40 protein-coding genes and 1 pseudogene (1 of these 41 only partly in view) are annotated in these 57,671 nt (G+C 47.5%); 8 read left to right on the top strand and 33 right to left on the bottom strand.

Annotated elements, in window-relative coordinates:
* Positions 1 to 1,480, bottom strand: partial view of an elongation factor G gene (locus DXC57_RS14530; protein ID WP_118570638.1) — the 5' portion only. Its footprint begins 611 nt before the window's first position; only the first 1,480 of its 2,091 coding nucleotides appear in the window; the start codon lies at positions 1,478 to 1,480; the stop codon falls past the left edge of the window.
* Positions 1,481 to 1,814: 334 nt separating this feature from the next.
* On the opposite strand from DXC57_RS14530, the gene DXC57_RS14525 reads away from it, so the two are divergent.
* The gene (locus DXC57_RS14525) at positions 1,815 to 2,921 is read left to right on the top strand and encodes a prephenate dehydrogenase (protein WP_118653284.1); all 1,107 of its coding nucleotides are present in this window, start codon (positions 1,815 to 1,817) and stop codon (positions 2,919 to 2,921) included.
* 66 nt (positions 2,922 to 2,987) lie between these two features.
* Positions 2,988 to 4,265, top strand: coding sequence for a 3-phosphoshikimate 1-carboxyvinyltransferase (gene aroA, locus DXC57_RS14520; protein WP_107001679.1), 1,278 nt, complete (start codon positions 2,988 to 2,990; stop codon positions 4,263 to 4,265).
* Positions 4,266 to 4,339: 74 nt separating this feature from the next.
* On the opposite strand, the gene DXC57_RS14515 is transcribed toward aroA, so the two are convergent.
* From DXC57_RS14515 to DXC57_RS14415, 21 genes are all read right to left on the bottom strand, one after another.
* Positions 4,340 to 5,800: a penicillin-binding transpeptidase domain-containing protein gene (locus DXC57_RS14515; protein WP_118492044.1), complete on the bottom strand. Its 1,461-nt coding sequence runs from the start codon at positions 5,798 to 5,800 to the stop codon at positions 4,340 to 4,342.
* Entirely contained in the window at positions 5,784 to 7,124 is a 1,341-nt protein-coding gene (locus DXC57_RS14510) for an FtsW/RodA/SpoVE family cell cycle protein (RefSeq protein ID WP_118467334.1), read from the bottom strand. Before DXC57_RS14510 ends, DXC57_RS14515 begins: the two co-directional genes overlap by 17 nt.
* A 47-nt stretch (positions 7,125 to 7,171) precedes the next feature.
* On the bottom strand, positions 7,172 to 9,556 hold the full coding sequence (locus DXC57_RS14505) for a DUF3656 domain-containing protein (protein WP_118653282.1): 2,385 nt from the start codon (positions 9,554 to 9,556) through the stop codon (positions 7,172 to 7,174).
* A 13-nt stretch (positions 9,557 to 9,569) separates the two neighbouring features.
* Positions 9,570 to 10,790 (bottom strand): cell division protein ZapA, encoded by a 1,221-nt coding sequence (locus DXC57_RS15565; RefSeq protein WP_182457336.1) that lies wholly within the window; start codon positions 10,788 to 10,790, stop codon positions 9,570 to 9,572.
* An 89-nt stretch (positions 10,791 to 10,879) separates the two neighbouring features.
* Positions 10,880 to 11,902 carry a Holliday junction branch migration DNA helicase RuvB gene (gene ruvB, locus DXC57_RS14495; protein ID WP_022360177.1) on the bottom strand — a complete coding sequence of 341 codons (1,023 nt, stop codon included), beginning with the start codon at positions 11,900 to 11,902 and terminating at the stop codon, positions 10,880 to 10,882.
* Between the two features lie 158 nt (positions 11,903 to 12,060).
* Positions 12,061 to 12,684 (bottom strand): Holliday junction branch migration protein RuvA, encoded by a 624-nt coding sequence (gene ruvA, locus DXC57_RS14490; RefSeq protein WP_022360178.1) that lies wholly within the window; start codon positions 12,682 to 12,684, stop codon positions 12,061 to 12,063.
* Positions 12,685 to 12,940: 256 nt separating this feature from the next.
* Positions 12,941 to 14,467, bottom strand: a complete 1,527-nt coding sequence (locus DXC57_RS14485; protein ID WP_118653280.1) for an FGGY-family carbohydrate kinase — start codon at positions 14,465 to 14,467, stop codon at positions 12,941 to 12,943.
* A gap of 3 nt (positions 14,468 to 14,470) precedes the next feature.
* Entirely contained in the window at positions 14,471 to 15,292 is an 822-nt protein-coding gene (locus tag DXC57_RS14480; protein ID WP_107001653.1) for a BtpA/SgcQ family protein, read from the bottom strand.
* A gap of 14 nt (positions 15,293 to 15,306) precedes the next feature.
* Positions 15,307 to 16,143, bottom strand: coding sequence for a sugar phosphate isomerase/epimerase family protein (locus DXC57_RS14475; RefSeq protein WP_118653278.1), 837 nt, complete (start codon positions 16,141 to 16,143; stop codon positions 15,307 to 15,309).
* Positions 16,144 to 16,172: 29 nt separating this feature from the next.
* Positions 16,173 to 17,009: a sugar phosphate isomerase/epimerase family protein gene (locus tag DXC57_RS14470; RefSeq protein WP_022360182.1), complete on the bottom strand. Its 837-nt coding sequence runs from the start codon at positions 17,007 to 17,009 to the stop codon at positions 16,173 to 16,175.
* Between the two features lie 108 nt (positions 17,010 to 17,117).
* Complete coding sequence (locus DXC57_RS14465; protein ID WP_117794985.1) at positions 17,118 to 18,485, bottom strand: sodium:glutamate symporter; 1,368 nt, start codon at positions 18,483 to 18,485, stop codon at positions 17,118 to 17,120.
* 31 nt (positions 18,486 to 18,516) lie between these two features.
* Positions 18,517 to 18,927 (bottom strand): cupin, encoded by a 411-nt coding sequence (locus DXC57_RS14460; RefSeq protein ID WP_117794983.1) that lies wholly within the window; start codon positions 18,925 to 18,927, stop codon positions 18,517 to 18,519.
* Between the two features lie 389 nt (positions 18,928 to 19,316).
* Positions 19,317 to 20,294, bottom strand: a complete 978-nt coding sequence (locus DXC57_RS14455) for an SIS domain-containing protein (RefSeq protein ID WP_107001657.1) — start codon at positions 20,292 to 20,294, stop codon at positions 19,317 to 19,319.
* Positions 20,295 to 20,333: 39 nt separating this feature from the next.
* A complete protein-coding gene (locus DXC57_RS14450; RefSeq protein WP_022360186.1) occupies positions 20,334 to 21,191 on the bottom strand; it encodes a fructoselysine 6-kinase in 858 nt (285 codons plus the stop codon).
* A 259-nt stretch (positions 21,192 to 21,450) separates the two neighbouring features.
* Complete coding sequence (locus DXC57_RS14445; protein ID WP_118653276.1) at positions 21,451 to 22,185, bottom strand: GntR family transcriptional regulator; 735 nt, start codon at positions 22,183 to 22,185, stop codon at positions 21,451 to 21,453.
* A gap of 406 nt (positions 22,186 to 22,591) precedes the next feature.
* Positions 22,592 to 23,899: an AMP-binding protein gene (locus tag DXC57_RS14440; protein WP_118653274.1), complete on the bottom strand. Its 1,308-nt coding sequence runs from the start codon at positions 23,897 to 23,899 to the stop codon at positions 22,592 to 22,594.
* A gap of 104 nt (positions 23,900 to 24,003) precedes the next feature.
* Positions 24,004 to 25,149: an acetyl-CoA C-acyltransferase gene (locus tag DXC57_RS14435; RefSeq protein ID WP_118653272.1), complete on the bottom strand. Its 1,146-nt coding sequence runs from the start codon at positions 25,147 to 25,149 to the stop codon at positions 24,004 to 24,006.
* 135 nt (positions 25,150 to 25,284) lie between these two features.
* On the bottom strand, positions 25,285 to 25,854 hold the full coding sequence (locus tag DXC57_RS14430; protein ID WP_022360190.1) for a biotin transporter BioY: 570 nt from the start codon (positions 25,852 to 25,854) through the stop codon (positions 25,285 to 25,287).
* A gap of 182 nt (positions 25,855 to 26,036) precedes the next feature.
* The gene (locus DXC57_RS14425) at positions 26,037 to 26,723 is read right to left on the bottom strand and encodes a hypothetical protein (protein ID WP_118653270.1); all 687 of its coding nucleotides are present in this window, start codon (positions 26,721 to 26,723) and stop codon (positions 26,037 to 26,039) included.
* 39 nt (positions 26,724 to 26,762) lie between these two features.
* On the bottom strand, positions 26,763 to 27,899 hold the full coding sequence (locus DXC57_RS14420; RefSeq protein ID WP_243101492.1) for an FAD:protein FMN transferase: 1,137 nt from the start codon (positions 27,897 to 27,899) through the stop codon (positions 26,763 to 26,765).
* Between the two features lie 21 nt (positions 27,900 to 27,920).
* The gene (locus DXC57_RS14415) at positions 27,921 to 32,369 is read right to left on the bottom strand and encodes a hemoblobin-interacting domain-containing protein (protein WP_147354110.1); all 4,449 of its coding nucleotides are present in this window, start codon (positions 32,367 to 32,369) and stop codon (positions 27,921 to 27,923) included.
* A 453-nt stretch (positions 32,370 to 32,822) separates the two neighbouring features.
* Between DXC57_RS14415 and DXC57_RS14410 the strand changes: the two genes are divergently transcribed.
* Positions 32,823 to 34,238 (top strand): spore germination protein, encoded by a 1,416-nt coding sequence (locus DXC57_RS14410; protein WP_022360194.1) that lies wholly within the window; start codon positions 32,823 to 32,825, stop codon positions 34,236 to 34,238.
* Positions 34,239 to 34,335: 97 nt separating this feature from the next.
* Here DXC57_RS14410 and DXC57_RS14405 read toward each other — a convergent pair whose 3' ends face one another.
* Positions 34,336 to 35,838, bottom strand: coding sequence for a PLP-dependent aminotransferase family protein (locus tag DXC57_RS14405; protein ID WP_118653266.1), 1,503 nt, complete (start codon positions 35,836 to 35,838; stop codon positions 34,336 to 34,338).
* 409 nt (positions 35,839 to 36,247) lie between these two features.
* Here DXC57_RS14405 and DXC57_RS14400 point away from each other — a divergent pair, with 409 nt between their 5' ends.
* Positions 36,248 to 37,444, top strand: a complete 1,197-nt coding sequence (locus DXC57_RS14400) for an ATP-binding protein (protein ID WP_118653264.1) — start codon at positions 36,248 to 36,250, stop codon at positions 37,442 to 37,444.
* Between the two features lie 805 nt (positions 37,445 to 38,249).
* On the opposite strand, the gene DXC57_RS15795 is transcribed toward DXC57_RS14400, so the two are convergent.
* The 4 genes from DXC57_RS15795 to DXC57_RS14370 all read right to left on the bottom strand — a co-directional run bounded on the left by DXC57_RS15795 (position 38,250) and on the right by DXC57_RS14370 (position 46,068).
* Positions 38,250 to 38,351 carry a winged helix-turn-helix domain-containing protein gene (locus DXC57_RS15795; protein ID WP_243101496.1) on the bottom strand — a complete coding sequence of 34 codons (102 nt, stop codon included), beginning with the start codon at positions 38,349 to 38,351 and terminating at the stop codon, positions 38,250 to 38,252.
* A gap of 249 nt (positions 38,352 to 38,600) precedes the next feature.
* Positions 38,601 to 45,329 (bottom strand): S-layer homology domain-containing protein, encoded by a 6,729-nt coding sequence (locus DXC57_RS14380; RefSeq protein WP_243101491.1) that lies wholly within the window; start codon positions 45,327 to 45,329, stop codon positions 38,601 to 38,603.
* A complete protein-coding gene (locus DXC57_RS14375; protein WP_118467306.1) occupies positions 45,330 to 45,704 on the bottom strand; it encodes a hypothetical protein in 375 nt (124 codons plus the stop codon).
* Positions 45,679 to 46,068, bottom strand: coding sequence for a response regulator transcription factor (locus DXC57_RS14370; RefSeq protein WP_118653262.1), 390 nt, complete (start codon positions 46,066 to 46,068; stop codon positions 45,679 to 45,681). The genes DXC57_RS14375 and DXC57_RS14370 overlap by 26 nt, the downstream gene beginning before the upstream one ends.
* Before the next feature lie 342 nt (positions 46,069 to 46,410).
* Between DXC57_RS14370 and DXC57_RS14365 the strand changes: the two genes are divergently transcribed.
* Genes DXC57_RS14365 through DXC57_RS14355 form a run of 3 tightly spaced genes read left to right on the top strand, consistent with a single transcriptional unit; the run spans position 46,411 to position 51,033 of the window.
* Positions 46,411 to 47,139: a LytTR family DNA-binding domain-containing protein gene (locus DXC57_RS14365; protein WP_182457332.1), complete on the top strand. Its 729-nt coding sequence runs from the start codon at positions 46,411 to 46,413 to the stop codon at positions 47,137 to 47,139.
* Positions 47,136 to 49,130 carry a hypothetical protein gene (locus DXC57_RS14360; RefSeq protein ID WP_147354109.1) on the top strand — a complete coding sequence of 665 codons (1,995 nt, stop codon included), beginning with the start codon at positions 47,136 to 47,138 and terminating at the stop codon, positions 49,128 to 49,130. The genes DXC57_RS14365 and DXC57_RS14360 overlap by 4 nt, the downstream gene beginning before the upstream one ends.
* Before the next feature lies 1 nt (position 49,131).
* On the top strand, positions 49,132 to 51,033 hold the full coding sequence (locus DXC57_RS14355; protein WP_118653256.1) for a GHKL domain-containing protein: 1,902 nt from the start codon (positions 49,132 to 49,134) through the stop codon (positions 51,031 to 51,033).
* Positions 51,034 to 51,324: 291 nt separating this feature from the next.
* Here DXC57_RS14355 and DXC57_RS14350 read toward each other — a convergent pair whose 3' ends face one another.
* The 6 genes and pseudogenes from DXC57_RS14350 to DXC57_RS15790 form a co-directional block, all read right to left on the bottom strand.
* The gene (locus DXC57_RS14350) at positions 51,325 to 52,287 is read right to left on the bottom strand and encodes a carbohydrate kinase (RefSeq protein ID WP_118653254.1); all 963 of its coding nucleotides are present in this window, start codon (positions 52,285 to 52,287) and stop codon (positions 51,325 to 51,327) included.
* Positions 52,271 to 53,635, bottom strand: a complete 1,365-nt coding sequence (locus tag DXC57_RS14345) for an MFS transporter (RefSeq protein ID WP_118653252.1) — start codon at positions 53,633 to 53,635, stop codon at positions 52,271 to 52,273. Before DXC57_RS14345 ends, DXC57_RS14350 begins: the two co-directional genes overlap by 17 nt.
* A gap of 18 nt (positions 53,636 to 53,653) precedes the next feature.
* Positions 53,654 to 54,045 (bottom strand): annotated as a pseudogene (locus DXC57_RS14340) (VOC family protein).
* Positions 54,046 to 54,054: 9 nt separating this feature from the next.
* Positions 54,055 to 55,083 carry an alcohol dehydrogenase catalytic domain-containing protein gene (locus DXC57_RS14335; RefSeq protein WP_118653250.1) on the bottom strand — a complete coding sequence of 343 codons (1,029 nt, stop codon included), beginning with the start codon at positions 55,081 to 55,083 and terminating at the stop codon, positions 54,055 to 54,057.
* A 357-nt stretch (positions 55,084 to 55,440) separates the two neighbouring features.
* Complete coding sequence (locus tag DXC57_RS14330; protein WP_347502166.1) at positions 55,441 to 56,655, bottom strand: ROK family transcriptional regulator; 1,215 nt, start codon at positions 56,653 to 56,655, stop codon at positions 55,441 to 55,443.
* A gap of 44 nt (positions 56,656 to 56,699) precedes the next feature.
* Entirely contained in the window at positions 56,700 to 56,951 is a 252-nt protein-coding gene (locus DXC57_RS15790) for a hypothetical protein (RefSeq protein ID WP_242995680.1), read from the bottom strand.
* Positions 56,952 to 57,504: 553 nt separating this feature from the next.
* Here DXC57_RS15790 and DXC57_RS15785 point away from each other — a divergent pair.
* Positions 57,505 to 57,671: transposase (locus DXC57_RS15785; RefSeq protein ID WP_243101495.1), on the top strand; the 167-nt coding region annotated here is incomplete at its 3' end.

The raw sequence follows: 57,671 nt of genomic DNA, 5'->3' as shown, positions 1-57,671 counted from the left end.
TGCCCTGTGCTTCTACTTTCTTGCGAAGTGTCTCGCGGAATGCAAATTTCGGTTTGCTGAGCACAATGTCTACTTTATATCTTGCCTGCAGCTTGCTGACAACAACTTCGAGCTGCTGCTCGCCGATGCCGTAAAGTAAGGTCTGACGGTTCTCGGTATCGCTGACGCTTCTGAGTGTCAGATCTTCGTCCATCATCTTCGCCAGTGCACTGGAGATCTTGTCCTCATCGCCTTTGGTCTTAGCCGCGTATGCCATGTAGGTATACGGGGTAGAAATCTTCGGTTTGTGGTATACAATCGGAGCCGTGCGGACTGCGATGGTATCGCCGGTCTGAGTAACGTTTAATTTGGCAACCGCGCCGATATCGCCCGCCTTTAATTCCGGAACCTCGATGACATCCTTGCCGCGGAGAACATATACTTTCTGAACTTTCTCTTCAGCATCTTTGTTTACATTGTAGATAACGGTATCTGGTTTTAAGGTACCGGTACAAATCTTCATCAGGGAGTATTTGCCGATGAACGGGTCAACCACAGTCTTGAAAACACGTGCCGACAGGGATACATCGTCATTATATTTAGCGGTAAAGCGCTCTGCGGTCGATACATCGACACCGACACACTCGAACTTGTCCGGTGACGGGAAGTATTTATCGATCGCCTGCAGCAAATATGCGAAGCCCTGTGCATTGATGCCGGAACCCATCATAACCGGAACGATGTTGCCCTCACTTACGTGCTCGCGCAGCGCCTGTGCGATCTCTTCCTGTGTAAATTCTTCACCGGAGAAATAGCGCTCCATATATTCTTCACTCGTCTCTGCCACTGCCTCGATCAGCGCATCACGGATGATGCCGAGGTTCTTCTTGGTGTACTCCGGAATCTCGCATTTCTCATATTCGCTTAAATGAGTGAAACGGCGGCCTTCCATCTTTACCGCATTGACAAAGCCGACAAATTTTTCATTTTCACGGATCGGCACCTGGAACGGCGCGATCTTACGGCCAAACTGTTTCTCCAGTTTTAAGATCAGCTCACGGAAGCTTGCCTGATCGTCATCCATGTTGGTAACGAAGAACAGGCGCGGCAGGTTGTACTCTTCACAGAGTTCCCATGCTTTCTCGGTTCCGACTTCGATGCCAGCCTTGCAGTTTACAACGATGATTGCTGCATCTGCTACACTGATAGCTTCCTCTACTTCTCCCACAAAATCAAAATAGCCAGGGGTATCTAACAGGTTAATCTTGATCGGTCCATCTTCTCCCTGATACTCCAACGGAATCAGCGTGGTGGAGATAGAGAACTGTCTCTTGATTTCTTCTTTATCATAATCGCTGATGGTGGTTCCTTCCGGAACTTTTCCCATTCTCTTGGTAGTACCTGTTACCAGTGCCAGCGCCTCTGCTACCGTTGTCTTGCCGGCACCGCCGTGCCCCAGTAACACTACATTGCGGATTTGTTTTGTCCCATACACGTTCATAGTTAAGTCCTCCCGTCTATTTATTTTGATGTTTTTTTCTTGTATTTTAACCTCTGTTCATATTGTACAAGAAAATAGAGAAAATTTCAAGCAAAACAACACCTTTATACAAAATTTATTCGTTTTATTTTGAAAAGCATTGAAAATGCGACAATTTCCCTGTTCAAAGGCGGTGAAATCAATCGCATTTTCGCAAATTTAGTAATAAACAGATGCAAAAAAATTCTTTTTCACTTCAACGCGTAAAATCGTTGACAAGTGACTTGTTCTATTCTACAATAATTTCTAGTTTCATTTTTTTACTATACTACTTATGAAAGAGAGCGTAATTGCTATGAATACACCGATTAATCATCTTACCGCCGGTTTCATCGGACTCGGTCTGATCGGCGGCTCTATCGCCAGAGGTTTGAAACGCAGCGCCCCGGATATTCAGATCATGGCTTATATGCGGACCCGCGAAAAATTGGAACAGGCACATGCAGACGGCATTGTTGACCTGATTCTGGACGGCGTGGACGAGCATTTAAGCGAGTGCGACATCATTTTCCTGTGCACACCGGTTGAATTTAATGAATCCTATCTGCGCCAGATCCGGCCGTTCTTAAAGGAAGGCGCGGTTGTGACTGACGTCGGAAGCACCAAGACCAGCATTCATGAGACCGTTGCCGCGCTTGGCATGGAAAGCTGCTTCGTCGGCGGACACCCGATGGCTGGCTCGGAAAAGACCGGCTACGAGAGTTCAACCGACCATTTGCTGGAAAATGCATACTATATCATTACCCCGACACCGCACACCCCAGCTTCCCACACTGACCGTATGGTGGATGTGGCAAAGGCGATCGGTGCGCTGCCCCTGGTGCTGGATTACCATCGTCATGATTTCATTGTCGCGGCGATCAGCCATCTGCCGCACCTCATCGCCTCCAGCCTGGTCAACCTGGTACACGACTGCGACAGTGAGGATCAGATGATGAAACGGCTGGCTGCCGGAGGTTTCAAGGATATCACCCGTATTGCCTCCTCTTCTCCGGTCATGTGGGAACAGATCTGCATGACGAACACAGGCAATATCACTGAGGTGCTGGATCGCTACATTGATTCCCTGACGACATTGCGGGAAGAACTGTCCGACCACCAGTCTAGAGCCATCTACCAGCTGTTTGAGTCCTCCCGCGACTACCGGAATTCGTTTGCAGAAACTCCAAAAGGATCGATACAGCCGGAATACGCCTTCTCCGCCGACGTGGTGGACGAGCCAGGTGCTATCTCCATCATTTCCTCGATCCTCTCCGGTAAAGGAATCAGTATCAAAAATATCGGCATCAGCCACAACCGTGAGCATGGCGAAGGCGCGCTGCGGATCAGCTTCTACGACAAGGCTTCGATGGAAGCGGCGTGGGCGCGTTTGAAGAGATACAATTACACGCTGTTCGCGTAGACTGCAATGTATGTTTCAAACTTAACTTTCAACATTAATGTTTAGGCAGGTACAACTATGAACTCAATGAAATTTACCCATACATCTTCTCTCCGGGGCGAACTGACCGTTCCGGGAGACAAGTCCATCTCCCACCGCAGCGTCATGTTCGGCGCTCTTGCGGACGGACTGACCGAAATCCACGGCTTCCTGCAGGGCGCAGACTGTCTCTCCACGATCTCCTGTTTTTCCAAAATGGGAATCTCGATCGAAAATCAGGGCGAGACCGTTCTCGTCCACGGACGTGGACTGCACGGGCTGACTGCCCCAGACTCCGTTTTAGACTGCGGCAACAGCGGCACCACAACACGCCTGATCTCCGGCATTCTCTCGGCCCAGAAATTTGACACAACACTGACCGGCGACGCTTCCATCCAGAAACGCCCGATGAAGCGCATCATCGATCCTCTCTCCCAGATGGGCGCAAAGATCGAGAGTGTCAATGGAAATGGCTGCGCGCCGCTCCATATCACCGGCTCACCGCTGCACGGCATCCATTATAATTCTCCGGTTGCCTCCGCCCAGGTCAAATCCTCGATTCTGCTGGCAGGTCTGTATGCCGACGGAGAAACCCGCGTGACCGAACCGTACATCTCCCGCGATCACAGTGAACGGATGCTGTCCGCATTCGGCGCAGACATCCACACAGAAGGAACCACCGCGATTTTACAGCCGGCAAAACAGCTCTATGGACAGAAAATTCAGGTTCCGGGCGATATCTCCTCCGCTGCCTTTTTTATCGCAGCCGGACTCATCGTACCGGATTCAGAAATCTTAATTAAAAATGTCGGTATCAACCCGACCCGCGACGGCATCCTGCGCGTCTGCAAGGCGATGAACGCGGACGTCGAACTTCTCAATGTAAACACCGCCTCCGGCGAACCGACCGCCGACCTGCTCGTCCGCTCCGGTAAGCTGACCGGAACCGCGATCGAGGGTGCGATCATCCCGACTCTCATCGACGAGCTTCCGGTGATCGCTGCGATGGCGTGCTATGCCGAGGGAACCACCGTCATACGCGATGCCGCGGAACTGAAGGTAAAAGAGTCAAACCGCATTGCTGTCATGGTAGAGAATTTAACCGCTATGGGCGCGGATGTGACCGAGACCGAAGATGGCATGATCATCCACGGAGGCAAGCCGCTGCACGGTGCTGTGATCGACAGCAAGAAGGATCACCGCATCGCCATGACTTTCGCCGTTGCCGCACTCGGCGCTTCCGGCGAGACCGAAATTCTGGATGCAGACTGCGTGAACATCTCCTATCCGGGATTCTATGGGGATCTGGAACGGTTGTGTAAATAAAATGTGACTATGCATATTTGAGACAAAAAGGGCAGGAAAAGCTTCAAATCGCTTTCCTGCCCTTTTCTTTTGTCCTACTGCCCATATTTCGCAAAATACCGATCCAGCACCTGTCTTGCGATCGGCGCAGCGACCGCACCGCCGGAACCGGACTCTTCTGCCAGCACACAGATCGCCACCTTCGGCTTGTCTGCCGGAGCGAAACCGACAAACCAGGAATGTGTCTCCTTACCTGTCTCAAACTCGGCGGAACCGGTTTTTCCGGCCACCGTATAGGATGCCCCCCGCATCGCGGAACCCGTACCAATCTCGACCACCTGGCTCATGAGATGTGTTAGAAATTGTGCGTCATTCGCAGACATCAGGGTTCCATAGGCGGACGGAAGGAACTTCTTGACCGTCTGACCACCCACATTTTCAACATGATCGATCATATATGGCTTCATCAGCGTGCCGCCGTTGGCGATCGCCGATACGATCATCAGGTTATGCAGCGGCGTAATCTGGGTTTTTCCCTGTCCGATCGCGGTCTGAAGCTTTTCCCAGTCATCCGAACTGCCGTCGAGCGAAAATGTGCTCTGGTTGTACGGAAGTGTGTACGGAAGCTCCGAATTAAAGAGCATCTGATTTGCCAGCGCCCGGAATTTTTCTGAATTAATCTGCATTCCAATCTCCGCAAACGCACCGTTGCAGGAATTGGCAAATGCCTGAATCAGGTTCTGCGCCCCGTGTGCCGTCCCGTGGTAACATTTAATCGTATAATCGCCATTCTGGTAAGAGCCATTACAATTATACACATAGTCCTGCCAGGTATTCGGGTTCTCTTTCATATATTCCAGCACCGTCAGCATCTTGAACGTCGATCCCGGCGGATATAAGCCCTGCGTCGCGCGGTTGACTAACTGCGCCTTCGTATTGTCCGGCGATATCAACTCTGCCCAGCGCTCATCGACGAGATTCGCATTGAAATTCGGCTGGGAAACCATCGTTAAAATCTTTCCCGTATCCGGTTCCATAACGATCACCGCGCCCCGGTGTTTTCCGATCGCGTCGGATGCCGTCTGCTGCAGATCCACATCGAGCGTCGTAATCACATTGTCGCCCAGATTTTTCTTCCCCTGAAATTCATTGATCGTTTTCTCAATCAGATTCACATGGGAGGAAAGCAGGTAGAAATTCGCCAGCGACTCCAGACCTGTTTTTCCATTTTTGCCGGAATATCCGACCGAATGGACAAACAGATAATCATACGGATAATAGCGTTTCTCGCTTCCGTCACTTGCAACGTTCGTCTGCGCCAGCACCGTTTTATCATTGCTCATAATCGAACCGCGGGTCACCCGGTCTGAGAGGAGATCGAGCCTCGCATTATAAGAGCTGCCGATCACATTTTCACTCTTAAACTGGATAAACCAGCCAAAATAAACGGCCATCGCGATAAAGAGCGCCGCAATCCCATAGGTCAGCCACAGAATATGACGGTTTGAACGCGCTCTCGCATTTTCAGTTCTTTCCATTTCATCCTTCTGCCTCATCAAGCTGCTGCTCCTCCTCTTCTTCCTCATTCCGTTTCAGGACATATAGTCCCTGTATCACGCCAAACAGGATAAATGTGCTGAGAATCGAACTGCCTCCATAACTGACAAGCGGCAGCGTCACGCCGGTGGACGGAATAAACTTGGTCACGCCGCCGATCGTCAGGAACACCTGCACCACATACTCAATTCCCAGACCAAACGCGATCAGCTTGTAAAATAATGCCTGCATCCGGGTCGCAATCAGCATGAACTGCATGAAGCATCCCAGACAGATCAGGAGAATACAGAGCGCATAGATGCCGCCCAGCTCCTCCGAGATCGCCGCGAAAATGAAGTCCTTCTCGACAACCGGTATCTTCTTCGGCATCCCCTGGTAAAGTCCCATGCCAAACCAGCCGCCTGTGCCGATCGCAAAGAGCGCCTGCGTAACCTGATATCCTTTTCCTGCGATGTCACTCCACGGATCCTGCCATGCTTCCACGCGAACACGCACATGCGAAAACAGCTTATACGCCAGCATCGCAGCCGCACAGCCGCTTCCAAGACCGCCTGCCAGATACAGCCAGTTGGAGGTTGCAATAAACAGCATCAGGACATAGGCGAGGAAAAAAATCAGCGCGCTTCCCAGATCCTTGGATAACACCAGAATCAACACGTGCGCCGCCGCCACGCCGGTCGTGATCGCCACATTTTTAAACTCCGTTGAGCGGTAAAACATCGTCGCCACGAAGAATACAAAGCTGATCTTAACAAACTCGGACGGCTGGAACGAAAATCCGCCGATACTGATCGAAAGCTGCGCGCCGAAGCTGGTATTGCCGATCACACAGACAACCAGCAGCAGCGCCAGACCTATCAGGCCGTACACCCACGGTATCTTAGCGAGCTGCCAGGTTCTATCTATCACATATGGTATAATCATTGTGATAACCGCCGCAACTGCCATGATGATAAACTGGCGGACCGCCTTGTCCATCGAGATGCGCGTCAGCATGATAAAACTGGTGCACAGAAGCATACACGTGTTGTTCAGCAACAGTCTCGACGCATTCCGGTAAAACAGCCGGTATAAGAGCTGGTACAGGACAAAAAAGACAAGCTGCGCGCCGAAAAACAGCACAACTGCCTCATCCTCGGTTTGTAGATAAATGATCGTACCCGACAGAAGAAATATCAAAAACAGCGGTACATTCTGCAGACGGCAGAGCCGGAGTTTCGACTCGTCATCCGGCAGTGAAAAAAAGCGGAAATTGTAATATGTATAAATCAGTATCAGCAATATCATCAGATACCTGGACATCGTTGTCACAAGATTTATCATGGTGATCCTCCTTTTCATGTGTACCCGGAAGATTCCCGGTACACACGCTACTCTACGCCCCTCTTAAAATGACCTCTTGTAAATTCGCCCTCCAGCTCCACCAGTTCCTGATGGAGGAAGGTCTTCACGTAGGCATCCAGCACTTCCCCGGTCTGTGCCGCACTCTCCGACGTAAATGCCAGACGCAGCACCTCCGGCTGCAGGCGGTCTATCTGCTTTTTATCCTTCAAAAGCGACAGGGGGCTGGAATTGTAGATCGTATTGCAGCAGAAACGGCACTGGTTCCTTACCGGAAATACCTTCTTTTTGCGATCCCGCAGATACAGATATTCCGGACATTTACTGCATCCTTCCACTGTTTTCCGGATGCACTGGGCGGTTACCATGACCGGGATCGAACCATATACGAGAAGTTCCCGTTCCCGGCTGTCGCGCGCCTCCAACTCCCGGCTGTTGAGCTCGACCGGAAGGGTAAAACGCATCGAAAGCTCCGGCGCCATCTCCCGCACAAAATCCTCCGCCCGGTGATTCATCGTATAAATACCATAATCCATCACAAGCGGGATGGAAATCTTCCACTCGCGCACCAGTTCCAGCTCTTCCCATGCCCGGATGACAAGACCGTCAAATCCCGCCGATTCCAGCCTGGAACGATGTGTTTCAAAATATTCCTTTGCCCGATCGCGGAAAATATGCGGCATTACCAAAAGGCACTGCTTGTCTGCCTCATGGCAGCGCGATACCCATTCGTTCCACTGTTCGACGCCAAATTCAGCACTATCCAGATAGATGGCTCCGACTTCCGGTACGGATAACGCCACTTTTAACTGTGCCGGGTGTTCGACCGAAACGTGGATGTGGTACAGAGCTGTTTTATTCCCTTTTTTATTCTCAAACAGCATTTTCTGGCTCTGTACAGGTAAACCCGCTGTGAGTTCAACGTCCTGAGCCGGGCTGGTTTTTTCTGATTCCGAACCTGTCTGGTTATTTTCTTCCAGATTCTTTTCTTCCGGATTTTGCCACCCTTTTCCTGTCCCGCACGCCCTATTTTCCGGTATCTCCCGGCGGTATGGACGCAGTATCTCCTCGGTCAGCTGATCAAACGCAGAGCGGCGGAGTTCATTTAACTCCTGCACCGGCACAAAGGGGCTGCCGCCTGTCTCCACTTCCAGATTTTCAAAATAATACGGCGTATTTCCCGTTTTTCCGAGCTGTTTCTCAATCCGTTCCTTGCTCATCGGCTGTTTCACTGCCGTCTGGACAACTGCTCCGATTCCGCCTGCCATCCGGCTTTCTCCCGTCAGCGGATCTTCGTATTGAAGCGTCAGCTGCAGCGGTTCGCCTTCACAGACACGCGCAAACCCCCGAACCGGTTCTTTCACCTCTGCTTCCACATACGTTTTGTCCAGATACTGGTAAAGTTCCCGGTTTTCCTGGCGGAATGCCGGTTTCTCATGGCAGACCACCATATCGCGTCCATTGTGCTCGATATAATAGCCTAACGTCTGACCGCCGCGGTCAAACAGATCCAGCAGCTCCTTCCGGTCTTTCGGGTCAACCCGGTAACCTTTTCTGCCATTCTTTAAATATAAATCTACATATTTCCGGTACAGGCGCACCACGCCTGCCGTATAGCGCGGACTCTTCATGCGCCCCTCGATTTTCAAGGAATAAACGCCTGCTTCCAGAATATCCGGCAAAATATCCAGCGTACAAAGATCCTTGAGACTGAGCACATACTTGGAATCACCCGGATTTAACACGCCATTTTCTTTCTTTTTGTTTTTGTTTTCATTCGGGTTGTTCTCATCCAGCCGCCGAAGGACATCAAACGGAAGCCGGCAGGTCTGAGCGCATCGTCCCCGGTTGCCGCTTCTGCCGCCGATCAGGCTGCTGAACAGGCATTGTCCCGAATAACAGTAACAGAGAGCCCCGTGAACAAAGCTCTCTATCTCCACGCCCGTCTCCTGATAAATGCGGCGTATCTCTTCCAATGAAAGTTCACGCGCTGTAACGATGCGGACCGCGCCCATTCTCATCATAAGCGCCGCGCCCTCCGGTCCGGTAATCGTCATCTGTGTGCTCGCATGAACCGGCAAATCCGGAAAATGCTCCCGGATATAAGAAAATACCCCCATGTCCTGCACGATCACGGCATCCAGTCCCGCCTGGTAATACGGAAGCAGATAGTCGTATAAGTCATCCATCTCGTCTTCCTTTACCAGCGTATTGACCGTCATATAAAGCTGGCGCCCATGCAGATGCACGTAGTTGATCGCTTCCAGCATCCCCGTTTCATCCGGATTTTCCGCATATGCCCTGGCTCCGAAACGGCTGCCGCCCATATAGACTGCATCCGCCCCCGCTGCCACCGCCGCTTTCATGCTATCGAAGGAACCCGCCGGTGCCAGAATTTCCACCTTTTTTTTCATATCATTTCACCCATTATAACCGCAGAATTGCATCTTTCAGTTCCACCGTTCCCTGTCTCTTGGGAAATGGCTTCCGCTTCATATATGCCTCCACCTGTGCCTGACGGACAGCCGCCAGTTCCTCACGTGCTGCCCCTGCCTCCTGGAGGCTCTCTTCCAGATCTTTCTTTATCGTCTGTTTTTCCTGCTCCAGCTGGCTCAGCTGCTCTTTTACACTTTGTTTTTCCTGTTCCGTCTGCATCAGACGTGCTTCCAGCTGCGATTTTTCCGTCTGCACAGCTGTCGCCGCCTGTCTTGCTTCTTCAAGCTGTTGTTTGAGAATCTCCAGCTTGTCCTGCAAAGAAGCGATTTCACTCTGGGATGACTCGACCGCCAGATGCTGATCTTCTGCCTCCTGTTTCCAAACCTCTGCTTCTCCACGGAAATCGTTTGCTTCTTTCTTTGCATCCGCAATCTGTTCCAATGCCTCTTTCTTTGCAGCTTCTGCCTGCTCCCGGGCTGTCTGCTCCGCCCTGGCAGCGCGATCCTGGGCTGCTTTTTCCGCGGATTCCACGCGCTCCTGTAGCTCTCTCTTTGCACGTTCAATCTGCTCCTGCGCTTCTTTTCTTGCAGAATCAACCTGTTCCTGTGCTGTTTTCTTCACAGCCTCGCTCTGCTCCTGCGCTTCTTTTCTTGCAGACTCAACCTGTTCCTGTGCTGTTTTCTTCACAGCCTCGATCTGCCCCTGCGCTTCTTTTCTTGCAGACTCAACCTGTTCCTGTGCTGCTTTCTTCACAGCCTCGATCTGCTCCTGCGCTTCTTTTTTCACACGCTCGATCTGTGCCTGTACCTCATTTTTAGCAGCTTCCGCCTGCTCAGCTGCCTCTTTTGCCGCCTTCTTTGCCGTCTCCAGTTCTTCCTCGCTAACGGTGCGCTCATTGCGGAGACTCTCGAGTTTCATCTGGGTGCTGACCATCTCATGTTTCAGACGGTATGTCTCTTTTTCCATGCTCTCTTTGTCGGATGCAAGTGCCTTCGCACTCTCTTTTTCTTTAAAATAATCATCCGCCAGATTCAGATAAGTCATAATACTCTGGTAGTCTTCCGGCATTTTCAAAAATCCCGGCTGCGCCTTGAGCTGGAAAATCTTCCCATTCAGATACGTGGCAATCTGCTGTACATATCCTTCCGTCTCACTGCCGCCCAGGCTATACACTTTTCCATCAATTAATACATCTATATACTGTTTTGCCATCGCATTCTCTTCTTTCTATCTATTAATAAATATGGTTCGACGTTGTCACGTCACCCACACAGAAATACCACCTTCAAATCAATCAAATATCAAATCTCAGAAATACCGTTTTTTACTTGATTCCAGGCATACCCGAGATGCCGATACGCTGCTTCGGTCGCCATCCGTCCACGCGGAGTCCGGTTGAGCAGACCGTTCATCAGAAGATACGGTTCATACACATCTTCCAGTGTCCCAGCATCCTCGCCCAGCGCTGCCGCCAGCGTCTCCAGTCCGACCGGACCGCCGGAAAACTTGTCGATAATCATATGTAAGATCGCACGGTCGTTGTTATCAAGTCCCAGCTTGTCCACATCAAGGATATCCAGTGCAAAATCCGCGACTTCTTTCGTAATCACGCCGTTGTACTTGACCTGTGCAAAGTCCCTCACACGTTTTAACAGACGGTTTGCCAGACGCGGCGTTCCTCTCGAACGTCTCGCAATCTCATAGGCGCCCGTCTTATCAATCTCCACATTCAGAACTCCCGCTGTCCGCAGGACAATCGTCTGCAGCTCTTCAGGCGTATAAAAATCCATCTTCTGCACGATGCCGAAGCGGTCGCGCAGCGGCGCCGTCAGAAGACCCGCGCGTGTCGTCGCGCCTACCAGCGTAAATTTCGGCAGATCCAGACGAATCGAGCGCGCCGTCGAATCTTTTCCCAACATGATATCGATCGCATAGTCCTCCATCGCCGGATAAAGCACCTCTTCCACCTGGCGGTTTAAGCGGTGAATCTCATCCACAAAGAGGACGTCTCCCTCCTGGAGCCCATTGAGAATCGCCGCAATCTCCCCCGGTTTCTCGATTGCCGGACCGGAAGTAACCTTCATACGGGTTCCCATCTCATTGGCGATAATGCCGCTGAGTGTCGTCTTTCCCAGTCCCGGCGGTCCATAGAAAAGAACATGGTCAAGCGCCTCGCCGCGGGATTTCGCCGCATGGATAAATACCTTTAACGTCGATTTGATCCGCTCCTGACCGATATATTCGTCTAAGGTCTGCGGGCGGAGACTTCCCTCAATCCGCTTATCCTCCTCCGTCACCTCGGTTGTAATCGTCCTTCTGCTCATACTTGTTTCCTGTCTTTCCTGTTTTCCTCTCTCATTCAATTAAGCCATGACAGTTCCATTTTCTCATATCTGCCACACATTCCAAATTTTCATCTGACGCACAAGCACCACTATTTTTTATGATCCAGCAATTTCGAATGTCCGACACATAGGTTGTTTTACAAAAACGCCAGATATTTCAGCGATGCCTTCAATACCGCCTCGGAATCCATCTCTTCCGTCACATTGGCGCTCTTGACCGCCTTCACCGCCTCGGCATTCGTATATCCCAGCGCCACCAGCGCCTCCACGGCTTCCTTCACTGCATTGCCTGAAAGCCCGTTTCCCGCAGCCGGCGAAACCGCCGCACTGCCATCTAACAGCGGTGTCAGCAGATCCTCTGCCTGTACTTTATCCTTCAAATCGAGAATGATCCGCTGTGCCGTCTTTGCCCCAACGCCCGGTGCACGGGAGATCGCCTTCGCATCCCCAGTCATAACCGCAAGACGCAGATCCTCCGGACGCAGCGCCGACAAGATGCCAAGTGCCCCCTTCGGACCAATGCCGTTGACCCCCAGAAGCTGGCGGAACATCTCCAGATCCGAACGGCTTAAAAAGCCGTACAGGCTCATATCATCCTCCCGCACCTGCAGGTGCGTATATATCTTTACCTCTTCCCCGAGCGGCGGTAAAACTTCCAGCACCGACATCGGGACAAAAATCCCGATCCCCATCATGCCGGACTCGACCACGATACGGTCCTTTGCTTTCTCCGCCAGGATGCCTTTTACATACGAAATCACGGTAAATTCCTTTCTTTTCTCACTGGTTCAAGATCTGGTTCAAACTAAAAAAAGAACGCTTTAAAATGCCTCCAAATCTTCTTTTCAGTATACCATAGCACAGTTTTCATTGCAAGGAAAGTGCGGAATTTCGAACATATATTCTGCCCGGTTGATTGAATTTCATTTTTACACATTATCGGGAACCTATAAATGAAAAAGCTTTTCAATTGTAATATCAATGATTACAGTCAAAAAGCCTTTCCATATCTTTTATTTACTTGTTATGCTTAGATAAACTATGTAATATTTCCTGATTACACCTATATAATTCATCAAATAGCTTTCTAAATGGCTTGTATAACTCATGCCTCTCTAAATCCGGCTTATAAATACATTTCTTTTGGATTACTTGGCGCAAATCTGAAAAACCTTGGTAGAATCCGACTCCAATCGCTGCCATCAGTGCATCTCCATAAGCTGCCCCTATGTCTTCCTTTGGTGTTTCTAACGATACCCCTGCTATATCCGCCACCATCTGCATCCAAACTGCGTTTTTCGTTCCTCCCCCCGCCGCTGCAATCCGTTTTACAGGCAAACCATTTTCACGGAATATGTCAATATGCTGTGCAACTGAATACCCAATTCCTTCCAGTGCCGAGCGATACAAATGTCTTTTTGTATGGCTCAATGAAAGTCCCACAATCATTCCTCTTGCGTCTGGATCATTCAGCGGTGTCCTTTCTCCCGCAAAGTAGGGTAAAGTTATCAAACCATCCGATCCGGGTGCAATCTCAGAAATTCCTTTCATCATTTCTTCATATGCATTCAATCCTGCTGTTTTTTCCTTTTCCAAGCATTCAGAAAATAACTGTTCCAAATACCATTTTTGAAGTGTGCCTCCATTATTAGTTCCTGCTGCTACACTATAAGTTTCTGGAATTAAAAATGGATTTCCGCGCACTCGCTCATCCTGAATCAGCCGATCTGCACAACAATAGAAAAATAAGGACGATCCAAACTGTACCATCAGATCGCCTGGTGCAAGTACTCCTACACTGATTGCCTCAGCTGCTGAATCTCCAGTTCCAGTAATAACTGGCGTTCCTTCTTTGAGTCCTGTCTCCTTAGCTGCCTGCTTTGTTACCGTTCCACAAATATGGGTAACCGGCATTCCTTCTGCCAACTGCTCCGGCATACAAATCGGTTTACACATTTCTTTATGGATACTCCCATCCGGATAATACAGCGGACGAAATGAAGCCATCCCCAAAAATGTATCTATTACATATTTTCCAGTTAGTTTAAATGTTAGATAAGAAGAACCTGTCAAAAACTTGTGTGTGCGTCTATATACCTCTGGTTCATGATTTTTTATCCATAAAATTTTAGCAGACACATCTCCACTGCAAATTGGACGTCCAAATAGTTTTTTTACTTTTTCTGTGCCATAATACCGTGAGAGATACTCCATTTCTTCCACGCAACGTGCATCAATACCATATAAAATTGCTTTTCGTAAAGGATGCCCGTCCTTATCAACTGGAAGGCAATCTGCTCCCAATGTGCTTCCCCCTACACAAGCAATTTTTTCTGGTTCTACACCACTCTGCTGTAAGAGCATTTTTGACAAAATGCAAAAATCATTCCACCATACCTTATCCGCGTCCTGCTCATAATAACCAGGTTCTGGATTTTCCATTCCGTGATGAGTAACTGCCCGACTTACCACCTTTCCAGACTCATCTGTTAGAACTCCTTTACTTGAATATGTACCAACGTCAATTCCTAAAAAATAATGCAACGTCTATACGCCTTCTTTCATTGTACAGCGATACGCCTTAACTACATCCATAAACTCCATGACTCTCTGTTTTTCAACAAAGTTCTCAAATTTACCATCTTTCTTAAAAGCAGTCCCTACACAGGCGCCATCACATTCACTAAGTTTTTCAACCACATTTTCCTTCGTACACCCTGTATTACAGAAAACAGGTACAAATCCAGAAACTGCCTTGACCCTGCGTACCAAACTTGAATCCGTTTCCTGACCAGCACTACTTCCAGAAACACACAGACCATCTGGAAAGCAATGAAAAATCATGGATTTTGTTATTTTTTCCAGACTTCTCTCTGCTAGATATACATCCGACTCTGGATTTACCTTATATAGCAATTTCATTTTATCTAGTCCAAGTGCTTTTTTTCTACGCAAGACTTCTGGAATATTCGTATCTGTAATTCCATTTTCACCTATATAGGCACCCGTAAATGTACTTCTTACAAAATCTGCCTCGACTGCTGCTGCCAAATCGATCGTCGCCAATGGATTAGAAACAATATTGACACCAAATGGAACTTTTATCTCTTTTTTTAATTCTCCCACAATCCGTCCCATCGCTGCCACAGTTACGTAGGAAACCTTTTTTTCATACGGAAGGCTGAATTCATTGGCAATCAAAATTCCATCTACTCCTCCCTCCTGGAGCGCCTGAAGCTCTCTGGCTGCATTTTTAATTACCTCTCCCATCGTTGCATCTTTTTCATACAGAGGATCCCCCGGCAGCGCCCGCAAATGCAACAGTGCAATGATCGGTTTTTTTACATGAAATAATTCATCTGTCCACATATTCTTTCTCTCCTCTATTCCATGTACATTCTCAAATTCTGCACATTTCTTTTGTCATAACGAAATGGATCCAGGTAATACGCCGGTGCTGTCAGTTCCTGCGTAAAATATCCCTCATATCCATTTTTTACCATGTCCTCTAAATCTTTTCTTAAGTTTCTCTTCCCTTCACCCCAGATGTAATGCCCATAGGGATCACAATCCTGAAAATGTGCATGTACAATGTTTTCCTTTCCAAAAACATCAAACCACTGCTGAATCGTTTCACCAGAAACCGACATTGCTGTCAAATCAATCATAACTTTAAAGCGCGGATGATCGACTAAATCAAATAACTGTTTCATTTGCCGCAAACTATACCCAATTCTTGATTCCTGCGGCCGTAAAGACTCTGCCACAATTGTCACGCCATTTTCCTCTGCGACCTCACAAAGTCTCTGATGCATCTCAGCTGCCCGTTTCAATCCATCCTCCTCCGCTTCATCCCAGTAACCCCATCCGGAATTTGCTTCCATCTTCTCTGCCCCCAGCGCAGCCCCCAGACGTATCGCATTTGCAAAAAATCCAAATGTTTTTTCTCTCAGTTCTGGTTCTTTTACACCAAATTGGTAACCAAACCGGCAATTCTGTGGTGTAAATACCGGACACTTCAAACCGTGTTCCTGTAATTTTTTACGGACTGGCTCTGGATCCTGATATTCATTTGGATCCAGCCAAAGTCCTTGATGTCCTCCCAGCAATTCTACATTTTTGATTCCCAGTTCCTGCATACAATCCAGGAAATAATCCAACGTATATTGGCAATAATGAAGATTCAATACCGAAAGTTTATCAAAATCAACTATTTTCATTTTCGCTTCCTCCTCATACAATTACTCCATTAATCCATTATAAACGGTTCCAATTCACGCATATTCTGCCGATCGGCTGCAGCCGGATCCTCCAGGTAGCGTGCATCATTCAGTGCCAGGCTTAGCAATCCTTTATATTTGTACTGATCCAGACAAATCAATTGATCCTCTAACGGTCTCAAACCATCTCCCCATGCAAGGCATCCCTGCGGACGTCCATCCACAAAACGGATATGGTATATTTTGTCTCCAAATGCTTCAAACCAGTCTTTCATCGACTCTCCTGCCACTCCAGCACTCGTCAAATTCAGGGCAGCCTGTATCTGCGGCTCATTAACCGACTCCAAAAGTTTTTTTAGTTCTGGAAGCATATTAATAACCGTTGCGTCTTCTGGCCGTACTGTTTCCACTGCAAGAATAACCCCCTCTTCCGCAGCCGTTTTTGAAAGCCGACGCAAGGTTTGAACCGCACGTTCAAAAATACGTCTCGGATCTTCATTTCTTGCACCGCCGCAGCAATTGAGTACCATCACTTTCGCACCAGCTTCTGCCGCTGCACGGATTCCATTTTCAAAATATCCGATTGAATGCTTTCTTGCCGTCTCGTCATGACAGCAAAGTGCATAATTATAAATCGTACACTCCGGTGAAAAAGCTCCGATTGTCAATCCATAATCTGCTGCATTCTTTTTTAATTCAGCCGCATCCTCAAACCCATAATCATCTAGCAGGAAATGCGGTCTTGCACACCAAAACTCTATATTTTTTATTCCGAGAGCCTGCTGCGTTTTAAAGAAATAATCCAAAGTTCTGTATTTATAGTGCATATTCATTCCTGCAATCTGTTCCCGCCTTATCTTTATCATCCAGTTGTTCCTCCTCTCTACACACAAAGGCACTGCAAAAACCTTCACTCTATCAGATTTCACAGTGCCCGCCTATTTACAGATTACATTTATATCTTTTTTCTTTCCCTAAAGCTCACTTTCATCCCATGCTTTACCTGGATGTTTATGCCACCATTTGAAGACAACCGGGACAATGCAAAGCGCTGCCAGGTAAATCAAAATTGGTGTTACAGCTGCAATCCAGTTTCCCTGAACACAGGCAACCGGAACTGCCGCTAATGCAAAAATTTCAATAATTGACTCAATCGGTGTTACAATTGCTGCATCATCCAGTGTACAGCTCTTATTCTCCGGATCTACAATTCTTAAAAGTGCCATGCCGATTGCTGTTACACCGGTCGAGTAACCATATACATAGATACCTCTCTCAAACCACTCCTGTTTTAAGAGTCTCGGCGCAATCACTGTAAAGTGGAATACAACCCAGACAATTCCAAATAACATCAGCAGACCAAACGGAACTGCGTACTCAATAACAACCGGAATCTTAATTGATGCCACACCGAAAAATACAAGGAAATCAGTTGCACAGCTTCCCATACGGGAAATGATGCGGTTATCTACATATTTATCGGCTTTTATTCCTTTTAATACAAAATGAAATACAATTGCTACCAGGAAGCCGACAGAGAAACTCGGAACGCCAAGTCCGGTTGCTCCCTGAATTACATTTGTTAAAAGATATCCAATACCGGTTGGAATCAGAATCAGAAGAAGATGCCATGCCAGCGGATCAATTGCCATCGGTGAAACGGTTTCTTCGCCTAATACCGGGCGTTTTCCTTCTTCAATGAGTCCCGTGCGCATATCGTTAGGAAGCTGGCTGAAATCTTTTACAAACTTAGTATAGTTTCTTTTTGTTCCAAGTTTGATCAAAATAATTCCACCAAAAATACCGGTTAAAATACCCACCGTTGCACTTGTCATCGCCAGATCCGTTGCATCTTCCCATCCAAGTGTGCCGAGTGTCGCGCCAAGTGCTGCTGCTGTACCATGACCTCCCTGAAAGCCTGCAGGAATCAACATTCCAAATGCCGGATTTAAATCAGGAGCAAACATTTTCAGGACTACCATTGCAAAAATAATCGGCATTGCATACTGAAATGCCCAGCCAATATTGCGGAAGCAGTAGTAGCTGCCAATCCGATCGAAATTTGTTTTCCAGCCACCAGCTGAAAAATTAAAGCCTCTCAGCCCAATTGATACAAATACTGCGATAATCAGCAGACCTGCATAAGAACCAAACTGTGAAGAAAAACTGATAATTCCAAAACCATTCTGTCCTAACGCAAGCCCGATAAATCCAGCCAGCAGACTGACCGGAACAAACAGGCTCTGCAGAATCTTGATTTTTTCCCTCAGCATTTTCGCCACAAACAGGAAAATACCTGCCCACATGAAATCCACCAACATGGAATACGCATTAAACTCCATCTTTTGTCCTCCTCATTTCTTTTTTATGATGCTACTGCAATGCTTTTTTTGCTTTTTCCCTAACCATACTCAATTCCACTTCTGTCATATCACAGTATTCGCTGTTTTCTGTTGTCGTCCCCGCATCCTGCACATATATCAGCTTTGTATCCTTCTGTGTGATCGTATTAAACCATGTTCCCTGCAAAACATTGTAAACTTTATTTGGCTCCATCGGAATTACATCAATCTTAAATGCATCATTCTCGCGGGACGCTGCCAAAAGAACTGCTTTTCCCTGAACCAGAATAAACTGCTCATCGGTTGCGTGATGCACTTCCAGATACTGAATCTTCTCAATATCATTATTAGGCTTCCAGTTTTTAATACATACGACCCATTTTTTATTGTCATATACACACTGAATACCTTCCCCTTCATACTCAAACACATCTGCTTTCATGACATTTCCTCCTACCTTCTTTTCAAATTCTTCTTGTTCCTGCAGGTTTCAAGCGAATTACTTCATATCATGTCATTATAATACATCATATATCATTATATTGTCAATGCTAATTTGTCATTTTAAATATTTTTTTTAGGGGTCAGCCTCTCTCCCTATCATATTTTTATTACGTTTTCTTTTTCATCACACACATCCATATCAATTTTCACAATTTTTTTCACTTGTCTGTTATCTTTTTCAGCAATTCTTTGATGCCAAACATTCTGATTTTTTACTTACACTATGCTCACTCTAAATTAACTTGCCCGTATGAACAAAACAGCGAAGTCTGCTCCATACGGTCAGGCCTCGCTGTCTGTCTAAGAAAATATTTAATTGGAGGATCTTTAGTATTCCACTTTCCACATATAACGTCTTTCATCCATAGAATGGCCACGCACTTCCGCCATCTGGGAAACATAGTATCTCTCAATCGGAATCATAACAACCGGATTAAAGAATTCTACGACGCTCTTATCGATTTTACCGCCATTTAATTTTTCAAAATCAATTACAATATAATTTTCCGCATAAGTACGCAGGAATTTTAAGCAGCGTTCATCCAATGCGCGGGTTCTTCCCTCACTCATCAGAAGGATCATCGGAAGCTTCTTATCCGTTGTTTCAAATGGACCATGGAAGTACTCACCCGTGTGCAGGCACACAGCATGCTTCCACTGCATCTCCATGAAATGACAGCAGCACATGGAATATGCAACTCCATAGTTTGAGCCAGATGCCAGCACGTAAAATACAGGTTCATCTTTATATTTTTCTGCCCAGGCTTTTGCATCCGCCAAAACATTTTTCTTGCCTTCTTCTATAATTTCATCAATGTAACGGTATGCTTCCATCGCCTTGTCATAATTCTCCCAGTTTTCAAACTGTTTTAACAGCTCAAAACCAATCCGAAGGGCGTTCGCCTGGTTAGAATCACTATATACCTGATCATCTCCATTTGAATATGTCACAATATACTGTCCAACTTTTGCCATACCTGTCTGCATATTTCCTGTCATAGCGATTGTCACTGCACCTGCAGCATTGGCTGTTTTTACTGCCTCCACGGTCTCAGGCGTTGCCTTTAATGAACAAATAACTGCAACGCACCGCTCATCCAGTTCTTTTGGTGTTGCATGAACAAATTCATTGCTGGTATATGTAGTAGCGCTAAAAGTTTTTGCCTCACTCTGAAGAAGGTACAGCCCTGGGAAAATAGCTGCCTTAGATCCGCCGCAAGCTACAAAATACACATGCTTTAATCCACCCAGTTTGTCCATCTTTTCTTTGATCTCTGCTACAATTTCTTTTACTGATTTTTCCATCTTTCTGATCTCCTTTTCTTTTTTTGTATCAATTATTTGTCAAAATGACTTTCCATGTCCAAAAGCCCCCTGAACCATACAGGTTTTCGAAGAAAACTCTGCCCCTGCTTCCAGTGCTTTCCTTATCTCTTTTTCATAAATGCTTTCTTTCATCTGTATGCCATACTTTTTCCGGCTCTCCAGAAACGAAAGCAGAAATGCCGTTGCAAATGAATCCCCTGCTCCCAGCGTATCTACTGCTTCAACCAGATGCGGCGGCTGCTCATAAAACTGCGTTCCATCAAATAGAACTGCTCCATAGCTTCCTCTTGTTGCAATTACCATTGGGCATCCAGCACGAAACATCTTCTTACAAATTTCTTCCGCATCCTCTCTCGAAACGGAACCACATGAAAGAAACGCATACGTAATATACGGAGCAACCTTTTTTACTCGTTCTTCATCGATCCACTGACCCGAAAAATCATACGATACAGAGATTCCCTGTTCTGCCAATTTAGGAAGCTGTTCATCAAAATAGCTATTATTGGTCGTGTGCACATGATCAAATGTTTTAATATACTCCAGATCTTCCACGTCCAGATTTAACGGATTTTCTTTTAATACGCCGCCTTTGTTGCTTCCGAGAAAAACACGGTCTCCGTCTACCAGCGTAACCCTCGCATAACCATTTTCTCCTTCATACTGACGGCACCGGCTGTGTTCTACCTGCAGCTCATCGAGTGTTGCTATCACATGTTCTGCAACCTCATCCCGTCCGAACACTCCCATATAAGCTGACTCTGCCCCCAGCATCCCTGCATAAACCGCAAAGTTTGCAGCCTGACCTCCCGGAAACATAAGCCTGAGATGCTCATATTTGTCGCACACATTGTCCCCAATTCCAATGACCCGCATTTTTTCATCTCCTTTGGATTGATTATATATCATTATATAATGTTATGATATCATATTATACTTATGTATGTATTTTGTCAAGTGATTTCTGCATTTTTTTACATCACTTTTTTCTAGGTACTGTTCACGCATACGTGCCCGGTAATGGAATTTCTATCATCTCCGTTTCCGTGTTCCTGATAAAAAGAAAAGGCTGACTCCTGTTAGCGCAAATTTTTCTTGCTTCCTAACCTGAATCAGCCTTTTCTTTTCAATTAATTTACTCGATTCCTATTGTAGATTCACAGACATAAAATGAGCATTTTTCTCCATTAAACACCTGATGCCCTACATAAATGGGTTCCTTCTCAGCCGTATATGCCACACTTTTGATAAAAAGCATCGAAGTTCCTTTCGCCATCTGCAAAAGCTCTGCTTCCGCTGCTGTCGCCTTGCAAAGTTCAATCCATTTTTCTGAAATTGCCACTGCTGTATGAGAGTGTTCCTTCAAAAATGTAAACAATGAATTGTCATCAAATCGTTCTTCCAGAAGAAATGCATATTTAAGTGGAAAATAGTTACGCTCAATCGCCATCGGCATACCATCCGCATAGCGGACTCTGGATATATAGATAACCTGGCTGCCTTTTTCCACATTCAGAAGCCGAGCTATCTTTTCACTCGCCGGTTCCAGCCTGTTTTCAAGCATACGTCCTCCGGCCTTCATTCCCATATGAGCACACATTTCCGAAAAACTCTGCAATTTTTTCATATCCTTAGTTACTTTGCGCTGGCAGACAAATGTTCCTTTTCCCTGTTTTTTTTCTACAAGTCCTTTTTCCACCAATTCGCTGACTGCTTTTCGAACTGTAATGATACTGACTCCAAACGATTTTGCCATTTCACCTTCCGTTTGCAGCTTTTCTCCTGGTTTATATTCACCATTACTTATTTTTTGCTCAATTTTTTCTTTTAATTGGACATACAGCGGCACTGCGGCACTACTATTTAACATTTTCTTTCTCCCTGTTCCTAATAACATGAATGATATAACTCTTTATATAACAATATAAACTATATCTAAATAAAAAGCAATCCTACATTGATGCCAATGGAAAATCTACTTCCAGGACTATTCGAAAACTTGGCACCTTAAAAGAATTGCTGGTTGAACACGGTCCTACAAGAGATGACGTTATGGCTTGGGCAAAAGAACAGGCCCGGATTGAAACAGACTATGAATTTATCACAAAACGAAAAAGCACCGCCGGAAAAGCTATATAGAATAAGCCTTTCTGCGGTGTTTTTCCAAACATTACTGTCAAAGACGGGAATATACCACCCTTTTCCAATTTTGTCAACGTCACTTTTGTCATTTTGCACAATAAGCAATTTTCTTTTTTGACAAGAAAAAGCAATTTTCACAGTTCTTTTTTACGAATCTTTCCGCTTTCAGTCTTTGGAAACTCCTTTAGAAAGACAAATTCGCGTGGAATCTCATAATCTGCCAGTCTTCCTGCCAAAAATTCCCGAATTGCCATATTGGTACAACCACATTTTCCACTGTCACTTCCGGCAATTTCTTCCCTTTCAGCTTCTTTCTCCCACACAATCCACACTTTCAGATAATCGCGCCCATGCTCATGGACTGCCTTCACTGCCGTCTCTGCCACTCCCGGAAATGTCCGCACCGCTTCTTCGACCCGGAGGGATGACACTTTTCTCCCATTTATGTTGCAGATATCATCATCCCGCCCATCAAAATAGAAGAGTCCCTCTGCATCTGTGTGACCGCAGTCCCCAATCACCGCGTCATTTCCAATTCCAAGGATTCCATACCGCGTTTTTACATGAAAATGGTCGTTTTCAATCCAGACATCCACCTCTGGAAATGCACGGCCAACCAGCGTCGTATCTTCTTTCATCTCACTTCCACGGATATAGGTAATATAGTTCAGCTCGCTGGCGCCATAATACAATGTAATCTCCGCTTCGGGAAATGCCTTTTTAAACTGCACTGCCTCCGCACCGCCCATACTCTGGGAGCCGCTGACAAAAGAAATAATCCGGTAATTGACCGCCTGTTCCCGCTCATAGATACGCCGCAGCGCCCGCAGCTTGACAGGAATCAGATAGACGCAGGTCGCCTGTTCTGCCTCGATCATCCGCTTCCAGAGGCGCGGATCAAAGGAATCCGCCGCAACGACGCTTCCGCCGGACGCAAGCTGCGCCATATAAAGGTTCAGGTTGCCCGTAAACGCCAGGCTCCCCTGCATAAACGTAATGCTTCCCTCTCCCATTTTGAAAATTTTATTCTGAAGCTTAAAAAAATCGTGCCAGCTTTCAAAGGAGCGGAACAATACTTTCTGACGACCGGAGGTTCCCGACGTCATCACACCCATATATGCCCCTTCCGGAGGTGTCACGTCACGCAATTCATCGGAAATTTTTACATCGGACGGTGCAATCACCGGAACCGTATTTCCGTCTCCATATGCCAGAAACTGAATGAGCTGATGCGCGATCGTCGGTTCCTGGATCCAGTGGATGTGACGTTTTCCCTGTTTTTCTTCTATCTCTTTCGGATGTTTCCTTACACGTTCTGCCGCCTCGATGAGCTCCCCGAACGTATAGCGCTCGTTCTCCGTGATCAGGGCTTCCCGCTCTGGCGGGTATGCCCGGAGCGCATCCAGATATGTATTTATACGTTGTGTCTGTATTTCTTTCATGATTAATTCCTGTCTTTTACTTATTTTTATATAGAACTTTTTACCAATCTGAGCTTTTAAATTTACCACATTTACTTTTTATATCATTCAAGCACTGTCTTCATCTACTTCATTACTTTCTCCACCAGAATACTGCTTCCGATCCCTCCGGCGGCTGCCACGCAGCACATTCCCAAATGCCCATTTTTATGTTCCAGTGCTTTCATCAGATGCAGCAGAATCATTGCGCCGGAGACTCCATATGGATGCCCATAGGCAAGTGCCCCGCCCCAGATATTATAACGGTCTTCAATCCCCGGAAATGCACGTTCAAATAGAACATCAATAACGGCAAACGCTTCATTGACCTCAAAAGCATCGATCTCCTGATAAGAATGCCCCGTTTTTGCAAGTATCGCCTTAGCAGCGCTGACGGCTGATTTTGGGCTCATCATCGGATCATCCCCTATCGCTGTACCAAACCGGAAACGGCATTCTGCTTTCCGTTCCTGTTCCCGCAAAAACCGTTCCGAACAAAGTACCACAAATGCCGCGCCATCGTGCATCAGGCACGCATTTGCCGCCGTGATTTTCGTGCCATTTGGAAGCAGATACGGCAGGCGGTCGATCAGACGCTGGCTCATTGTCGGACGGATTCCCTCATCCCGGCTGCTGCCGTCGATGGAAACCGTTATATCCTCCAATATTCCCTCTTTGCGCGCCTGCGCCGCCCTCTTATGGCTCCGGAGCACCCAGGTGTCCATCTCTTCCTTAGAGACATTTTCCCGGATCGCAGTCTCCTCCGCGCCCTCTAACATAACCTGCTCGCCGCGCTTTCCCGGCACAAACTGTGCAACCGTATACACCTTTCCACCGTCATACTCCGGATGGTTCGGGGACATCATGCGGTACGGCTGTACCGAAGAACTCTCCATTCCCCCGGCAATGACCAGATCCGCCATCCCGCTCTCAATCTTGGCTGCTGCCGCGCTGATCGCCTCCAGCGCCGACCCGCACTGCAGATCCAAAGTAACCGCCGGAATCCGCTCTGGAAACCCTGCCGAAAGTGCCGCCAGACGCGTGATATTGCCGCCTCCCCCGACCGCATTTCCTCCTATTATATAGTCGATCGCATCGGTTGGAAGCTCAAATCGCGAAACCACCTCCCGCAGCACCTCCGCCCCCAGCTTTTCCGCCGGGATATGACGGTACATTCCATCTTTCACCCCGATGTAACTGCGCAAACCGCCCAGAATATATACGTGATTCATACTTTTCTCCTGTTTTTCTTCTATTCCTAATTAAAATTAAAGGGATGCGGCAACGGACTCCTCATACCTCCTGGCTGCATTTCTGCACTAAAAGGCTGATTCTGTTCACTACCACATCCCATCTTTATTTTCTATCTAATTTCCAAATAAGCCCGTCCGCTTCAGCGCCTTTCCAAGTGCTACCGCTGCCACACACTTAACGATGTCCAGCGGAATAAACGGAATTATCGACTGCACGATAACTGCACCCCACGGCTGTCCGGTCACGTGTTTCATCCAGCCTGCACCGAATGCGTAAATCACCGGAATACCAACTACAATCAGGAACGCTGTCTGGAATGCAACATTTTTCCATTTCCGGCAAAACAGGGAAATCAGGAACGCTACAACCAGAAATCCGATATAGTAACCGCCGCTCGGTCCAAGCAGTTTTCCCGGTCCTGCGCTTCCGCCGCTGAATACCGGCACGCCGCATAAGCCTAACAGCAGCCAGCTCGCCATAACTAAAATGGTATCCTGTGGTGCAATCAGCAGACCGATCAGGTTGACAATCATCGTCTGCGCTGTGATCTTTGCATCCGAAAACGGAAGCGGAATCGCAATATACGAAGACACACTGATAAGAGCCAGCATCATCGCCAAAAGTGTAAGCCGCTTCGCGCTCCATGCGCCGTGTACGTTCACTGCACTTGTCTCTGAACTCATTATATATACCTCCTCAGTGATAAAATTCTAAGCCGTGTAATGCATTTTCCTATGAATCACACACAGAGAATCTTTGCTAGAAAAGAGTATATCGGAATTTCAAGGGATTGTCAACCTTGTTTTTATAAATGGTTTACATATGCGCCCATAGCTCCTCTGCACCCACTTTATCATCGGCATCCCTATTTTTCTGTAATCGAAAGAATTTCCTTTCCCTCTTGCTTCGTTCTCAGATACACCGCGTTTCTTCCCTCCTGCCCCGAATCCGACAGATATACCTCCTCATCAGGACGAAGTGGGGCAAGAAAACGTACTTCCAGAGCGGTCTGTCCCTTCATCCAGCCCTTCTTCCACAGACGAAGCAGGCAGGCATTCATAACAAGAAACCCCGGCAGAACTGCCGCTTCTCCCTGATGGATCGGATTGGTATCTGCCTCCTCCCGGAGATATTCTTCCATCTGGCTGCGGCTAAATGCCAGCGTATCATCATCCTCACTTCCCAGTTCCGTAATTGCTTTCATGAGCGGCATTTTCTCTTTTTCCGGGACAAGGACGCTCTGGCGCGGTTTTACCAGCAGCACTTCCATCTCCTCATTTTCCCGTTCCTTTTCCTCCTCCGCTGCCGCTATGCGGACCCGGATTGCCGAGCGGCCTTTTTTGATGATTTCTGGAGTTAATTTGGTATGGCAAAACTCATTCTCCCCCTGTTTGGGCTGCCAGTCCAGATGAAGTGTAGTTGTGCCTATCATCCAGCCCTCGTATCCTTCCAATGTGGAGAGAGAGCGCTCAAAGCAAAGAAGCTTCTTTTTCAATCTATCATTCACGGTATTTTCGACCTCTTCGTTATAAATTGTAAATCTGACTCGCATGCACTTTTCTCTGCTCATTATACTAGATCTGTTCCAGAATCACAATATCCGAATCTCCCGCGTCTCCCCCTGATCCACCGGAATAAATCTGTCTTTTAAGCCCGGCGTCAGCCAGATCGTGCCGCCCTCGTCAACCAGGACTGCCTCATAGTCCTGATGCGCCGCCCAGTGTGCCGCTGCCTTTTCCCGTCCCATGACAAACAGGGCGGTCGAAAGCCCATCGCAGCGCAGTCCGCACGGTCCGATGATTGTCACAGAAATCAGCCCGCTATGCGCCGGCGCCCCAGTGGACGGATCCATGATATGCCAGTAAATTGTTCCGTCATCATCCGTGAAATAGCGCTCATAGCCGCCGGAGGTAATGACCGCCTCATCCTGCACCCTGACTCCGCCCAGATAGCCGTCGCTCTCCGGATCCTTGATGCCGACATACCATTTCTCGCCATCCGGTTTTGTTCCGATCGTCTGGATATTGCCTCCAAGACTGAACAGTGCGCTTGTCACGCCGTCCTCCTTCATAGTCTTTACCACCTCATCTCCGGTAAATCCCTTTCCGACACCGCCCAGATCCACCATCATTCCCGGCTCGATCGACGCCGTATCTGCTTCTAAACCGACCAGACGATAATCGACCGATTTAAGCAGGCTTTCCCGCTCGCTCTCACTGGGGACCCGGTAATTTCCCGTTGTAAATCCCCAGCTTTGCACAACCGGATAAATTGAAATATCGAGTGCACCATCTGTTTCCGCTCCCAGCGCCAGCGCCTCCTGCATCAGATAACGCGTATCATCGGAAAGTTTCGCTGTTTTCTCCTGATTTAGATAGAAAATGTCGCTGTTTTCCTGCGTTGTCGAAAACTCCCCTTCCAGCTCCTCCACTCGCCGTTTCACTTTTTCCTGCAAATTTGCACTTCCACCGTAGGCATCAAACTGCATCACAGTATCCATCGCAAACACCGTCCAGTTCTGCCCTTCTCCCGGATTCTGGTTCGAATTTGAGGGATTTTTCTCTAAATTTTCGTTTTTTTCTACTTCTGCCACATTTTCTGCCGTCTCTTCCGTAGACGCAGATAAACGAGGACGGTCATTCTGGACCGCCCCCGTTTGATCCGGCTGCGATGAAGCACCGCAGCCACACAGCAGCAGGGTTAATAAAATCCACCACTTCTGTTTCAATTTTTACTCCTTTAAATACAACTACTCTTCTTCAGAAACAGACTCTTCTTTCTCAGAAGCATCGCCTTTACCTCCGTCGGATTCTTCCTTATCAGAAGTATCATCTTTTACGTCACCGGTCTCATCCTTCCTGGAATCATTGTCCTTAGATTCGTCCGTTTCATTCTTCTTGGAATCGTCACCAGTTTCGCCTGATTCATCTTTCGAATCATCCTTGTCAGCATCGCCTTTATCTGAAGTTTCTTCTTTCTTCTCATCCGAAGTATCCTTGGACTCGTCCGAATCCTCTTTCTTGTCCTCGTCTACTTCCGGTGCCTTGTTCGCATCGTCTGTCTCGTTCTTCTTATCGCCATCCGGTACATCTGCCTTGTTTTCGTCATTCGTCTTCGGCTCTTCCGGTGTCGTGTCCTCTGCCGGTGTTTGCTCCAGTGTGGTTACTCCCTCGGTTGGGGTGGTGACGATCTCGCTTGGGAGGACTTCGTCGGCAAGAAGCGTTTTGGATTCCTTGATTAATTTCCAGTTTTTATCAAGTTTGCACTCAATCGTTCCGTTATTCTTAGTGTAAATAAGAATTTCATTATCCTCTTCTTCACTCAATCCGGACGCTGAAACCTTTAAACAATCATAATTATCATTGCTATAAGATGTATCCGTTGCATGCGGTGCAAACTCACCACTTCCAAGGAACGAGGAAACGGATGCCTTGCTATACTCTTTTCCATTCACCTCAACCGAATCAATCTCCTTTAAGAAGGTTTTTAATTTTTCCCCCTCAACTCCATTGAAGCGAATCAGTAAATAATCGCCTGTCCAACTACGCTCTTTTACAACACTGGAAACCTCAATTTCTGTATCTGCTTTCTGGCTCTCAACTGTAACCGTGATCGACTGATTATCGTAACCTTTCGCTTCGATCACAACCTCATTCAGACCACTATCCAGTGCGCTTGTCTGAATTGTCAATGTTTTACCATTTACTGTGAATTCAAGTGCAACATCTTCCTCCTCATCATTGCCAGTTACTTTTACAGACTTAATTGCTTTCAGATACTCCTCATCACCAGTCAGAACCAGCGGTTTTCCCTCATCAACCGTAGTGCTGCCTGTCAGTTCCGGTGCTGGAAGCAGTTTCTCTTCGTCACCCGCTAACTTCATATCCTTTGTAACTGTAAAGGTAAGCTCTTTGTATCCTTCTGCCTGGATCGTTACATCGGTGCTTTCTTCGGTGCTGAAACCGTCTAAAGTGAAATCGATGCAATCAAAATCCTGTACATTGTTATATGGATCATCTGCATCTGTCATCTTCCATGTAGGGTTATACGAACTAAGGCTGTAAGTTGCTTTCGTATACTCTTTATTTCCAACTTTCACGGATGTAATCTTAGCCAGGTAATCTTTTACACTCGTTCCCTTTGAAGCCTTAAAAGAAGCACGGCCAAAATCTGGATCAAATGACCAGCTGACTTTATGTTTGCTGAACTCCACTACTTCTGGAGCTGCCATCTCTTCCTTAATTTCTTCCTCTTCCTTTTCAACCACAAATTCACATCTCAGGGCCTCTGTGTAATAATTCGAACGAAGAGTCAGCTTATAGCTTCCCGGCTGAACCTGATGGAGAATCAGCTTCTTGCCATCCCCGGATACTTCATAGTAAACCTCGTTGCTGCTGGACACGCCTTTCTTGTAGATATTTCTCTCAACAGCATCCTCCTCATCGGAAAGCAGAGTAACAGATTTCAGGTTCTTCAAGAAATCTCCCTCGCTGCCCTCAACGGTAAATTCAGCATCTGCAAAGTAGTATGTTTTCTTTCCATCTACTGTCTTCTTTGCTGAAAATGCATTTTTAGCATCCGCATAATCAACCTTCAGCGCCAGATCACTCTCCAGCACCTTATTATATGTAAATGCAATACTCTGGCTCTTATATCCCGTTGCATCAACGGTCAGCTTGTACTCCTCACCAGCCTTGAATACATCCGCATTAATGGTAATGGTGCCAGCTTCTTTGTCGATGGAATATTTGTCCTTGCTGAGTGCCTGCCAGTTTCCGTTGACAACGATACTCTGAACCGCTTCGATATACTCTGTATCCTCTGTCCGCAGGACTACCGGCTCGCCCTCTTTGTTCTGTACAACTGTAATCGCCGGTGCATCCTGACGGGAGAAGTTTCCATTGTACTGGATATCGCCGAGCAGACCATCTTCAAGAACCTCTTTTGCCGTTGCCGGATGGTTCGGATCCAGTGCTCCATTTTCACGATAATCTGCAAATGGGAGCATTCTGTTCTCTTCGTATTTCTGATTCTCGCTCTTATTTACGTAGTCTGTCCATCTGAAGAAATCATCATCTCCAGTATCAAAGACTGCATCCGGAATCGCATTGTACCACCACTCCATCACTGCCTTGGACGCATCATTTTCCATCTTGGTCTGTTCAAGGAGATGTGCATTTACAAGCAGATCTGAATCAAAAATCAGGTTTGCAGAGATTGCAGAGCTTCCTGAGCTGCTGCCGCTGGAGCTTCCACTTCCGCTGGAACCAGTCGATGCGGTGCTGATACCGTCGAATCCGTATGCCGCCATTTTCTGGCCATTGGTCTGTTCCTTCTCTTTTACCGGCTCTGCGCCCGTTGTCACCTTGAAGCTCTTGGAGAATGACCGGAAACCATTTGCATATACCGTGATCTTGTAATTGCCCTTGTATGGCAGATGGTCTGTATTATCATTGTACAGAACAAATAAATCCTGGCTGTAAAGATACCAGTCATCGATCATCTTAAGGTCGCTTACTGTTCCGTTCGGATCTTCCAGTGTCACACGCTCGATCGGTGTCTCAATTGCGTATACCAGATCGCTGACTGCAAAATGGAGATTCTTACCGGACTGCGGTGTTTCCTTAAGCTCCAGTGTCGGTACTGTCTCATTGACGACATGAATCGGGACGAGCGCGGAACCGCCTGCCGACGATACAACCCGCACATAATAACGTCCATTATTAAAGAAATTGCTCTGTCCTGTCTGGATAGTCAGCTGTCCAACGCGTCCCTGTCCGTGCGCCACATTCTTTTCACTGTCAAATACGAGACTCGAATTGATTGTGTTCTTCTGCTCATTGTATTCAACCAGTTCCAGTTTGCGGATGCCGTCAAACCACTCTTTTTCCTCATCTGTATTATAGTTAAACAGAATGGTAACGGCTGCTTTTCCATTTTTTGGAAGAACCGCATCCGGCGAATAGCTCGGATGAGTCTGTTTCTCTTCATTCAAGTTATACGTAGTCTTTTTCGGAGAAATGCGGGCATTTCCGTTTTCATCGTAATTGGTCAGATAATAGTCCCAGTAAGCAACCGGCTCATGCGTCAGAATCTTCTCAGGCAGATAGCCGTCGTTTTCCTCATATACAGCATCTTCCTGGCTCTCATTGCTCAGAACCACCGTCTCTTCCTTTGCTGCATCTTCTTTGCTGCTGACGGTTACTTTGCCCGGTGTGCCAAGAAGCGCCAGTTTTGCCATACGTCCGTCATCTGTGATCGGAGTTAAAAGATTGGTTACATCTTTTCCATCGACCTTAACGACCGTATTGCCTGCATTGTATCCCTCATCAAATGCGATCGGAAGCCACCAGCCCAGGGAATTTACTTCGGTAAGCTTTGTCTTCGTCTCATCTACCAGCGAAACCATCTGCGGCTTGTCTGGATTTTCAGTGTTTCCGTTATCTCCGGCATTTCCGCCATTCTGATTTCCGTCATTCCCGGAATTACCGTTATTTCCAGAATTACTGTTATTTCCAGAATTACTGTTGCTTCCAGAGCCCCCCGAATGGCTGCCGCCGGAACTGCCAGAATTCCCTGAACCGCCTCCTGATATGCTGCTTCCGTTGCCGTCTGCTGCCGGGCTGCTCGCGTAACCTCTATCCGCACGGGTCTGGACCTCTCCATTTTCATTGACCCACTGTCCATCCGCATTGACGCTGTAGCCGTCCGGCGTCCGACCTTCGGTGTGCATCTGACCATAGTTTTCTGCACTCAAGTTATCAAAATAATAGCATTTTCCATCAATCCACTGCCATCCGGTCACAGTCATACCTTCCGTTCCATCGGATGCAGTGCTGAAGAAATACCATTTTCCTGCATTGTCCTTCCACCAGCCGCGGCGCATCTGTCCTTCCACGCCATCGGCTGTTGTGTTCATATAGTACCGGCGTCCATCGACGGTGATCCATCCAGTCATCATCCGTCCGGTCTGCGGATCCAGATAATACCAGCCGCTCTCGGTCTTGACCCATCCAGTCTTAAGCGTTCCGTCCGTTCCCTGATATTTCCAGTCCTGTCCTTCCTGAATCCAGGCGCCGGTCTGTACTCCGGACTCCGATGCCGGTCCGGTTGAAGCATAAGCAGTACCTGCCTGCGCCGCCGCTAACACGGTCACCGCTGCCAGAATTGCCTGCCGGGATCTTCCCTTACCTTTCATACATATTCCTCCATATAATCTTTTGTAATATCGTACTCTCCGCACCGGATTAGGCATCCCTAACTCAGGTGGCCGAGGAGGTTAGTATATACTAATCCAATAAAATCTGTCAATTATTTAAATCTGTTTAAAAATGAGAATTTTTATCTATTTTTTAATCGAATTTTATTCTCAATAAAGCATTGGTTTTTTAGTTGCTAAAACTAACATGCAAATTTCTTTTTCCATTCAGCACATGTTAAGTCTCATTTTGCAGCGATTTTTCCTCCTTTTTCCCTGATATTGCCTCGCTTGCCATGAATTTTAAAAAAACATATTTTGAGAATTTTTTTCTGTTTGCTTCATTTCGTATATTTTTATCCTTTTCGCACATACTCCATCTGTAAACATTTTGTCCCATTCCAGTCCCTTCGCGGTCACTGATATTGGCTTCTCTGATAGGAGATTTACACGATGCAGATTTCTTCATCCATTGAAAATAACCGGACTTTTTTTCAAAAAAAGCTCCGACCGGACATCAGTTTTGATGTCGTAGATCGGAACCTGATGATCGGCGGACGCGATGCCTGCCTCTACTGTATTGATGGTTTTACCAAGGACGATACGCTTTTAAAAGTGCTGCAGGCGATGAGCAGCATTGAAACCGCCCAGATGCCTGACAATGCAAACGATTTTGCCGCCCTCTACCTCGCCTACGGCGAAATCGGGCTGGAAACGGATTCGGACGCGCTGATTATCCAGCTTCTCTCCGGTGTTCCTTTTCTTCTGATCGACGGGTATGCACAGGCACTCACAATAGACTGCCGCACCTATCCCGCCCGCGGAGTCAGCGAACCTGAAAAGGATAAGGTATTGCGCGGCTCGCGCGATGGTTTTGTCGAAACGCTTGTGTTCAATACGGCTCTGATCCGGCGGCGCATCCGTGATCCGAAGCTGCGGATGGAAATCATGAATATTGGGGAAAGTTCGCACACAGATATCGCCATCTGCTACATGGAAAACCGGGTGGACACCGAACTTTTAAACCGCATCCGCACCCGGATTCAAAAAGTGCATGTCGATGCCCTCTCGATGAACCAGGAAAGCCTTGCCGAATGTATTTATCCGCACAAATGGTTCAATCCGTTCCCAAAATTTCGTTTTTCAGAGCGTCCGGATACCTCCGCTGCCTCGATTCTGGAAGGAAATATCATCATTCTGGTGGACAATTCGCCATCCGCAATGATTCTGCCATCCTCTGTTTTCGATATCATCGAGGAAGCCGACGACTACTATTTTCCACCGCTGACCGGCACCTATCTGCGCCTGTCGCGGACGGTCATCTTTTTCCTGACCTTATTTCTGACACCGCTGTGGCTGCTTTTTATGCAGAATCCCGGCTGGATCCCGGAATGGCTCGCTTTTATCCGTGTCACCGACGAGATCCATGTGGCGCTGATCTATCAGCTCCTGATCCTGGAATTTGCCATCGATGGTCTGCGGCTCGCGGCAGTCAACACCCCCAGCATGCTGACGACACCGCTCAGTGTCATCGCCGGTATCGTGCTTGGAGAATACTCGGTCAAATCCGGCTGGTTCAACAGCGAGACGATGCTCTATATGGCGTTCGTCACGATCGCCAACTACTCGATGACGAGCTTCGAACTCGGCTACGCACTCAAATTCATGCGCGTCCTGCTCCTGATTCTGACCTTTTTCCTCAATCTCTGGGGCTTCATCGCAGGAACACTCATTGCCGTCGGCTGCCTTGTCTTTAACCGGACAATCGCCGGAAAAAGTTATATTTACCCGCTAATTCCATTTCACTGGAGTGAATTAAAAAAGCGGCTGCTCCGGAACCGGCTGCCGCATGAGGAGAAAAACGGGTAAGAATGTCGCATAAAATGTCCGCATACCCACAATTGCCCGGATGGTTCCGGGTACTGGCTGTGGTTTATGCGGACATTTTAACTTCTATATCTATCTTCTATTTTTCTTTCTTATACACTACCTCTTTCAGCACCTCCAGCGCCTCCTCATACCGCTCTGCCCCCATCGAGGCACAGGACAACAGGAGCTTCGGATATCCCTCTTGAAAATGATGCTCCTGTTTTTCCAAAAGCCTCCCGACCGACTCCACCGGGCGGACGGCGACGCCTGCCTGTGCCGCACGCCCGGCAATTTCCGCCGATGTAAGCGGGCTGTCAAGCTCCATGAGAACCAGAAAACCGGCATCGCCCAGATGCGTTCGCGCTTTTTCTCCAAAAATGCGCCGCACCGCATCACACAGACACTTTGCCTTTGCCGCGTACAATTTCTTGGACTTTCGGATCTGGCTTTCCAGATGTCCGTCCCGGATAAACTGGCAGAGGGCAATCTGCTCTGCCTTGGACGCCGTCTGGTTATAAAAACGCCCCCGCTCCTGATACCGTTTCAGCAGATCCGGCGGCAGGACCATGTAACTCATGCGGATCGATGGCAGAAGCAGCCTTGAAAATGTCCCCAGATACACGACGCCCCGCCCGCCGGAAAGCCCCTGCAGGGACGGTGTCGGGCGGTTATAATAGCGGAACTCACTGTTGTAATCGTCCTCAATAATCAGCATATCCTCGCGCGCCGCATCCTTTAAAAGCTTCATCCGGTCGCCCACCGGCATGACCTCGCCCCAGACTGTCATCTGAGAAGGCGTTAAATAGCAGACACTTTTTCCTGTGGATTTCATTGCCTCTGATGTCTGTTCAAATGGCATTGTTTTCATTTCTTTTGCACATACATCTGACTTTTCCGTTCCACACAAATCCATTTTAAAGGATCCGGTCCTCATCTCATTTTTTTCCCAATACGCTCTTATATCTCCGGTCCGAAACCCATAATCCTCAAAAATCTGGCGTCCCTGCCGGAACGATGGATTAAAAAACCATGCGCTGTCCCGCTCCCGCAGCATCGGGCACAAAATATGCAAGAGACTCTGCACACCCGCCCCCACTACAATACTGTCCGGCGTACAGATCACATTGCGGTGGCGCCCCAGATACGCACAGAGCGCCTCCCGGAATTCCCGCTCTCCCTGCGGTTCGCCATAAGAAAGCAGCCGTTCATCCTGGCGCAGGGCGCTCTTGACATAGCGCCGCCATAAATCAAACTGGAAGCTCTCCCGATCCACATTTGAAGACGCAAAATCATACCGGATTTCCGGGCGTTCCTCCTGACGCGGCACACCGTGCTCTATTTCCTCCCGGTTTGCAGCCGCCAGCACCGCATCCGTTACATAAAACCCGCTCTGCGGACGCGAAATGATATAGCCATCCGCCGCCAGCAGCATATACGCCGTCTCCACCGTCGTCCGCGAAAGCTGCAGCTGCAGGGAACATTTGCGGATCGACGGCAGCTTCGCTCCCGGCTTCATCTGCCCGGACACGATCAATTCTTTGTAATATTCATATACTCTCAGATACCGGCTCTGTCCCGGTTCGCTTAAATTCAGTTCCATCGTATTTCCTCTATCTATTTATGTAAACGGCGATGCACCGCATCGATCATCCGCATCATCCCATATCCCAGACAACCGCCCCTCTTTCCGTCTTCACAATATTTTTCATCTCCACCACTTGTACCCCCTTATACCCAACTGCCTTCCTCAATTATACCGTTTTCTCCTGCTTATAGGCAATCCCCAAAATTGAGTACTGTTACTGTTCACGCATACGTGCCCAGTAACGGAAATTCCGAGGAAGAAATCAAAGATCCGCTTCTTCCTAAGAAAGAAGAGATCCCCGCATATTCTCTCCACACGGCTGTTCTATTAAATCCTCTATACAGATTTTTATTTTTCATTTGCGTTGATTTTTCACAAAAATGCGGATATAATATATTATAACAAGGATTTAGGAGGTTGTTTTATGCTGATTCAATTTAGTGTAGAGAACTTTCTCTCTATCAAAGATAATGTCGTGTTATCCCTGCTTGCCAGTAAGGATAACGAACATCCAGAGCACCTGATTGTGGACGGAAACAAAAAGCATTTGAAGTCTGCTGTGATTTACGGCGCCAATGCTTCTGGAAAGTCCAATGTCTTGAATGCGTTTTGGTTCATGGTAAATTATGTGCTGACTTCGCATAACCAGCAGCTCCACAAAACCATTGAGCGTTCGCCTTTCAAGTTTGACCGGGAAACACCCTCTCGCCCCAGCAGCTTTGAGGTCATCTTCACCACAAATGGCATCCGCTATGCGTATGGCTTTTCTGTAACAGACAAAGCTGTTATCGAAGAATATCTGTATTACTATCCCAATGGCAGGCAGGCACTCATTTTTGAGCGAAAAGACACAAAAGATTTTCGCTTTACCGTTGATGTCGATGAACAAAACACTCTCAAGGATCGCACTTCGGCCAACAAGCTCTATCTGTCTGTCGCATCAAACTGGAGCTATTCCAAAGTGATTCCAGTTCTGGAATGGTTTGCTTCCTGCCAGATCATCACGAAACATTCTGTTGCAGACGCCTACGGCCTTGAAGCAGAACAACTCAAAGAGGATGACTACCGGCATGTGATCGCCTCTATGCTGCGTGTTGCAGATTTTGGCATACAATCCCTTCAGATGCGTGATGCAGAATCCGCTCCTTCTCAGCGTAATGATATCTTTACCAATATTGAGGCCATTCACACGGTACAGGATACAGAGGGAAATACTTCTTCCTACGCGCTGAACATGGCAGAGGAATCTGATGGCACCAACAGTTATTTCAAACTGATCGGTGTTGTAAAAAAGGTGCTGGATGAAGGAACTCTTCTTGTCGCTGACGAGATGGACGCTCATCTGCATCCTCTTCTGACAAAGCATCTGGTCTCACTTTTTAACAGTGTGGAGTTCAATCCAAATGGAGCCCAGTTGATTTTCACATCACACAACACCAATCTTCTTGACCTGGATGTACTGAGGAGAGATCAGATTTGGTTTACCGAAAAAGACGAGCAAACAGCGGCTACCGATCTGTTCTCCCTTTACGATTTTTCCATCCGCAAGGATGCTAAGGTGGAGAAGGGCTATCTGATTGGCCGTTATGGTGCGATCCCCTTTATCAAGGGAAGGCTGTAAAATGGCACGTGGAAAAATTGAAAAGCGTGGACAGCGACGCAGAAAAATAAAGACTGTCATTCTGATTGTAACGGAGGGTTCTCAAACTGAGCCTAAGTATTTTTAACACTACCGCAACCGTCAGACAAACATTGATATTCGTGTAGTAGGAAGCCGCACCAGCGGAGGTGAAACAGATTATCTCAGCCTGATCCGGAAAGCCGTGGAATACCATCTTCAAAATGACAGCAGCAAACCGTTTGGAATTGCTGTCAATCCATTTACCGACATCCATCAGCTGGTGGAATCACTGCTATAATGTTTCAAAGAAACATGGTTGGCATAAAATTGTCTCTACATTGGCACAGTCCTGCCCTTTCGCCGTAAATCCATATCTGTTATACTTGGTACAGTCAAAACTTTGCATAGCAGCCGCTCCGGTTTGGAGCGGCTGTTGTCAATTTCAGTAAAGGTGGTGGTTTCTATTCTATTTCAAAAAGCCCGGAAAGTGCTGAACAACGAGCGGGGCGAGATCAACTATTTCAGTACGATACTGCTGCGTTTATAAAGCTGGAGCAAATAATCTTTTCTGCGACGCTTGACCGCCGACACCAAATATGCTGTAAATGTGAACCATCCCACATTCAATCAAATTAAAAAGAGACACGGCATAAATTATTCTGATAGATTTTACATCAGATTTCTTTATGCCGTGCCTTTTATGTTATTATAATGATTGCTACCTACATATAGCAGGCTTCACCCTCCGTTATACACCGGATTCGCATTGATTTTCGGTACGAAGGCAACAGCCGTTCCGCAATTTTCACCATCCTCCCCATACTTCTTCATAGATCTGTCCGGCAGAAAATACCCAGGATGGATGTTTTGCCAAGTATACCAATGTTTCAAATTCCCGACGAGTCATAGAAATCAACTCACCGTTTCGGTATGCTGTTCTCTCCTTCAGCCGAAGCTCCAAGCCCGAAAAAACAAGAGTGTTACAAGGGTGGGATGTCACAATATGGTCAAATCCTGGCTCGACCGCAATAATCTCCATAATTCTACTGAGTATATATTCTTCATGGTCGGTATGCGACAGTACCAGAAACTTGCCTATATTGTTCACATCCCTCTTTATTGATATTATTTTTGCATTACATTACGGGTTCATTTTTCATCTGTCGGATGCGGTATTCACCGCCATCGTCCCGTCTGCGTAGAAGTAGTACCACTTACCATCAATCTGCTTCCAGTCTCCGGCAAACATCATTCCGGTGACCTTGTCCAGCCAGTACCACTTCTGATCCTCGGAGAGCCAGCCCTTCACTGACTCCCCGTTTCTGTAATAGTTCCACTGGCCGCTGTCATTCTGCTGCCAGCCGTTTGCGGCCTGCGGGTCAATGACGATTTCCACAAACCGCCGCAAAACCGTGGCGACCTCGGCGCGGGTGGCGGTTCCCTTGGGGTCAAACTTATTTTCATTCTTCCCGGTCAGGATGCCCGCCTGCTGCATGGACTTGACCGCATCCTTCGCCCAGCTGCTGATCTGTGTGTTGTCCGCAAAGGTCACAGCCTTCAAGGTCTGGGGCAGGTCATAGCCCAGCTTTGCAGCATAATTTTTCATGATCACCGCCATCTGTTCCCGGTTGATGTTGGTGTCCGGTGCAAAGGTGGTGGCGGTAACGCCCTCCACAATGCCGGTCTGCGCCGCCCAGTTCACATAGGGGGCATAGTAAGCGTCGGCTTTCACATCGGTGAATTTCCCGGTCTGGTAACTGTCCGGGTTGATGCCCGCCAACCGCCCCAGAGCTGTCACAAACATTCCTCTGGTCATGCCGGTGTCCGGGCTAAAGGTGGTGTCGCTGGTGCCGGAGAGCAGTCCCCGGCTGGCTGCAAAGAGGATGTTATCTGCTGCCCAGTGACCGGTAATGTCGGTAAAGGCCGGGACAAAAGTTTTGTAGCCCACGCCGTAAACGCTGAAATGGCTGGTTTCAAAAACCACCGCTTTCAGGCTGGCATTGTAGCTGGATTTGGTGATCCATTCCACCTTGCCAGCGTCATCTACATAGACTGCATAGAGATTACCTGTCTGCTCACCCTTTGCCGGTGTGTAGGGCAAACGCACCGATATAATGTGACCATTTAAGTTGGCAATCGGTGTTTCTTTGCCGCCGGAGAGGTAGACCAGTGACAGGTCATAGGTCGGTCTTGTGCCGATGGTGGCTTTGGCCTCGGTGGAACGCAGTGCATCCACCTTATCTGCCCGGAGAATGATGTCCCCGCCAGCGTAGGCGGTATCCAGCTGCTTCAGAGTATCCAGGCCGATATTAACCGAAACCAGATGGTCTGTTGCTACGGTAAACTGCCGGACATTTTCTTTGACCAGCAGATCCAGTGTCTGCGCCTTGATGGTCACGTTAAAAGAGGTCTGGTCTGCCGCCGGGGTGATGGGAACAGTAACGCCAATCCCGTTCTCTGTGGTGCCGTTCTTTTTCGCATCCTGTTTGGCCTTGTCGATGGCGGACTGGACAGAGCTGTTATCCACTGCCGCATTGCCGTTTTTATCCGGCTGTATGGGTTTGGTTTCACCGGTGACAGGGGCTTCCGGCTGGTTGGTGTTATCATTGCTTCCGGAACCGTTAGAACCGCCGGAGGATGAGCCTCCACCGCTGCCCGAACCACCAGAGGAGGAACCGCCGTCGCTGGAAGATTGCTTGGAAACAGTCAACGTTCCAGAAACATAGGTGATCGCATAATTGTCATTTGACAGCGTACCAGTAATGTTGATCGCGGTTTTTCCGGTTTTGCTCATATCCAGTGTCTGTGCGTAGTCCAGTGTTACCGTGCCGCTCAGGGTATCTGCACCAACCAGCCCCTCCACCTTGTAGTCCTTATCTGCTTCCGGGCTGCTCAGATCGGGCGCGGTGCTGCCGGTGTAGGCGCTCTGATCAAGCGCCGTAACGGTAACTGACTTTTTCGCTACGGTCACAGTCACGTTCTGTTCTGCCACATCTGCGTACTCTGCATTTCCCTGAACCTTATACCAAACAGTGTATTCCCCGGCGTTTTTCGCTGTGGGGAGCTGCTCGCTCCACTCAGAATTGTCAAGCCGGTAGAGCATCGTGCCGCCAGTGGTCTTGCCTGCTGTAACCAGCGCCTGTTCTGCACCGTTGTAGGTCAGGGCGTTTGCCGTAGGTGCCGTAACAGTGGGGACAAGCTTGTTGGTCGCATTGACATTGACGGTCAGCGTGATGTCCTCATAGTTTGTGCTCTTGATTACTACGGTCACTGTGCCCACAGGGCCGGTGGTTTTCACGTCATTTTTCTGAATCGGCAGGATCAGCTTGCCGTTTTCCACCTTCGCGCCGCCGGTGTAGTAGCTGCCATCCAGTGTGATTCCGCCGAGCTCATAGGTGGGTGCACCGTACTCTTTGGGCGTTTCCAGCGTGGGCAGGGCGGGAAGCGTCACAGTGTAGGTCTTTTCGTAGCCGTTTACAATGACGAGCGCAGTTTCCTTAGTGAAGTCGGGCGCAGCGGCCTTGATGATGCTGCCAGTCGTGGTGAAGCTGCTCTGCTCCAGGGAGTAATTCTTCGCGGTCTGCCCCATCAGGGTCACTGTGGCAGTGATGTTCTTGCCGTTGCCCACACTGGCATCGTCAAAGCTGGCGGTGACGGTGTAGTCTGTGCCTCGGTTCAAGGTCACGTTATCGAAGGTCACGCTGGTAATGCCCGCGTCTGTCGTGCCATCATAGGACTTGGACGCAGCCGTTACCCCGGTGAGCGTCAGCGGTTTCTTTCCAATGCTGACCTCCACGCTGGCGGGTGTGGTATCGTTGTGGTTTTCATCGCCAATCACCCGATACCACACGGTATATGCTCCGGCATCGGTGCCGACAGGGATGTCCGGGCTGTATGTGCCGTTCTCGGTCAGGCTGTACTGCATGGTGCCGCCGCTGGTCACGCTGCCCGCGGTAATGAGCGCCTGCTCCTGGCCGGTATAGGTCAGGTTTTCCCGCGCTGTGGGAGGCGTGATGAGGCCTGACCTGATGTCGGCCTTTTGTACTGTCACGACAATATCCTGGCTCATCTTCTTGTAGCCGTCGCAGGTGGCGGAAAAGCGGAAGATGTGCTTACCTGCGGACAGCTTTTGTTCGGCGAGATTAAATTGATTGCTTGTTGTCGCACTGCCAACGGCTGTCTCTTTGCCGTCCTCCACCTTGTACCACTGGAAGCTTACAGCGCCGGTGCCCCTCACATTGACAATCAGCGTCCCCGTACCGCCATAGGTCATGCTCATCTCGGTGGGATAGTTCATGCTCTGGATGGGGAGCCTGGCCACAGAAACATTGGTCAGCTCCTTGCCGGTAAGGTCGGTTATCCAGGTGGTGCCGCTCTTGAAGGCGCAGCCCTCCGGCAGTAGGGATGCCAGCGTGACATCTCCGGTAACGGTCAGTTTTGTCGCCGTCTTACCGTTCAGATCCAGCTTGAGCGGGCTGCTGATGGTGATCTCGCCTGCATTTGCCAGCAGCTTCACCGTACCGCCGCCGGCTGCGGCGATGGCCTCGCCTGCCGTCCGATAGTAGGAAATGCTGCCGTCCGTCTTTGTCACCACAGCGGCATAGCCGCAGTAGGGGCAAACATTCCCGCCGGAAGGGTCATCCGGGTGACTGCACTTCACAACGGTTACGGCAGTATTCTCATTCATCTCCGACAGCTTGACCAATGCGCCGTCTTTCTTCTGATAGGCATAGCCCCCTGCCAGCAGGGACTGGTAATCTGCGTCATTCCCGATTTTGATGCTGTCAAAGGAGCCGCCGGACAAGGTCACTGGAATATTGTCAAGAAGTCCCAATTTCAGCTGTTCCGCGCTGCCGCCGGACATGGTCAGCGCTCCCTCCGTGTAGATACCGCCGATGACCTTGCCGCTCATTATCACAGCTTCGTTCCCGGTACAAATGAAAAGCCCACGTCCACGGACGCCAGTTCCGCCGCCTATGCTGCCCTCCAGAATGACATTGTCCAGCGTCAGCTTTGCGCCTGTGTGGCGAAACTTTCCAACTTCCACCGCGTTAGCGGACTTGGAGACGCAGGTGCTTCGCACTGTGCCGTTCGCTATGACTACATTGGAGCCGAGGATGCACAGAAGCGCCTTCTCACGGGATTTGCTCAGGGTGTGTCCATTCAGGTTCAGTATAATATTTTTGCTGACCTCGATGGGGTCTGCGTTCTCGATGTCCAAAGGCCCCCGCAGCGTGATCGTGTCACCGTCCTTCGCGGCAGCCAGCGCGTTTTCCAGACTGGTGTATCGCTTGCCGCCGGTTTCAAATGCCTCCACCAGCGCATGGCAGCGGGTGCAGTAACCGGCGCTGTCCACCTTGCCCGCATGGTCGCAGACTCTGCCGCAGACACATTTGCCGTTATGATATTGGTCGGTATGCGCGACCACCTTGACCGCTCTATTCGCAATATCTACATTGGAAACGTTCAGAATTTCGTCGTTATCGGCGTCTGCAAAGGCATATCCCTCCGCCAGCAGAGCCAGGGCCTTCTCACCAAGTGCTGCATTGATTCCACGTTGGAACGTGCCGCCCTGGAGCTGGGTTTTCCCGAGGAAATTCACCTGATGCTGAAACACGCAGTTGCCCTTTACCGTCAGGGTAAACAGCTTACTCCAGGCCTCCCCGCCTGTTGTAACGCTGTCTAATATCAACACCGCGGGGGCGCTGGTGGCAATGTCATTTATCGTGCCGTTTTTGATGGTAACGCTCTTGTACGGGAAATTTTGCAGATCCAGCGTCTTGACCTTGTGGCCCTGCAGATCCAGCGTAATGTCCATGTTCGCCGTATCGCCGTTCCCCGCTTTCAAGGTTGCGTTAGTATCCCGCACAAAATAAGCGGTTCCGCCGGAGAACAGAATGAACCCAACATCAGGGTTATCGCCTTCAAACGTATAGGGGATACCGTTGCGAATAAAGAGCACATCCTTGCTGCACGGTTCGCCGCACTGTTGGCATTTGCCTTCGTTGGTGTATTTTTCATGGGGGCAGGTGTTAATGGTAACGGTGACAGTTTTTGTATCTACGGTATAGTTATTATAGGACAGCTTGCAGTAGACCTGGCCGCTGTACTCCCAGTCCTTGCCCGCCACTGGGGTCAGGTTGGACTTGGTCAGGACGATTTTACTATAACGGGCGCTGCTTGTGCCCTGACATTCTTTTCCGTTCACATACCACTGATAGGTGATTTGACCGGACTGACCGCTTTCCAGAGAGGCTTTGACATCGACAACCGCTACACTTTCCCCATTTAATTTCTCATATACGACCTCCGGCTGCTGGTTTATGGTAATGGGGTTTCTGGGCGCGGCGGCGACGGTGACCGTTGCGGTGGCGGTCGCCTTAGCGGGAGAGACACCTTCTATACCGTCTGCGGTCAGCTTCAGCTTATAGCTGCCCTCCTTGACGTTGCTGTCGGCGGTAACGGTGATGGTCGCGCCGTCAGCGGATTTTACCGCCGTCAGACCGGTGTGCCCGCCCACCCAGTCCACTTGCAGGGTTTCCTTCTTGACCTTGCTGCCGGTCACGGAGAAGGTCGCCGTCTGACTGCCTAAGCTTTCCTGTATGGTTCCCTGCTGCGCGCCGACAATCAGGCTTGCGCGGGGCGCCATCTTGGCGATGTAGATGGTCTTGACGTCCCCTTCTCTTGTCGTATCGGCCGCTGTGCCGACCGACATATCGTCTGTTTTTGCATTCTGACTTTCCGAATACAGAATGGTCAGGTTGCTGTCAATGTTTCGGGCCTTTCCATAACTATTCGAAATCGCACCATAGTTTCCGGTGGCGTAAAGGGTTCCTCCGTTCATGGTCAGGGATGCAGTGTCAATACCGTAACCGGAATTGAGATTCAGCGTTCCACTCTCAATCACGATGGTTTTAGCGCTCAAGCCGTACTGACCGCCGTTGGTGGTTATCTTTGCCCCGTCTTTTATGGTAAGCTTCCCGCCGACGGTGTCACTGTAAGCGGAATCCGCAATACCATATTTCCTGTTAGGAACAGTGACCGTCAGACTGCCGCTTCCCTGAATGGTCAGACTACGATAATCCATTTCCAGAGCGGAGACCTCAGCAGTATCGGAAATCGTAATGGTATTCTCGCCTTTCAGCGTGATTGTTGTGTCGCCGGTCAGTCTCACCGGGGTAGTTATGGTCTGGTTCTCCCAGGTAACATCGCCGGAGATGGTTCCATCGTCTGCCGCAGCTGCCATCAGGGACATTGCCTGCTCTGTTCCCTTGCAGGCAGAGAGGTCTGCATCTTCCGCAGAGCAGACCGGGCAGTCGGAATTGACCGCCTCTTTCTCACAACGGGTTTCGCAGATGCACTCCGCCGGAGCATTCCCGGACACACCGGGAACAAGCCCGCTGTCCTGGGAATTGCACAGCTCGCAGGTATACCCGCAGGGCGTCCCCTCTGTGGCCGGAATGTAGCCGCAGGTATCGTCATGCTCGCCGCGTTCATGAGGACAGCTTAATTTTTTTGTTTTACAGCCGCTTTCCTCACTGCATTCATGGGTACACTCGGTCGGCTTGGCCTCCTCTACTTCAGATGAGGTCGCCGTATTTTCTGATACGCTGCCTTCCAAAACAGGGTAACAGCTTTCGTCATGTTTATGGATACACTTCTTCACAAGGGTGTAGCAATCCTCAGTATGCTCATGTTTACAGGCTGCCCCTTCGGTTCCTTCCGTATATCCGCAGTCCTCTGTATGTTCCGGGTGATGCTTGCACAACCCCGTATGGACGGCGGATACACCCGCTTCCACCGCAGATGCCGGAACTCCCGGCATCGTAAAAATCATTGCCGCCGCCAGTAAAAATGCGGCCGGCCGTTTCCATTTCCATATCATTTATTCATCCTCCTCACGCGGTTCGTTCCTTCTCGTTGTTTTCTGAAGCAGCTGGGATACCGCCTCCCGCAGCTGATATTCTGTCACAGGCTTTACCAAAAAGGTGTCCGCCTGCATCCTGCGGCTTTGGGGTTCAAATTCTGCCTGGTCGCTGATCCACAGGAGCGGGACATCCTTGCTGTACCCTCGTATGCTCATGCAGAAATTCATTCCCCTGGCTCCGTCCTCCATGACAACCACAGCATCATAAGGCCCATCCCGCTGCATGGCATAGACGCAGAATACGCCATTGTCAAAGCGGTCTACTTTGCCAAGCTTCATCAGTAACGCCGTTTCTTTCTCCTTCTGACTATAACTGCACAGCGCAATTCGCATGTTCGCACCTCCATTTTGTGATGGGTTTTATCGCCTCATATAGCTCCTGATCGGAGCAGTCTGCCGAAAGGAACGCAGGGATACGCAGGTGATATGCGATCAGGGCAAAGTTTTCATCATCGCTCCACCAGACAATCGGTGTTTCCGGTGCCAGCTGCTTTGCCTGAATGGCAGCCTCCAATCCCCTTGCCCCGGTCATGGCGATGACAACCGCATGGTAGCGGCTCCGCCGCAGTGCCTGAGATAGCTGCTTCTCATTCCATAGCTCGTCGATGACAAGCTGTCCGTCCCCAGCAAAAAGGGAGCGCAGCCTGCTCTCAAACCATTCTGCATTCCTTAATTCCGTACAAAGTGCGATTTTCATGCTGAGCCTCCTTTCCTGAAAAGAAAAACAAGAAAGAATGTGCCTTGGCACATTCTTGCGCCTTGCGCGGTCGCTTGCGACAATCTACATCTTCGCGCAAGTGCGCATCTTTGGCACGTTAGTGCCTTTTTTATGTGACAGGGAATTCTTCGGAATTTCCTGTCACATAAAAAAACCAGACCTTCTCATCGGAAAGTCTGGTAGTATAATTAGAGTAGCATCTTGTCAAGAGAAATGCAACCGACTTTGTTTAAGACGCAGGTTTCCTGTTTAAGACGCAAGTTTTTTCCTGCGGTTTTATGTTATACTAATATTGGATTATTGTGCAAAGGAGATGGCACGATGCAGATTGCGATTGTGGATGACAGAGCAGATGACAGAGCCGAACTGTCTGCCTGCCTGGAAAATTATATGAAAAAGCATCAGCTGGATTATACGCTGACAGAATTTGAGGACGGAGAGAATTTTCTGAAAGCTGCCGCCCAGGTCAATTTTCAGCTTGTCTTTATGGACATCTATATGGAGAACATGGATGGAATAGAGACCGCCAGAAGGCTGCGCCAGAAAAACAGGCTCTGTAAGATCGTTTTTCTGACCATTACAGAAGATTATGCCCGGATGGGGTACAGCCTGTCCGCCAGCTATTATCTGCTGAAGCCGCTTTCGCTCCATCAGGCAGATTTTGAAGAAGCGATGGAGCTGTGCCAGCTAAAACCGCCCTATGAAGTGATGACACTTTCGGTTATGGCTGACCGTCAAAAACTGGAACTTCCCACAGAGAAGATTCTATACATAGATTATCAAAGCCGTATGACACGGATTCATACGGCGGAACGCGTGATACCGGTAAGCGGAGGCTTTCAGGAGGTTACTGCCGCATTGCAGAAGGACAAGCGTTTTTTGCCCTGCTACCGGGGCATTTTAATCAACATGGATTACATCAGCCAGGTTGACAGTCAGACCTTCCGTTTGATAAACGGGGAGGAACTTCCGATTGCCCTCCGCAATGGAAAACAGCTGCGGGAAACTTACCGTCAATATGTTTTCTCTGGAATGGGGGGTATCGTATGAGAATGAAGCAAATGCACAGGCGTATTCTGGAGGGCTGTCTGGCCTGTCTCCTCTGCTTCACCGGCAGTATCCCCGCATTTGCCGCTGAAACCGCAACCCCAGCCAATGCCGATAAAAGAAGGGAGAATCCGCCGGGTTTAGAAAGCGAGGCTCCGGGGACACTGAAGAGCAAAACCCCGGAAGCACCGGAAGAAGTATCCCTCATCCTTGTCACAGAAATACAAAAGGAAGACGAACTGCTCTCCCTGCCAGATTTCACCCTGCCCCTTAGAACCACACCGTCTGATGATGACCTGGAGGAAATTTATCAGCTGGCCCTTCGGTATCAAACCGTCTGCGCCACGGTAACAGCAGGTGAAGAAATCCGGCAGGAAACACTTTCTGTCGCATGGGATTTTTCGGCCATTGACCAGACCACTCCAGGCGAATATACCGCAGCAGGTCGGATTAAACTGCCGGAGGGGTATGCCTTTGGTGAAGCTGTCTTGCAGGAGCTTCAGATTTCCGTCCGGGTGAAAGAAATGCCGCCTGCTGTCATCACCTCCATAGAAAAGTGGTATCCTTATACGGACGCGTTTGCGGTTCAACAGGGCAGCGAAACCGAAACGCTGGAAAATTTGTTTGCCTTTTCCCCTTACTATCTGGAATGCTATGCGGAAAATGGAACCAGCTACACCGCTGTGGTGGAATGGGATTTTTCTGGTATTGATTTGAATACTGTGGGACTGTACCATGCCATTGGAAAGCTGACCGCACCAGCAAATACTGCGTTTGCAAAGGGAATTGCTTTCCCTGAAATCTCAATTCCTGTTTCTGTACAGGCTCCAGGCAGACCGGACATTAACTGCTTTCTGTCCGCCAGAGGAAACCTTCATTTTCCCTGGGTCACACCGCCGGGGGAACTGGATGAGATCAGCGTATGGCTGTCCGAAAACAACGGTTCATGGAACCGCCTGGAAAGTGGCGTTTATGTGGGTCAGGAAATGCTCTCGATTGCCACCCGTCTGCTGACGCCGGGCAGCAGTTACCGCCTTCAGGTCGATTATGACGGCGGGCAAACCGGCATCCTGTCCTTTACCTACGCAGATGAAATTGTCCTTGAAGGGTATCACGATGGCGACCGGGATGGAGGGGATGCAGGCGGGAATCCACCCGATACCATCATTCAGCCGCCTCCTGAAGATACCGACGATCAAGATGACGGTTTCGCAGACAGGCCCTCCACAAAGCCTCCAAAACCGCCTGCAACAAATGGCGGTGGAACGAATTCCGATGATTCTGAAAAAGCACCACCGGTCAGTGAAGAAAATGATCCTGCGGATCATGAACCATCCCACAAGTCTTCCGAGCCATCCTTGGAGGGAAAGGATGATTCCATAGATATAGATAAAGACGATTTCCCATCGGAACAGGCAAACGGTGATACAGAGGAAGATGCGGATTCCAAAAGCCCTGATTTTTCAGAGTTCTCCGATGAAACCACCGACCGGATTTCCGGCACGCGCTTTTTGATGATGCTGCAAACAGGGGAGCAAAGAGCCGTCTTTTCCAAACAGGGAATCACCATCAGCATACCAAAAGACGCCTTGCCGGAGGGCATCCAAAACGAAGATCAGATTGAAGTCATCATCCAAAAGGATACGGACGGCGGTTTTTCTTTTTCGTTTTCCATCAATGGAACTGCACTCAGCTCCCTGCCGGATGTTTCTGTCATGCTGCCCTGTCCAAATGACCCGGCAGCCGGCACATTGTTCCTCTGTGATGAAAGCGGCGTGGAAATTCCCATGACCGGTTATGACGATGAGGCAAAAGCCGTTTCCTTTCAGATCAGCCATACAGGGGCATACACCATTATTGGAAAGGAAGATGCCGTTTCCCTGGCACAGGCCGCCGACACAGAGCATAGCCGGTCGCCCATACTCCTTTTGATTCCGGCCTGTCTGCTTCTTCTGTCTGCCGGTGTGTTTTTCCTAAGGAGGAGGCGAAAATAAGATGGTATCTTCTGCGGTAAAAAAATATGCTGCCTTATGTATGGTCTGCCTGTGCTCATCCCTGTTTTTTCTTGGCCTGTATCAGTTCAATAATAAATATAGCCAGAACACAATCCAGGCGGCAAATGGGATTCTGGCGCTTTCTGAGGAAGAACTTCAAAAGTCACCGGTGCGCTTTCTGGTATCCGGCTGGGCATTTTATCCTGACGCGCTTTTGACCCCGGAAGAAATACGGGATGAAAGCCATTATATGCGCTACCTTTCCATCGGAGAGCAGACCAATTTCTCCAGCCCTGCAACCCCTTCTCCCTATGGCTGCGGGACTTATCAGATGACATTCTTTCTGCCGGAACGGAAGGAAACATATGCGCTGGAAATCCCGGAAGTGTTTTCTGCTTACAACCTTTATCTGGATCATGACCTGATCCTGCAAATGGGGGAACCGGCACAGGGAACACCATTGGTTCAAAACCGCATGGTCACTTTTCATGGCGGAAAACCGGTCACACTCACCATAGCGGTCAGCAACTATGACCACTTTTACGGAGGGATTGTCTATCCGCCTGCTTTCGGAACGATGCTGGCGGTCAATACAACCAGAGGAATCCGGTTTGCATTCTGCCTGTTCAGCTGTACAGTTACCTTTGTCTGTGCGCTGCTGTCCTTTTATTTCAGCCGCCGGATGAAACAGAAAAATACATTCCTGTTCGGACTGATCTGCCTTGCCATGTGCGGCCTGTCATCCTATCCGGTGCTTCATATGCTGGCTGCGGTTCCCGTATTCCCCTGGTACACGATTGAACTGTTCTGTATCTATCTGGTTACCTGGCTGATCGTAGTTCTGCAAAACCGGATATGCAGGCCGGGCTTCCTGCCTGCGGCCATCAGTAATGGAGTGGGCGCTGCCTTCCTGGTATATGCGTTTGTGTATGGCATGATGGCTTCCCATCTCTCCCTTGGAGCCATTCGCTTTTTCTCTGCATCGGTCTTTTGTTATAAGGCGGCATCTGCGCTCTATCTGCTTATCATCGCTGTGCTTGCCATTCACAGAGGAGAAAAACGGAGCAGGCCGATCTTCTATGCTGCGGCAGCCGCAACCTGCGCCTTTATATGGGATCGCCTTCTGCCGGTTTATGAGCCGGTTATCGGCGGTTGGTTTTTGGAATGGGGCAGCTTTTTCATAGCAGCAGCCATCGGTTATTCCCTCTGGCGCGATGTGATAGAAGGATATGGAAACAGCCTGATTTTCCAGGAAGAACGCAAGCAGGTCATCCGTCAGCTTTCTATGCAGACCGAATACAGCCGTCAGGTTTCTGAAGCAGCGGCAGAAAACAGAAGGCTGATCCACGACATCAAACACCATCTGCGCACCATAGACCGCATGGCCTCTGAACGTGGGCAGACGGAGATCTGCTCCTTCCTGTTACAGGTAGAGGAACAGGTTGCTGCATCATCGGGTCACTCCCCTGCCCAGTTCTGCAAAAATCCCGTCGTAAATGCACTGATTGAATACTACTACGGCATGGCGCAGACACAAGGGACAGAATTTCAGGTGCGGCTCGATCTTCCCGATCATATGCCGCTTACCGATGTGGAACTGTGTACGGTGCTGGGCAATCTTTTGGACAATGCCGTTGAGGCGTGCAGCCGCCAAAAGCAAGGGGTGCGCCGCGTTTTCATTGCAGGCGAAACCAGAGGCAATATGTACTTTTTGAAGATTGAAAACACTTACGACGGTCTGGCCTTGCAAGAGGGAAAAACATTCCTCTCCCGAAAGGGTACATCTGATGATCATGGAATCGGGCTTTCCTCTGTCCGAAAAATCATTGAAAGCCATGGCGGTGATCTCGATCTCGTTCCCGGTGAGGAATCCTTTCTTGTTGGAATTACAATACAGATGTAAAAACTGTTTTTTGAGGCGCATTCAGATAACATAGGCAAGACCTGATGGATGGACTTTGCCCGGAGGGTGTGGGGTATCCCGGATTCGGGATACCGTAGACGAGCAATGTATCGGAATATCCTTTTGGACATTCCGATACATTGCTCGTTGGGGGTCTCGGCTGCCGCCGCCAGAGGATTTACACATTTTCGTTTGCCGCGTATAATAATAGTAACAGGCAGGGATCGTTCCTGCCACGAAAATATTGTCCGCCCACCGGTCTCCCCGAGGGGGTTTGTTCATATACATTCATTATTTCTGCATGAATTCAAACACCGCCTCTTTCGTCGGAATCGCAGGGATTCCACCTCTCTTTTGCACACACAATCCTGCAACTGCATTTCCCAAAACAGCACACTTTCTGATTTCTTCCCATTCCATTTTTTCAACATTCTTATTCACGGAAAGGATACTGCACAATACGCCTCCCCAGAATGAATCACCTGCCCCAGTCGTGTCGACCGCATGTATCTGAAATGCTTTGATGATTTCTTTTCTGCTTTTTGTTGCCATAAGAACGCCCTGTTCTCCCAATGTAATGGCAACCAGCTTTGGTCCCATGGCAAGGAGTTGATCTGCAGCCTGCTCATAACTTTTCGCCTCTGTCAACAGAGTACTCTCTTCATCCGATACCTTCATGACATCTACCAATTCTATGACAGATCTCATTTTTTTCACTGCATCCTCTTTGCTCCTCCAAAGAGACGGTCGATAATTCGGATCATAGGAAATAAGTGCACCCGCTGCTTTTGCCATTTTTACCGCTTCAATCGTTGTACTTTCTGCCGGTTCATCTGTCAGCGATAATGATCCAAAATGAAAAATTTTACATCCGGAAATTAACGTCTGATCCAGTTCTTCTTTTTTTAACTGTGTATCTGCACCTGGTTTTCTTGCAAAAGAAAAATTCCGTTCTCCATTTTCACCGATTTCCACAAATGCCAGTGTTGTAAAATAATCTGCATCTTCGACGATAGCATCTGTATTGATTCCTTCCGTTTGCAGTGTCTTCTTTAAAAATTTACCATGCATATCGTTTCCAACTTTTCCAATAAAAGAGGTGCGATACCCAAAGTGGCTTGCAACGGTTAGAAGATTTGCCGGAGCACCGCCGGGATTCTGTTCGAACAATTTTCTCCCATCTTGACTGTGTCCTGCTTCCGTAAAATCAATCAGCAATTCTCCCAATGCCACGATATCAACTTTTTCTTCCATTTTTCAGTTCCTCCACAATCTCGTTATAACGTTTTTTATTTAACCGGTAGAAAAATAATACAACCGCAGTCACAATCCACAGTGCACCTGGAATCGTCGTAAATGCATGTTTCATAATTGAAAGTACAATTGCATTTTGTGTCTGATTTGCAATATAACCATATTTTCCAAGTATTCCTGCTAAAAGTGCTGTTCCAACTGCCATTCCTATTTTATTTCCGAGTGAAATAAACGCATACTGAAAACCGTCATTTCTAAGTCCGGTTTTCCACTCCCCATATTCCACACAGTCTGGAATAATTGCATAGATTGCGGTATTAAATCCTGAGAAAAAAAACTGTGTGAGACCAGATAATGCATAAAAAATAGCTGGTGATTCTTTGGCATTGAAGAAAAACATAGGCAACATGGAAATTCCTGTAAATAAAGCAAAGAGAGCTGCTGTTCTTCCTTTATTATTCAACTTGTGGAATAATGGTTGAAAACAGGCTGCCCCGATGATAGAAGGAATAATAATGCACATCGAATAAGTTGTGTAGTAGGAGGCATTCCCTTCCACATATGTAAAATAATACAGAATATCTGCGTTTCTACCATACAATGTAAATCCAAATAATATCTGTCCTGCCAATGCAAGAAGATATGGTCTGTTCTTCATGACTGCTTTCAACTGTACCTTTACAGAAATTTTTTCTTTTTCCGGAGTAATTAACGCCTCTTTCGTCTTCGCAAAGCAGAAGAAATGACAGGCTGTAAAAATACATCCATATATGACCGCAACCGTCAGATATCCTGTCTTTGCACTGTGACTGCCGAATTTGCTGAGCAGTGGAACTGTGATAATATTTAACACACCAATTGCAATCATCGCTGCAACCGAACGGGATGTATTTATTTTTGCACGTTCATCAATATCCTGTGTCATAGCACCACACAAGGTTCCATATGGAATATTCACACAGGTATACCCCAAAACCAGCAGACAATATGTAATTACCATATAAATGATCTTTCCATTCTGCGACCAGTCAGGTCTTGCCCAGAATGTCATGACAAGAAGAATCGCTGTAATTGGTGCCGCTACTAACAGCCATGGACGGTACCGTCCCCATCTCGATTTTGTTTTATCCGTAAGGCCCCCGACGATTGGATCATTGATTGCATCCCAGAATCTTGAAAAAAGCATAAGTGCTGACACAGCCGCCATACTGATTCCGAACACGTCTGTATAAAATATCATCAGAAAATTACTGACGAACATCCAGCTGAAATTACATCCAACATCACCAAACCCATATGCAATCTTACTGATCAGCGGTACTTTTCCATTTTTGTTTTCGCTTCCCATATGTCTCTCCTATTTTTATTAAAGTTTCTGACAGAACTCTATTCTTTCTTCATTTGGTCCCTTAATCATAAAAAACTTCACACCATTTTCCCAAAATGGCAGTTCTTCGATTCCGTCTGTAATAACTGTGTATTTTTCATTGCAGATTTTCTGATACATACTATCAATGTCTTCCACATCAAGTGCAATATGTTGGTATGCACCATCTGACATTACCGCCTTCCCATTTTCAAAAGTCTCTATACAGTAATTTTTTATCTGTAAAAATGCTACTTTTTCCCTGATTTTTCATTATAAGACTGCATAATTACTTCAAATCCAAGACTCTTATAAAACTCAACTGTTTTCTGTAAATCGTTTGTCGGAAGCCCGACATGGGCAACTCCGACAATTCCATATTTATTTTCCATATGTACTCCTTACTTTTCATTGACGTTGATAATTACTTTCATCGTTGTCTCGCGGTTATCATCAATATACTGGTATGCCTTCAGATAATCCTTAAAAGCAAATGTCTTTGAGATGAGCGGCTTCAAATGAACTTTGCCCTCATTTACCAGTCTGATTCCATCTATATAATCATCATGGCGGTACATCATCGTACTCTTAATGTCAAGTTCGTGGTCATTTGCCACTGCAAGATCTACTTCTGCCATTCCTGCAAAAACAGCCACCAGTACGATCGTGCTTCCTTTTCTTGCATATTTAATTGCCTGTCCCATTGTGATATTGTTTCCGGCACAGTCGTAGATCACATCCGCCTTATCCGGTCCAAATGCTTCGATCATTGCCTCGCCGAAATCTTTGTTTCTAGTATTCACACATACATCAATCCCACATTCTTCTGCCTTTGCCAGTCTAAGATCACTGATATCTGTGATCATCACTTTCGCTGCCCCCATTCCTTTTGCTGCCTGTGCTACAAGATTTCCGATCGGTCCTGCACCAAGGACTGCAATATTCATGCCAGCCACATCGCCCATCTGTTTTACACCATGAACTGCCACTGCAAGCGGTTCGATCATAGCTCCTTCTTCATAGGACATATCTTCTGGAATCGGTGTTACTTTCGATGCATCCACTGCAAAATACTCAGATGCTGTTCCTGTCGTCTGAAATCCCATTACTTTTAATTCCTCACAGAGATTATACTTTCCATGACGGCATGGATAGCAGTGTCCACAATATACCTGCGGCTCTATCGTCACCTTCTGTCCCACATGAAACTCTGTAACATTTTTTCCAAGTTCTGTAATCTCACCGGAAACCTCATGTCCCTGTGTTACCGGATATTTTGTAAACGGATGTTTTCCATGATAAACATGAATATCTGATCCACAAACACCAATATTCATAATCTTTACCAACACCTGATTTTCCTTTACCTCCGGAACCGGAATCTCTCTGAAAATAATTTCTCCTGGATTTGTCATTACCTGCTGCAACATAATTGTTTCCTCCTTTTTTGTTTTATCTTATGTTTTATAAAATGTTTTATCAAAGTAATTATATTATTACCATGTTAACAAACTTTGTCAATATATTTTTTCACATTTTATATATTTCATAATTTCAAAATATATTTTTTGTGTATTTTTCACAATTAACACACACAAAAAAACGGAAAGGAAACCGCAGTTACTGTTTTCTTTCCGTTTTTTACTATAATTTCTTTTTCTAATCTTACACAACTTCTCGTTTTTCACACATATAAAGCGGACATCCGCATTCGCTTTGCAACCTGTCAGTGGGAGCTGTACCGTACGGAATTTTCAGTTCAGAAAATTCCTACTTGTGGACAGTTACTACAATTCTACCATATGTTTTGTGAAAAAGTATTTCGCGGCTCCAACAGCCGACGCTTCTTTCTTATACGAACAATTTTTCAAGTATGAAACATCATGCTCAAAGCCATTATATGCCATCACTTTTTCTCCCAGTGGTATCATATAATCTGACAATACACCTCCCACATCACCTCCTAGTATGATATCCATATCATATGCCATCCGCAGATTTGATATCAAAACCGCAAGATGATCCAGATACTCATCCCATATCTGCAAAATTTTTTCATCACCACTTTCAATTTTTTCCATAAACGCATCCAATGACTGCCTATTATCTTGTGTCAACACACTTGCAGCACAATATGCATCTGCACATCCTAATTTACCACAATAGCACTTTCTTCCACTGGGAACGAGTATCATATGACCAAACTCTCCTGCTTTCTGGTTCTGCCCTCGAAACAGCTTTCCATCTATGCAGAATGCACCTCCTAAGGTGTGGTTCAAAGACAGATATATCGCATTTGGATACTTTTGTTTTTTTTCTGCAAGCATTGCAGCATTAGCATCGTTTTCAAAATATACTGGAATTTCCAGAGCCTGCTCTAAAAAGCGCAGACTATAATTCTCTATACCTAAAGCATGGGATTTTAAAACGATCCGTTCTTTCTGATCAATAATTCCTGGAATCGCCACTCCAATCCCAAGTAGCGTGTCCTTCGCTACTTCGCCTTCAAGAAAAGTTTTGACCTTTTGTGCCGCCTCTGTACAATAAGATAATTCAGCCGTAAATTTTAAACGGATGCGATCTTTTTTTATAATCTCATCTCCAAGATTTACTAATACCATTTCTATATGATTCGCTGTAATCAAAATTCCCATTGCATGACAGTATGACTTATTAATCCCTATACTTTTTGCCTTCCTTCCACCGGTTGAAGCATATTCCCCAGTTTCTTCCAACACCCTTTTTTCTAACAAGTCATTCACATTTGCTAACACAGTCGGCATACTCAAGTTTAACTCTTTTGCGATTTCCGCCTTAGATGTAACATGATTGTTCAGCACATAATTAATTATTTTTTTTCTTGTCATATTTTTTTTATCTTTATTTTCCGTTTTCTTACCCTCTTTTATTAAATATTTTACAAAAGAATTATATGCTTTTTTATGCTTCTTGTAAAGTAATGTTCTATAATAAAAATTTGCTGCATTCAGAAATACTGGCATTTAAGAATCAAATTTACCAAATACCCACTCACTATATTTTTCATTCACGTTATCTCATCATTCAGATTTTCAACAAGTAGCTTATCCAGCTTTTTATGTATTGTTACTGGCTGTTCCTGAATCGTATGTATATGGTCAAAATATTTTTCAATAACAGGAAACGCATTCTGTATCAGAAAAGCATTTTCTTTTCCTGCAAATAAGCCAATTACAATTGTATTGCATTTACCATATCTTTTCTTTTTCTTCTCAATGATTCCCTTATACTTATCTGCTTGTGAACTAATCGGTATCATCCAATATATTTTTGGATTCTTTTTATCCTAAATCGCATAGTAATGTGGTCGATAATTTCCTTGTTCCTTATTGCTCATCAAATATTTATCCTGAACCAAGTCAAAAAATTCATCCTTGATATGGTAAGAATATCCCTGTCGTATCTCCATAAACAATCTTTCCTCTGTGATAAAATTCCCCATCAGCATTCACTGATGGGGAACATTTACAAACTATACTATTTTTATCCCACCTGTATAGCAAGTGGCTTCATTTACGAACTGAATTATTTATACCCCGCACCATCAGCAAGCGGCAAACATTTACTTCTATCCTTAGTATATACAGTTTCTCTGAATTTAGCAACCTGTTTTTTAAGTTTAGGACAATAAGCGGGAATCCTCGGCAATTTAATTACCGAGATGAAAGCACAGTAGTGTGCATATCTGCACAATGCAAATAGTATAATAATTCTCATCCTTTGATAGTAATGCCGTAACCGGCATACAATAAAAGCGAAAATATGTTCGAATAATAATTGCGTATTACACTTCAATATGATATACTATATGTATGAAAGGAAATCTGATACATTATAGAACTTGCGTGTGTAATATTAACTACCATATGGTTTGGTCAGTGAAATACAGACGGAAGATATTAACCCCAGAAGTTGAGAAATACCTGCAGGAACTCGTGCAGCAGATAGCTGACGATAAAGGTTTTACCGTTCATTTATT

It is taken from the genome of Clostridium sp. TF06-15AC, from assembly GCF_003481165.1.
In the GTDB taxonomy this organism is placed as follows: Bacteria; Bacillota; Clostridia; order Lachnospirales; family Lachnospiraceae; genus Otoolea; species Otoolea fessa.
This window is presented reverse-complemented; position numbering and strand designations above follow the sequence as displayed.

Bases quoted from the DNA above. Each gene is read 5' to 3' on its own strand.
- DXC57_RS14525 (WP_118653284.1), top strand. From the start codon at position 1,815: ATGAATACACCGATTAATCATCTTACCGCCGGTTTCATCGGACTCGGT.
- aroA (WP_107001679.1), top strand. From the start codon at position 2,988: ATGAAATTTACCCATACATCTTCTCTCCGGGGCGAACTGACCGTTCCG.
- DXC57_RS14515 (WP_118492044.1), bottom strand. From the start codon at position 5,800: ATGAGGCAGAAGGATGAAATGGAAAGAACTGAAAATGCGAGAGCGCGT.
- DXC57_RS14510 (WP_118467334.1), bottom strand. From the start codon at position 7,124: ATGATAAATCTTGTGACAACGATGTCCAGGTATCTGATGATATTGCTG.
- DXC57_RS14505 (WP_118653282.1), bottom strand. From the start codon at position 9,556: ATGAAAAAAAAGGTGGAAATTCTGGCACCGGCGGGTTCCTTCGATAGC.
- DXC57_RS15565 (WP_182457336.1), bottom strand. From the start codon at position 10,790: ATGGCAAAACAGTATATAGATGTATTAATTGATGGAAAAGTGTATAGC.
- ruvB (WP_022360177.1), bottom strand. From the start codon at position 11,902: ATGAGCAGAAGGACGATTACAACCGAGGTGACGGAGGAGGATAAGCGG.
- DXC57_RS14480 (WP_107001653.1), bottom strand. From the start codon at position 15,292: ATGTGGACAGATGAATTATTTCATGTAAAAAAACCGATCATTGCACTG.
- DXC57_RS14475 (WP_118653278.1), bottom strand. From the start codon at position 16,143: ATGAAAATAGTTGATTTTGATAAACTTTCGGTATTGAATCTTCATTAT.
- DXC57_RS14470 (WP_022360182.1), bottom strand. From the start codon at position 17,009: ATGATAAAGATAAGGCGGGAACAGATTGCAGGAATGAATATGCACTAT.
- DXC57_RS14465 (WP_117794985.1), bottom strand. From the start codon at position 18,485: ATGGAGTTTAATGCGTATTCCATGTTGGTGGATTTCATGTGGGCAGGT.
- DXC57_RS14460 (WP_117794983.1), bottom strand. From the start codon at position 18,927: ATGAAAGCAGATGTGTTTGAGTATGAAGGGGAAGGTATTCAGTGTGTA.
- DXC57_RS14455 (WP_107001657.1), bottom strand. From the start codon at position 20,294: ATGGAAAAATCAGTAAAAGAAATTGTAGCAGAGATCAAAGAAAAGATG.
- DXC57_RS14450 (WP_022360186.1), bottom strand. From the start codon at position 21,191: ATGCGGGTCATTGGAATTGGGGACAATGTGTGCGACAAATATGAGCAT.
- DXC57_RS14445 (WP_118653276.1), bottom strand. From the start codon at position 22,185: ATGTTAAATAGTAGTGCCGCAGTGCCGCTGTATGTCCAATTAAAAGAA.
- DXC57_RS14440 (WP_118653274.1), bottom strand. From the start codon at position 23,899: ATGAAAGAAATACAGACACAACGTATAAATACATATCTGGATGCGCTC.
- DXC57_RS14435 (WP_118653272.1), bottom strand. From the start codon at position 25,149: ATGAATCACGTATATATTCTGGGCGGTTTGCGCAGTTACATCGGGGTG.
- DXC57_RS14430 (WP_022360190.1), bottom strand. From the start codon at position 25,854: ATGAGTTCAGAGACAAGTGCAGTGAACGTACACGGCGCATGGAGCGCG.
- DXC57_RS14425 (WP_118653270.1), bottom strand. From the start codon at position 26,723: ATGCGAGTCAGATTTACAATTTATAACGAAGAGGTCGAAAATACCGTG.
- DXC57_RS14415 (WP_147354110.1), bottom strand. From the start codon at position 32,369: ATGAAAGGTAAGGGAAGATCCCGGCAGGCAATTCTGGCAGCGGTGACC.
- DXC57_RS14410 (WP_022360194.1), top strand. From the start codon at position 32,823: ATGCAGATTTCTTCATCCATTGAAAATAACCGGACTTTTTTTCAAAAA.
- DXC57_RS14405 (WP_118653266.1), bottom strand. From the start codon at position 35,838: ATGGAACTGAATTTAAGCGAACCGGGACAGAGCCGGTATCTGAGAGTA.
- DXC57_RS14400 (WP_118653264.1), top strand. From the start codon at position 36,248: ATGCTGATTCAATTTAGTGTAGAGAACTTTCTCTCTATCAAAGATAAT.
- DXC57_RS15795 (WP_243101496.1), bottom strand. From the start codon at position 38,351: ATGACTCGTCGGGAATTTGAAACATTGGTATACTTGGCAAAACATCCA.
- DXC57_RS14380 (WP_243101491.1), bottom strand. From the start codon at position 45,329: ATGATATGGAAATGGAAACGGCCGGCCGCATTTTTACTGGCGGCGGCA.
- DXC57_RS14375 (WP_118467306.1), bottom strand. From the start codon at position 45,704: ATGCGAATTGCGCTGTGCAGTTATAGTCAGAAGGAGAAAGAAACGGCG.
- DXC57_RS14370 (WP_118653262.1), bottom strand. From the start codon at position 46,068: ATGAAAATCGCACTTTGTACGGAATTAAGGAATGCAGAATGGTTTGAG.
- DXC57_RS14365 (WP_182457332.1), top strand. From the start codon at position 46,411: ATGCAGATTGCGATTGTGGATGACAGAGCAGATGACAGAGCCGAACTG.
- DXC57_RS14360 (WP_147354109.1), top strand. From the start codon at position 47,136: ATGAGAATGAAGCAAATGCACAGGCGTATTCTGGAGGGCTGTCTGGCC.
- DXC57_RS14355 (WP_118653256.1), top strand. From the start codon at position 49,132: ATGGTATCTTCTGCGGTAAAAAAATATGCTGCCTTATGTATGGTCTGC.
- DXC57_RS14350 (WP_118653254.1), bottom strand. From the start codon at position 52,287: ATGGAAGAAAAAGTTGATATCGTGGCATTGGGAGAATTGCTGATTGAT.
- DXC57_RS14345 (WP_118653252.1), bottom strand. From the start codon at position 53,635: ATGGGAAGCGAAAACAAAAATGGAAAAGTACCGCTGATCAGTAAGATT.
- DXC57_RS14335 (WP_118653250.1), bottom strand. From the start codon at position 55,083: ATGTTGCAGCAGGTAATGACAAATCCAGGAGAAATTATTTTCAGAGAG.
- DXC57_RS14330 (WP_347502166.1), bottom strand. From the start codon at position 56,655: ATGCCAGTATTTCTGAATGCAGCAAATTTTTATTATAGAACATTACTT.
- DXC57_RS15790 (WP_242995680.1), bottom strand. From the start codon at position 56,951: ATGATACCGATTAGTTCACAAGCAGATAAGTATAAGGGAATCATTGAG.